56 protein-coding genes and 1 rRNA gene (1 of these 57 running past the window's edge) are annotated in these 57671 nt (G+C 41.1%); 31 read left to right on the top strand and 26 right to left on the bottom strand.

Annotated elements, in window-relative coordinates:
• Window positions 1-4 precede the first annotated feature (4 nt).
• A 5S ribosomal RNA gene (gene rrf, locus U3A58_RS11495) occupies window positions 5-116 on the top strand.
• 798 nt (window positions 117-914) lie between these two features.
• Here rrf and U3A58_RS11500 read toward each other — a convergent pair.
• From U3A58_RS11500 to U3A58_RS11510, 3 genes are all read right to left on the bottom strand, one after another.
• On the bottom strand, window positions 915-1295 hold the full coding sequence (locus U3A58_RS11500; protein ID WP_323823572.1) for an iron chaperone: 381 nt from the start codon (window positions 1293-1295) through the stop codon (window positions 915-917).
• Window positions 1296-1366: 71 nt separating this feature from the next.
• Entirely contained in the window at window positions 1367-2926 is a 1560-nt protein-coding gene (locus tag U3A58_RS11505) for a M81 family metallopeptidase (protein WP_323823573.1), read from the bottom strand.
• A gap of 136 nt (window positions 2927-3062) precedes the next feature.
• On the bottom strand, window positions 3063-4163 hold the full coding sequence (locus U3A58_RS11510) for a VanZ family protein (RefSeq protein WP_323823574.1): 1101 nt from the start codon (window positions 4161-4163) through the stop codon (window positions 3063-3065).
• Window positions 4164-4320: 157 nt separating this feature from the next.
• Here U3A58_RS11510 and U3A58_RS11515 point away from each other — a divergent pair, with 157 nt between their 5' ends.
• Window positions 4321-4659: a nucleotide pyrophosphohydrolase gene (locus U3A58_RS11515; RefSeq protein WP_323823575.1), complete on the top strand. Its 339-nt coding sequence runs from the start codon at window positions 4321-4323 to the stop codon at window positions 4657-4659.
• 8 nt (window positions 4660-4667) lie between these two features.
• On the opposite strand, the gene U3A58_RS11520 is transcribed toward U3A58_RS11515, so the two are convergent.
• The 5 genes from U3A58_RS11520 to U3A58_RS11540 form a co-directional block, all read right to left on the bottom strand.
• The gene (locus tag U3A58_RS11520) at window positions 4668-6146 is read right to left on the bottom strand and encodes a sulfatase (protein WP_323823576.1); all 1479 of its coding nucleotides are present in this window, start codon (window positions 6144-6146) and stop codon (window positions 4668-4670) included.
• 112 nt (window positions 6147-6258) lie between these two features.
• Window positions 6259-7743 (bottom strand): alpha-amylase, encoded by a 1485-nt coding sequence (locus U3A58_RS11525; RefSeq protein WP_323823577.1) that lies wholly within the window; start codon window positions 7741-7743, stop codon window positions 6259-6261.
• A gap of 297 nt (window positions 7744-8040) precedes the next feature.
• Window positions 8041-8754 carry a 2-phosphosulfolactate phosphatase gene (locus U3A58_RS11530; protein WP_323823578.1) on the bottom strand — a complete coding sequence of 238 codons (714 nt, stop codon included), beginning with the start codon at window positions 8752-8754 and terminating at the stop codon, window positions 8041-8043.
• Window positions 8755-8963: 209 nt separating this feature from the next.
• Window positions 8964-10061, bottom strand: a complete 1098-nt coding sequence (gene gcvT, locus U3A58_RS11535; protein ID WP_323823579.1) for a glycine cleavage system aminomethyltransferase GcvT — start codon at window positions 10059-10061, stop codon at window positions 8964-8966.
• Between the two features lie 107 nt (window positions 10062-10168).
• Window positions 10169-10495, bottom strand: coding sequence for a HesB/IscA family protein (locus tag U3A58_RS11540; protein ID WP_323823580.1), 327 nt, complete (start codon window positions 10493-10495; stop codon window positions 10169-10171).
• 92 nt (window positions 10496-10587) lie between these two features.
• Between U3A58_RS11540 and mce the strand changes: the two genes are divergently transcribed.
• Both mce and thiL read left to right on the top strand, forming a co-directional pair.
• A complete protein-coding gene (gene mce, locus U3A58_RS11545; RefSeq protein WP_323823581.1) occupies window positions 10588-10989 on the top strand; it encodes a methylmalonyl-CoA epimerase in 402 nt (133 codons plus the stop codon).
• Between the two features lie 235 nt (window positions 10990-11224).
• Entirely contained in the window at window positions 11225-12253 is a 1029-nt protein-coding gene (gene thiL, locus U3A58_RS11550) for a thiamine-phosphate kinase (protein ID WP_323823582.1), read from the top strand.
• Between the two features lie 109 nt (window positions 12254-12362).
• Here thiL and tsf read toward each other — a convergent pair whose 3' ends face one another.
• From tsf to U3A58_RS11590, 8 genes are all read right to left on the bottom strand, one after another.
• Window positions 12363-13193, bottom strand: coding sequence for a translation elongation factor Ts (gene tsf, locus U3A58_RS11555; RefSeq protein WP_323823583.1), 831 nt, complete (start codon window positions 13191-13193; stop codon window positions 12363-12365).
• A 200-nt stretch (window positions 13194-13393) separates the two neighbouring features.
• On the bottom strand, window positions 13394-14155 hold the full coding sequence (gene rpsB / locus U3A58_RS11560) for a 30S ribosomal protein S2 (protein ID WP_323823584.1): 762 nt from the start codon (window positions 14153-14155) through the stop codon (window positions 13394-13396).
• Window positions 14156-14194: 39 nt separating this feature from the next.
• Window positions 14195-14581, bottom strand: coding sequence for a 30S ribosomal protein S9 (rpsI, locus tag U3A58_RS11565; protein WP_323823585.1), 387 nt, complete (start codon window positions 14579-14581; stop codon window positions 14195-14197).
• Window positions 14582-14590: 9 nt separating this feature from the next.
• On the bottom strand, window positions 14591-15034 hold the full coding sequence (rplM, locus tag U3A58_RS11570) for a 50S ribosomal protein L13 (RefSeq protein ID WP_086542575.1): 444 nt from the start codon (window positions 15032-15034) through the stop codon (window positions 14591-14593).
• Window positions 15035-15215: 181 nt separating this feature from the next.
• The gene (locus U3A58_RS11575; RefSeq protein WP_323823586.1) at window positions 15216-15926 is read right to left on the bottom strand and encodes an RluA family pseudouridine synthase; all 711 of its coding nucleotides are present in this window, start codon (window positions 15924-15926) and stop codon (window positions 15216-15218) included.
• 78 nt (window positions 15927-16004) lie between these two features.
• Entirely contained in the window at window positions 16005-17081 is a 1077-nt protein-coding gene (locus tag U3A58_RS11580; RefSeq protein ID WP_323823587.1) for a sensor histidine kinase, read from the bottom strand.
• The gene (locus tag U3A58_RS11585; RefSeq protein ID WP_323823588.1) at window positions 17082-17774 is read right to left on the bottom strand and encodes a response regulator transcription factor; all 693 of its coding nucleotides are present in this window, start codon (window positions 17772-17774) and stop codon (window positions 17082-17084) included.
• Window positions 17775-17925: 151 nt separating this feature from the next.
• Window positions 17926-18717, bottom strand: coding sequence for a DUF3108 domain-containing protein (locus U3A58_RS11590; RefSeq protein WP_323823589.1), 792 nt, complete (start codon window positions 18715-18717; stop codon window positions 17926-17928).
• Window positions 18718-18897: 180 nt separating this feature from the next.
• Here U3A58_RS11590 and recA point away from each other — a divergent pair, with 180 nt between their 5' ends.
• A complete protein-coding gene (recA, locus tag U3A58_RS11595; protein ID WP_323823590.1) occupies window positions 18898-19929 on the top strand; it encodes a recombinase RecA in 1032 nt (343 codons plus the stop codon).
• 92 nt (window positions 19930-20021) lie between these two features.
• Here recA and U3A58_RS11600 read toward each other — a convergent pair whose 3' ends face one another.
• Complete coding sequence (locus U3A58_RS11600; RefSeq protein ID WP_323823591.1) at window positions 20022-21269, bottom strand: ABC transporter permease; 1248 nt, start codon at window positions 21267-21269, stop codon at window positions 20022-20024.
• A gap of 114 nt (window positions 21270-21383) precedes the next feature.
• On the opposite strand from U3A58_RS11600, the gene queA reads away from it, so the two are divergent.
• The 5 genes from queA (at window position 21384) to U3A58_RS11625 (ending at window position 25982) form a co-directional block, all read left to right on the top strand.
• The gene (gene queA, locus U3A58_RS11605; protein ID WP_323823592.1) at window positions 21384-22433 is read left to right on the top strand and encodes a tRNA preQ1(34) S-adenosylmethionine ribosyltransferase-isomerase QueA; all 1050 of its coding nucleotides are present in this window, start codon (window positions 21384-21386) and stop codon (window positions 22431-22433) included.
• Between the two features lie 102 nt (window positions 22434-22535).
• Window positions 22536-23225 carry a 2-C-methyl-D-erythritol 4-phosphate cytidylyltransferase gene (locus tag U3A58_RS11610; RefSeq protein ID WP_323823593.1) on the top strand — a complete coding sequence of 230 codons (690 nt, stop codon included), beginning with the start codon at window positions 22536-22538 and terminating at the stop codon, window positions 23223-23225.
• Between the two features lie 127 nt (window positions 23226-23352).
• The gene (locus tag U3A58_RS11615) at window positions 23353-24189 is read left to right on the top strand and encodes a LiaF transmembrane domain-containing protein (protein ID WP_323823594.1); all 837 of its coding nucleotides are present in this window, start codon (window positions 23353-23355) and stop codon (window positions 24187-24189) included.
• 30 nt (window positions 24190-24219) lie between these two features.
• Entirely contained in the window at window positions 24220-25260 is a 1041-nt protein-coding gene (locus U3A58_RS11620; RefSeq protein ID WP_323823595.1) for a sensor histidine kinase, read from the top strand.
• A complete protein-coding gene (locus tag U3A58_RS11625) occupies window positions 25257-25982 on the top strand; it encodes a LytR/AlgR family response regulator transcription factor (RefSeq protein ID WP_323823596.1) in 726 nt (241 codons plus the stop codon). The genes U3A58_RS11620 and U3A58_RS11625 overlap by 4 nt, the downstream gene beginning before the upstream one ends.
• Before the next feature lie 255 nt (window positions 25983-26237).
• On the opposite strand, the gene U3A58_RS11630 is transcribed toward U3A58_RS11625, so the two are convergent.
• Window positions 26238-26459, bottom strand: a complete 222-nt coding sequence (locus tag U3A58_RS11630; RefSeq protein ID WP_024284896.1) for a DUF2795 domain-containing protein — start codon at window positions 26457-26459, stop codon at window positions 26238-26240.
• Between the two features lie 78 nt (window positions 26460-26537).
• Entirely contained in the window at window positions 26538-27785 is a 1248-nt protein-coding gene (locus U3A58_RS11635; RefSeq protein WP_323823597.1) for a DUF349 domain-containing protein, read from the bottom strand.
• Window positions 27786-27917: 132 nt separating this feature from the next.
• Between U3A58_RS11635 and ettA the strand changes: the two genes are divergently transcribed.
• Entirely contained in the window at window positions 27918-29597 is a 1680-nt protein-coding gene (gene ettA / locus U3A58_RS11640; RefSeq protein ID WP_323823598.1) for an energy-dependent translational throttle protein EttA, read from the top strand.
• A 253-nt stretch (window positions 29598-29850) separates the two neighbouring features.
• Here ettA and U3A58_RS11645 read toward each other — a convergent pair whose 3' ends face one another.
• Window positions 29851-30075, bottom strand: a complete 225-nt coding sequence (locus U3A58_RS11645; RefSeq protein WP_323823599.1) for a type II toxin-antitoxin system RelE/ParE family toxin — start codon at window positions 30073-30075, stop codon at window positions 29851-29853.
• A complete protein-coding gene (locus tag U3A58_RS11650; RefSeq protein WP_323823600.1) occupies window positions 30063-30245 on the bottom strand; it encodes a hypothetical protein in 183 nt (60 codons plus the stop codon). Before U3A58_RS11650 ends, U3A58_RS11645 begins: the two co-directional genes overlap by 13 nt.
• A 200-nt stretch (window positions 30246-30445) precedes the next feature.
• Between U3A58_RS11650 and U3A58_RS11655 the strand changes: the two genes are divergently transcribed.
• The 3 genes from U3A58_RS11655 (at window position 30446) to U3A58_RS11665 (ending at window position 34284) form a co-directional block, all read left to right on the top strand.
• The gene (locus tag U3A58_RS11655) at window positions 30446-31993 is read left to right on the top strand and encodes a MutS-related protein (RefSeq protein WP_323823601.1); all 1548 of its coding nucleotides are present in this window, start codon (window positions 30446-30448) and stop codon (window positions 31991-31993) included.
• A 478-nt stretch (window positions 31994-32471) separates the two neighbouring features.
• Window positions 32472-33788 (top strand): pyridoxal phosphate-dependent aminotransferase, encoded by a 1317-nt coding sequence (locus tag U3A58_RS11660; RefSeq protein ID WP_323823602.1) that lies wholly within the window; start codon window positions 32472-32474, stop codon window positions 33786-33788.
• A gap of 142 nt (window positions 33789-33930) precedes the next feature.
• Complete coding sequence (locus U3A58_RS11665; protein ID WP_323823603.1) at window positions 33931-34284, top strand: four helix bundle protein; 354 nt, start codon at window positions 33931-33933, stop codon at window positions 34282-34284.
• A gap of 40 nt (window positions 34285-34324) precedes the next feature.
• On the opposite strand, the gene U3A58_RS11670 is transcribed toward U3A58_RS11665, so the two are convergent.
• Window positions 34325-35266: a zinc dependent phospholipase C family protein gene (locus tag U3A58_RS11670; RefSeq protein ID WP_323823604.1), complete on the bottom strand. Its 942-nt coding sequence runs from the start codon at window positions 35264-35266 to the stop codon at window positions 34325-34327.
• 212 nt (window positions 35267-35478) lie between these two features.
• Here U3A58_RS11670 and rpsT point away from each other — a divergent pair, with 212 nt between their 5' ends.
• The 9 genes from rpsT to U3A58_RS11715 all read left to right on the top strand — a co-directional run bounded on the left by rpsT (window position 35479) and on the right by U3A58_RS11715 (window position 43767).
• Window positions 35479-35733 (top strand): 30S ribosomal protein S20, encoded by a 255-nt coding sequence (gene rpsT, locus U3A58_RS11675; protein ID WP_057937416.1) that lies wholly within the window; start codon window positions 35479-35481, stop codon window positions 35731-35733.
• 96 nt (window positions 35734-35829) lie between these two features.
• Window positions 35830-36525: a RadC family protein gene (radC, locus tag U3A58_RS11680; RefSeq protein ID WP_323823605.1), complete on the top strand. Its 696-nt coding sequence runs from the start codon at window positions 35830-35832 to the stop codon at window positions 36523-36525.
• Between the two features lie 95 nt (window positions 36526-36620).
• Window positions 36621-37238 (top strand): DUF1684 domain-containing protein, encoded by a 618-nt coding sequence (locus U3A58_RS11685; RefSeq protein ID WP_323823606.1) that lies wholly within the window; start codon window positions 36621-36623, stop codon window positions 37236-37238.
• Between the two features lie 232 nt (window positions 37239-37470).
• Entirely contained in the window at window positions 37471-39882 is a 2412-nt protein-coding gene (gene pheT / locus U3A58_RS11690) for a phenylalanine--tRNA ligase subunit beta (RefSeq protein ID WP_323823607.1), read from the top strand.
• Window positions 39883-39884: 2 nt separating this feature from the next.
• Window positions 39885-40169: a hypothetical protein gene (locus U3A58_RS11695; RefSeq protein ID WP_323823608.1), complete on the top strand. Its 285-nt coding sequence runs from the start codon at window positions 39885-39887 to the stop codon at window positions 40167-40169.
• A 1-nt stretch (window position 40170) separates the two neighbouring features.
• Window positions 40171-40455 (top strand): cell division protein ZapA, encoded by a 285-nt coding sequence (locus tag U3A58_RS11700; protein ID WP_323823609.1) that lies wholly within the window; start codon window positions 40171-40173, stop codon window positions 40453-40455.
• A 68-nt stretch (window positions 40456-40523) separates the two neighbouring features.
• Complete coding sequence (rny, locus tag U3A58_RS11705) at window positions 40524-42089, top strand: ribonuclease Y (RefSeq protein WP_323823610.1); 1566 nt, start codon at window positions 40524-40526, stop codon at window positions 42087-42089.
• A 63-nt stretch (window positions 42090-42152) separates the two neighbouring features.
• Window positions 42153-42911: a zinc-dependent peptidase gene (locus U3A58_RS11710; protein ID WP_323823611.1), complete on the top strand. Its 759-nt coding sequence runs from the start codon at window positions 42153-42155 to the stop codon at window positions 42909-42911.
• A gap of 160 nt (window positions 42912-43071) precedes the next feature.
• Window positions 43072-43767, top strand: coding sequence for an FISUMP domain-containing protein (locus U3A58_RS11715; protein WP_323823612.1), 696 nt, complete (start codon window positions 43072-43074; stop codon window positions 43765-43767).
• Window positions 43768-43927: 160 nt separating this feature from the next.
• Here U3A58_RS11715 and U3A58_RS11720 read toward each other — a convergent pair whose 3' ends face one another.
• The 4 genes from U3A58_RS11720 to kduI are packed head-to-tail and all read right to left on the bottom strand — an operon-like array spanning window position 43928 to window position 48063.
• Window positions 43928-45331, bottom strand: coding sequence for a tagaturonate reductase (locus U3A58_RS11720; protein ID WP_323823613.1), 1404 nt, complete (start codon window positions 45329-45331; stop codon window positions 43928-43930).
• 21 nt (window positions 45332-45352) lie between these two features.
• Complete coding sequence (locus U3A58_RS11725; protein ID WP_323823709.1) at window positions 45353-46387, bottom strand: LacI family DNA-binding transcriptional regulator; 1035 nt, start codon at window positions 46385-46387, stop codon at window positions 45353-45355.
• Window positions 46388-46435: 48 nt separating this feature from the next.
• On the bottom strand, window positions 46436-47221 hold the full coding sequence (locus tag U3A58_RS11730) for a gluconate 5-dehydrogenase (protein ID WP_323823614.1): 786 nt from the start codon (window positions 47219-47221) through the stop codon (window positions 46436-46438).
• 2 nt (window positions 47222-47223) lie between these two features.
• Window positions 47224-48063 (bottom strand): 5-dehydro-4-deoxy-D-glucuronate isomerase, encoded by an 840-nt coding sequence (gene kduI, locus U3A58_RS11735; RefSeq protein WP_323823615.1) that lies wholly within the window; start codon window positions 48061-48063, stop codon window positions 47224-47226.
• 420 nt (window positions 48064-48483) lie between these two features.
• Here kduI and U3A58_RS11740 point away from each other — a divergent pair, with 420 nt between their 5' ends.
• The 8 genes from U3A58_RS11740 to U3A58_RS11775 form a co-directional block, all read left to right on the top strand.
• Window positions 48484-49629 (top strand): DUF4861 domain-containing protein, encoded by a 1146-nt coding sequence (locus U3A58_RS11740; protein WP_323823616.1) that lies wholly within the window; start codon window positions 48484-48486, stop codon window positions 49627-49629.
• Window positions 49630-49670: 41 nt separating this feature from the next.
• Window positions 49671-50894, top strand: coding sequence for a glycoside hydrolase family 88/105 protein (locus U3A58_RS11745; protein ID WP_323823617.1), 1224 nt, complete (start codon window positions 49671-49673; stop codon window positions 50892-50894).
• On the top strand, window positions 50894-51877 hold the full coding sequence (locus tag U3A58_RS11750; protein WP_323823618.1) for a pectinesterase family protein: 984 nt from the start codon (window positions 50894-50896) through the stop codon (window positions 51875-51877). Before U3A58_RS11745 ends, U3A58_RS11750 begins: the two co-directional genes overlap by 1 nt.
• Before the next feature lie 30 nt (window positions 51878-51907).
• Window positions 51908-53584: a glycoside hydrolase family 28 protein gene (locus tag U3A58_RS11755; RefSeq protein WP_323823619.1), complete on the top strand. Its 1677-nt coding sequence runs from the start codon at window positions 51908-51910 to the stop codon at window positions 53582-53584.
• Between the two features lies 1 nt (window position 53585).
• On the top strand, window positions 53586-54338 hold the full coding sequence (locus U3A58_RS11760; protein ID WP_323823620.1) for a rhamnogalacturonan acetylesterase: 753 nt from the start codon (window positions 53586-53588) through the stop codon (window positions 54336-54338).
• Between the two features lie 69 nt (window positions 54339-54407).
• Complete coding sequence (locus tag U3A58_RS11765) at window positions 54408-55202, top strand: rhamnogalacturonan acetylesterase (protein ID WP_323823621.1); 795 nt, start codon at window positions 54408-54410, stop codon at window positions 55200-55202.
• A gap of 94 nt (window positions 55203-55296) precedes the next feature.
• Window positions 55297-57198: a pectinesterase family protein gene (locus U3A58_RS11770; protein ID WP_323823622.1), complete on the top strand. Its 1902-nt coding sequence runs from the start codon at window positions 55297-55299 to the stop codon at window positions 57196-57198.
• 373 nt (window positions 57199-57571) lie between these two features.
• A protein-coding gene (locus tag U3A58_RS11775; protein WP_323823623.1) for a SusC/RagA family TonB-linked outer membrane protein crosses the window boundary here: on the top strand, window positions 57572-57671 show its 5' portion. It continues 3188 nt past the right edge of the window; only the first 100 of its 3288 coding nucleotides appear in the window; the start codon lies at window positions 57572-57574; its stop codon lies off the right edge, out of view.

The following is a 57671-nucleotide window of genomic DNA, read 5'->3' on the forward strand; positions in this document are numbered from 1 at the left end:
AGATTTAGGCGGCCTAGCGCAGGGGTCCCACCTCTTCCCATCCCGAACAGAGAAGTTAAGCCCTGCAGCGCCGATGGTACTGGGGTTACACCCGGGAGAGTAGGTCGCCGCCTCATTTATTCTAAAGCCCTTTGGTTAATTCCATCGGGCTTTTTTGAGTTCAGCCCCACCCTATCTTGCTTGCCGGAGGCTAGCCCAGGATAGAAAGCGGAGGCCGACTCATCGATTCAATCTTTTTGGTAAATGCCATGAGGGTTTTCGAAATTTGTAGCTATTTGCTACTAGAGGTACCTGAAACAGATTTTTTTGTGATCCAGCTGACAAGTTTATGATCTGTTTATCTCAAGCATAAAAATCGGTCAGTACGCATAGGAAAAGAATCAATGAAGTTTACTTCTCTCATCTGTACTCTTAATACCTTTATTTTTTTTGAATGAACTTGATGAAGCGTTTAACAGCCCTTGGCTTGTTAATTTGGTATATGAGTATCCGCATTAAAGAAAGTATTAGAATTATGTCGGGTTTTAGTTAGAGTCTGCTGAAAAACTTAGCCATCGCAAATTATAAAAACCGGTACCGGCTGTGAGTTCCCATGTAAAAACACGTAAAAGTAGAATAGAGAGTAGAGTTAGGTAGCTGAATCAACACCTATTTGATGGATTTGCTGAAACGAATTCGAAAATGGATATTTTAAGTCCGCGAGAACCATAATCCCGCATTAGTTAGTATGATCACTTTCAAACCGAATAATATGAATTATCAGGAAGCTGCTGACTTGATTAGCAAGGGAGGTTTTAGGATTCCCCAGGTTTGAGAGAGTAAGTTGGATGCGATTCGATTCTGATTTCCACTGATATTTAAAACAGCAAGGAGGGAATACGAAGTTTTCTAGCGGTGACGAAAAAGGAGCTGAGTTAGGTTTTTTGTTTTTTCAGTTTTGCTTTTTCTTCAGCTTCAAGAAATCTAAACTTACTAATTGCTATAATTAAATCAATCGGCAAGGGTTTGTCTAGTGGGAATTGAATGGCACCCTTAGAAGTCACGTATTTGGTAAGTTCTTTTTTGAATTCGCTTACACCGCTATTCGTTGGATAAAAACCAATGTGCTTTTTTGCAGCGGCGAAATAAACCAACACCTCAGTGGTTTTGTAGGCTGGCATATGGTAGCTGATAACTTCTTTGGCTTTTGGTATAGCTTTCAAGATAGTAACCCGCATTTGCTCAAGCTTTTCCTGTACATCAGGTGAGCACCAGCTGAGATATTCTTCTACGGAGGAGGGTTTTGCGTTCATCATTTTCTAAAGTAGTTAGAGGTTAGATTTGAGACTTATATTCTCAGAAAGTTTTAAAAATTACTTTTTTGACTTTAATCGAGCTTATCCGCAGCACGCACCAATTTAGCACTCAAATCCGGGTCTTCCATGTCTTTATCCAACGGGAACATGGGCCGATTGATACGCTTATAACCTAATCTCTCCAGGTTCTGATCTACTCCGCCAGGTGTAAGGGCCATAATCCAATCTGCTCGCATTTCATACAATTCAGGGACTAAATACCCGATTTTCACGACTACTATATCTGCTTTTCTAGGATTCAAACCTAGGTTTGTGAAATCACTTTCATTATGATATGGCTTGCGTTTTTTGGTCACGATCACATGTACAGAACCAACTTTAACCACTGCCTCAATTTCAGCCGCCCCATCACCCTTTTTGATTGCTTCCACAGTTCCTTTGAGCATTACCGGAGGAGCAAATCTATCATCAATTGCTGCTCCTGCTGTACCTTCTACTTTTCCACCTACTCCTGCCGCTATTGCTTTCTCTACTAAATCAGGACCTGGGATAGAAGCATAAATCAACGTCGGGCCATTTTCGGATTTGAACTCAGGTCTCTTCAGGATTTCGGCCAAAGTCCAAGTCACATCTCCAGCACCACCAGCAGTTGGGTTGTCACCCATATCAGAGATCATAAAAGGCTTTTTATCAGAGGCTAGTGCCATCTTCAAGCTTTCTTCCAAAGTAGCTACTGGGGCTACAAATTCAAATTCATTCCGAACATTCCAAAAGCTTTGGGCAAGTTCCTCGGCTGACTCCGTCACAGCTTTTTCATCATCTCCGGTCACCATTACCACCGCATGATTTCTAGGTTCGTCCGCCCATGCATAGCCGATCCAAATTGCTGCGTCGATCACGCCTTCCTTTTTGGTCATGGGATCTACTTTTGCATAGAGACTTTTTCCGGGATCAATTCTGGTACTTGTCTTTTCGCCAGGAAGTAAAATCGGAATGGGAATCCAAGCTTTATATGCAGGCTTTCCTTTGCCACTTTCCAGTCTGTCCAGCATATTTTCCACTGCACGCTGCTTGGATTCTATCGCATCTTCATGTGGGGCCATCCTATAGCAAGTGATCAAATCTGTGTTTTCCGCCAATCTCCAAGAGACATTCCCGTGCAAATCCATGGACGTTGAGATCAACGTCTCCGGCCCAACCACTTCACGGACGCGGATGATAAAATCTCCTTCTGGATCATTCAATCCAACTACACTCATTGCACCGTGAATATCGAAGAAAAGTCCATGGTAAGGCAGATTCTTCTTGAGCATTACCAGAGTTTTTCCAACCAGTTCTTCGTATGCTTCACGAGTCACGATGCCGCCAGGAATGGCATGTCCCCTAAGCGTGGGAAACCATTCGGCTCTAGCTCTATTGGTTGAAGCAGAGTCGAGAAATGGATAATAATTGAAAATGTCTGCACCTTCTCTTGTCCGGAAAGCGGCTACGTCACTGGTTGCAGGGGAAAAAGTACTGGACTCTATAGCTAAGCCTGCAATGGCAATACGAGGAAGCGGTTTTGATTCTTTCTTAGTGGAGCAAGAAATAGTAGTTAATAGGGTAAAAAGAAAGGTGATATAATTTCTCATAGTTTTGTGGTCGATTTTATTTCCGGTGAAAATGACATATATACATTGGCAGGTTTCAATTTAGGGCAGTATAGTAAAACATTCACAAAAATTTCTAAGAATAGTTTGATTATAATGCTAAAATTTTTGAAAAATCTTACTGGTTTACATTCTTCTGATTTGCCAACACCTGCGTAGTATGTGCAAACCTATCCAGCCAACCTCTATGGTCTTTGCGGATAAAAGTGACCATGACAGTTCCAAAAAACCATATGGCCAAGAAAAGTAGATATAGGAATAAGTAGAGTTTGTCGTCAAAGCGAGTATCAATCAAGAACCTAGAAACCTCTCCGACCAAAAAGGGGAGAATCAAAAATATACCATACCGCGCTACCAGATCTTTATAGCCCAGCCTAAGACCGTCTATCCTGATGATCCGAATTCCGAGTAACTTTTTGCCGAAAGTCTGCCCATCGGTGATTTTACTGAAGAAAATAAAATAGAAGAAAATGAGGCCAACTTTCATCAGAGATAGCAGCCAGATATTTTCAGAAAGTCCCTCGATGATGTAGGAGGTAAATAAAATTACAAGTAAGGAATCTACAAAAATCGCTAAAAATCGCTGGGTTAGAGTGACTTCTGAATGATTGAGCAACGGCTTCCTGGATACGTTTGGTAGTACATTTGAATATCGAGCAATCACAAAGCCAATGATGCATCCAAAAGTATTGGTAATCAAATCATCTACTTCAAAATGCCTGTACCTGCATGGGTACAAGCCATATAGTGCTGTCAATTGAGTGATTTCAAAGAATAGTGAAGCTAGGAAGCCTATTAGTACAGCTAAACCTGCATTTTTAAGTTGGAATAAATACCTGAGAAAAAAACCAAGAGGCATAAGCAGCAAAACATTGAATGCCGTCACCATAAACGTGGTGCTTTTCACAATACTAAAAAGCGAGATATTGCCTCGAACTTCCCAGAAAGTATCTCTTACAAATCGGAACGGGAAAAAGCTTGGGTTGACTTTACCTATTCTGAATTCACAAAACCCTTCCGAGATCACTGGGAGAGGGAGTACTGTCAGAAAGAAGGCAGTCATCGCATAGAATCCGAAAATGTATAAAACCAAGCTTCTGTTAAGCTGAACATAGCCGATTCTTCTATATTGGAAATAGACAAAAGGGACTATACTTGCCATCGCAACGAGTGGGAAATAAAAGATTGAAGTTCGAATGGCTTCAAAATAACTGTTCATGCAATTTGTTTTGGCTCCGCTGGTCGCTTTTAAGGCTGCAGCTCCTTAGGTTCTCATTCCAAAAGAAATCCTTTTACAATAACCGATCCTTTTAGTGGTGAATTCATCAAATAATGCAACGTTAGATTGTTAATTTTGACTAAATCAATCCTTACCCATGAAAGACGAGATCACTTTAAAAGAAGCCCAAGAGCAAGTTGATCATTGGATCAAAACAGTTGGCATTCGCTACTTCAATGAATTGACTAATATGACCATTTTGATGGAAGAAGTAGGGGAATTGGCGCGGGTCATGTCCAGAACTTATGGAGAGCAATCTTTCAAAGAATCAGACAAAGGAAAGGATCTTGCGGATGAAATGGCCGATGTGCTGTGGGTTCTTATTTGTCTAGCCAATCAAACGGGCGTGGACCTTACCGAAGCCATGAAAAAGAACTTCGAAAAGAAGAATGTTCGTGACATCGATAGACATAAGAAAAACGAGAAGTTGAAATAGGCAGCTTATTACTTTTTGTCATAAAGCCCAGTATTTCCTTTTTCCAGCAAAGGCATCAATTCATCTACAATTTCGGGATTTTCTTCCGCAATATTCACTGATTCTAGCGGATCAGTCTGATGATCATACAACTCAATAGTCGGCTCAGCTTCTCTAAAATACTTTGTTAATCTATAGCGATCTGTGCGCATAGATATTCCCTTATTATAATAAGAGTAGGCCACGTTCCCCATCTGGGATTTCGTGGATTTTAGCAAATTGGCAAAGCTTTCTCCATCCACTCCAGAATGACTCTCAATTCCTACCAATTCCATAAGTGTAGGATAAATATCCACAGATTCCACAATGGAATTGTCTATTTTACTGACTTTAGATCCTGGGATTTTAAATATTAAGGCGCTGTTTAGTGCATTTTCAAAAAGTGTATGCTTCCCCCAAATCTGCTGTTCACCCAGATGCCAACCATGATCTCCCCAAATGATCACAATGGTGTTTTGATCCAAATCTAGCGCTTTCAGCTCATCTAAGATCAAACCAATCTGCGCATCTGAATAACTAGCGGCAGCATAATACGCATGCTTGATTTTCCTGGCATAAGCTTCAGAAAGTTGCTTGTTCACTCCGGCTTTTTCCTCTCCAAGCGCATATTGGTTGAATTCACCGCTTTCTAAAAGACTAGCGTTAGAAACACGATGAGGTTTTCCGGGGTTTTTGGCCAGAGGAATATCTACTTCATCATATAGATCCCAGTATTTTTTTGGAGAGGTGAAAGGTAAGTGAGGCTTGAATAGCCCGACACCCAGAAAAAATTGCCCTGATTGACCCTTCAGTTTTCGCAGTGTCTTGATTGCCAATTGTGTGGCAAGTCCATCTGGATAGCCCAAATCATCTACCTCACCAGCTTCGTAAGGTTTGACTTGCTTTTTTCTGCTTTGACGATTTTCTCCATCTGCATATCCAAAAAATGCATTCCAGCCAGTGCCCCATTTTCCACTATCGAAAAGCAATTCGTTCCAACTAAAAGGCAATTCTCTTTCCTCAGAAATCTCCTCTTCATAGCCATAAACATAACCGTCAGCGGAATGAGAAATCTTCCCGATTCCTACCGTGTAATAGCCGTTTCTTCTGAGATGATGGATGAATGTTTCTGGTATTTCCGATTCAGGTTTATCAGGGAATTCATCGGCCATGATGTTATTGCCCAATTCTGCTGTTCGACTAGGTCTTTTACCAGTGAGAAAAGCTGCACGGGAAGCCCCGCATGTCGGAACTTGCACAAAGTGATTGGTGAAACTTACTCCTTCGGATGCTAGTTTGTCTAGATTTGGAGTGATGATGGAGCTGTTTTCAAAATGTCCTAATTCAGCTCTTAAATCATCTACAGCAATAAAAAGGATATTAGGTTTATTAGTTTGGGCAATGCTCGGCAAATAGCTTTGGCTTAGAAATACAATGACAATAGCCTTTTTCAAAAGTGTAAAATCCATGTTTAGCTTTATTCAAAAAGTAAGCTAGTAGGTTTGCCTGTAAGATGAAAGCTGAATTGAAAAAGCTGAGAAAATAGAAAAGCGCAGACTTATAGTTCACCAGCACTTTTGATTAATTTTTATTTCCCTCAGTCCACACAGAAACTGATCCAGGAGCACAGTGGAAATCTGCCCAACCTGCTTCATTTACCCGAACCTCATCCTGGATTTTTCCTAATATATCGCGGAAACTTCTTCCAGAATACCTCCTGCCTATTTCCATAGAAATTGTAGCACCATCGGCATTTGAAAGTACAACTGCACAGCCACCGTGTTCATCGTCTCCTTCCCGAGTCCATCCGATAGCATTTGGCCGATCAAAGTAATCCCGCTGTGTACCAAAAGCAAAATCTTTTCTGGCATAAAGCATGGGTTCTAATTCATCCACCCTATCGATAAATATCTCGTAATCCTTGCCGTCTTCTCCTTTGTCCCAATAGCTTGCTCCGAAGAGATCAGGATAGAAAACGCAAGGGTATCCGTCTTGGCGGAGTAAAATCAAAGCATAAGCTAATGGCTTAAACCAAGACTCAACTGGAGCTTCCAGCGCCTGAAGAGGTTGAGTGTCATGATTGGAAACTAAAGTGACCGCTAATTTTGGACTATGGGAAGCAAGTGATTTGGTAAAAACCTCTCTCATGTCAAACTGACTGCCCATTGTAGAGGCCCTATGAAAAGTATCCTGCAAAGCAGAATCGAATAAACTCATCGTGCCATCTGTAGCCTCAATATATTTTGTCAACAACTCTAGATTCCCTGGAGCCCAATATTCTCCAACAGCAAATATGTTTTTGCCTGTTCTCTCTCTGATGAAATAAAGTAGTGCTTTGAAATAGCCAGGCGGTATATGCTTTACTGCATCAAGTCTCACACCGTCATAAAAGGTGAGTTCATGGAGCCAAAGTGCATATTTTAGGATTTCGTCTCTTACGGCAGGATTTCTAAAGTCAATGTCACAGAACATAAGGAAATCATAATTCCCCTTTTCGTCATCGACCATTCTCTCCCAATCGTCCCCATACTCGCTTAGCAGGTTGAATATACCATGCTCCTGATTGCGATGATCATAGTCCACACCAGTGAAGCAATGTCTATCCCAAATAAAATCCGAATAGATGCCATTTCTTCCAGGGAATTTAAATCGAGTATATGCTTCGATTTCAAAAGGTTCAGAAGTGTTTTTCAGACGATTTTCTTCTTTCACCCGCATGGCTTGTACTAGTTCTGATTCATCTCCACCGGCTTTGTGGTTTAGGACAAAATCAACAATAACCTGAACGCCGCGATCATGCAATGCTTGAGTAGCTTCTAGGAATTCATCTTTAGTGCCATATTTGGTCCTTATACTTCCTTTTTGGTCAAATTCCCCCAAGTCGAATAGGTCGTAGGAATCATATCCTACGCTCATGCCTCCAAGTTGTCCTTTGGAAGCTGGAGGAAGCCAAACGCTAGTGATTCCCAAATTTCCCAGATATTCTGCCTTCTCTTTTACTTCTTTCCAAAGCGTATCTTCTGGGGAATACCAATGGAAAAATTGCATCATTGTACCGTTTTTCATGTGTTTATAATTTTCTTTCAAAGGCCATAACCTGTCCCGTGACGAAGGAAACGGGATGGACTCGCATGGCAAGTAATCATTCTTCTGTGTCTCGCTTCCGGCATGCTTGATTTCATAACTGAAAGTTGGGTGGTTTAGTGGTTAAGTTTAACGGTAAACGCCAAATCCATTGGAGGGTTTAACTAATTTATTGTGAGACAATTAGTTGTTGTGAAATCGGCGAAATCAGGGGCAAAAAGCAAAAACCCAATAGTATCTCTATTGGGTTTTTGAAGTGACGTTTTTTTGGTTTGGTTTTTACCAGGTTTCAATCGCTAATAAGGTCTCGTCCTCAACTTTTCCCACTAATGAAAACAGATCCAAAGTCAGGCAAAAGTCAATATCTGAATCGATGTTATGATTTTGAAGTCGTTTGGCGTGTGAAGCTTGGGATAGAAAACCTTTCAAATCATGACCTTCTTTCTCATACAGTGATTTCATGGCTATAGCGCCATCATCCTCCGCCTCATGAGTCGCTTCAAGGGCTTTTACCAATGCTCCGGCATAAAGCGAGTCCTCCAGATTGAATTTCCCTTTCCAGCCCGCACAATGGATCAATACGTCTTTATCGCGAGATTGAATGTAACTGACAGTTGCTTGAAGATTAGGAAAAGCACCCACTAGGATTTCATCAGCCCCAATAGATTTAGAAATTGCCAGTGTGCCATTAGTGGTGGTCATAGCGAGCTTTTGGTTTTGAAAATCACCAGAAAGATAGGCTAGGGGAGAGTTTCCCAGTTGAAACCCATCTGCAGTGATACCATTTCTTTCTCCGGCAATTAAATAACCTGCAGATGCCATGGCTCTGCATTCTTCGAGGTCAGCGCAGGTCTTTATTTCAGAAATCCCATTTGCCAAAGCTGCTACCATAGTGGAGGTGGCGCGAAAAATATCGACCACTACTACCAGTTTGCCTTTCAGCTCATGCAAATGAATTAATTCCGGACTAAAGCAGATTTCTACTTGTTGCATTTGTTTACAATTGTTTTTCAATGGTCATATGGAATCTCGCCTAGGAAATAATCATCCCTCTGTGTATCGTTTTCGATATGCTCGATTTCATGTGATTATAATTGTTTTTTAAAGGTCACATAGCCTGTCCCGTCCGCCGCGGCGGATCGGGAGAATCTCGCATGGTTGATAATCATCCCAGAGTGTGACGTTTGGGGTTATGCTCGATTTCATTTGGCTTTTAATAGTGGGAGTTTTTCCACTTGAGCTTTAAGGTTCTTATTTCTTACTTGGATGAAAATCTCTGTTCCAGCTTTGCTGAACTTAGTTTTCACGTAACCCAGGCCGATCCCTACACTCATACTTGGAGATTGAGTGCCTGAGGTTACTTCTCCGATCACTTCTCCAGCAGCATCCAAGATAGGATAATGACCTCTTGGAATACCTCTTTCCTGCATGACAAACCCAACCAATTTTTTTGAAACCCCAGCTTCTTTTTGAGTCTTCAGTGCTTCGGAATTGGTGAAATCTTTTGTGAATTTGGTGATCCAACCCAGACCAGATTCCAATGGTGAAGTGGTGTCCGTGATGTCATTTCCGTAAAGACAATAACCCATTTCCATTCGGAGGGTGTCTCTTGCTCCTAAACCGATTGGTTTGATGTCAAAGTCTTTTCCAGCTTCGAAAACAGCTTTCCAGACTTTCTCGGCATCTTCATTTTTCACATAGATCTCAAATCCTCCAGAACCAGTATAGCCAGTTCCAGAGATGATCACTTCCTGAACTCCGGCAAATTCTCCTACAGTGAAATGGTAGAATTTTACCTCGGCTAGATTAACTGGAGTCAAAGATTGTACAGCTTCGATAGCTTTTGGGCCCTGGATAGCAAAAAGTGAAATCTCGTCCGAGATATTAGTGAGCTTAGCACCCATGGGATTATGAGTATTTATCCAATTCCAATCCTTATCGATGTTTGAAGCATTCACGACAAGCATGTACTTCTCGTCTTCAAATTTGTAAACGATCAGATCATCGACGATTCCACCAGTTTCATTGGGAAAGCATGAATACTGGGCTTGTCCAGCCACAATTTTGGAAGTATCGTTTGAGGTTACTTTTTGGATCAGGTTTAAAGCTTCTGGTCCTTCCACCATGAATTCACCCATGTGGGAGACATCAAAAACGCCAACGCCATTTCTCACACAAAGGTGCTCTTCATTGTCAGAACTGTATCTCACAGGCATGTTGTAGCCTGCAAAAGGCACCATTTTGGCACCAAGGGCAACGTGCAAGTCATTGAGTTGGATTTTTTTAATATGCTCTTCCATAATCTGGGTTAAATTCCTAGTGGGCAAAGGTAAGGATTGAGGTGAAAAATGTATTAAAAAAGGCAACCTGATGGGGTTGCCTTCTAATGATTAGCATGAATGTCAGTTTATACTGAGAAGCTTTCGCCACAGCCACAGGTTCTACTTGCATTAGGATTTACAAACTGGAAGCCTTTGCCATTCAATCCATCGGTAAATTCCAGCGTAGTTCCTGCTAGGTAAAGTAAGCTTTTTCTATCTACAAGAATTTTCACTCCCTTATCCTCGAATACGTGGTCGGTATCGACCTGAGCACCGTCAAAACCCAAATCATACATCAGACCTGAGCAGCCGCCACCTTTCACCGAAACCCGAATATTTTCATTTTCTGCGCGTCCTTCTTCTCTTTTGAGCTCTAGGATACGCTCTTTGGCTTTGTCAGAAACGATTATCATATCTTTATATTTATTACTTTGTCTTAAGTTGAAGTATTGGGAAAACAGTAAGAATCCCAAAATGATTCACTGCAAATATAGCAAATTTAAACATGAGGAAAATCGAGCATATTGGAATAGCGGTAAAGGATCTTGAGAAGTCTAATTCACTTTTTGCGAAGCTTCTTGGGAAGAAGCACTTTAAAACGGAGGAGGTGGATGGTGAAATGGTGACTACATCTTTTTTCCAGATTGGAGAAACGAAGGTAGAACTGCTCCAGGCAACGGATGAAAATAGTCCAATTGCTAAATACTTGGAAAAAAGATCAGAAGGAGTTCATCATATTGCATTTGATGTAGAGGATATCCTGGCTGAAATAAAAAGGTTAAAAGATGCGGGTTTCGAAATCCTGAATGAAATGCCAAAACTGGGAGCAGACAATAAATTAGTGGTATTTTTGCATCCTAGAAGCACGAATGGGGTATTGATTGAGTTGTGTCAGGAGAGGGATTGACTTCGGTATTCAACATGCATCATTGTCAATTCAAAATTGGAAGATAGGAATTCCTTGTCCTCCGTGGCGGATTAAATAATCACACTGATAATCACACTGATAATTAAGAATTGAATATGGGATCAACTTAACTTTGCCCAATGTGAATCGTACTTCTTAGGGCTGAAATTGCAGGAAGTGCTAAAAATTAAATGAAATTAAACCGTTGCGTTGTTGCGTCGCCGCGAAAAATATTATGTCAGAAAAGAGAACAGAAATAAGCGATTTGGGTGAGTTCGGTTTGATCGATCACCTCAATGAAAAAGTAATTATTAAAAATTCCAGCACTTTGAAGGGTATCGGAGACGATGCTGCGGTGATTGAAGCTGGAGATATGGTCAAGGTCATTACCACGGACCTATTGGTAGAAGGAGTTCATTTTGATTTGTCTTATGCTCCTTTGCCTCACTTGGGTTTCAAGGCTGTGGCCGTGAATGTGTCAGACGTGGCAGCTATGAATGCTGTTCCTAAGCAAATCACAGTTAGTATTGCACTTTCCAATCGGTTTTCTGTAGAAGCAATTGACGCCTTGTACGAAGGCATTCATGCGGCATGTGAGCATTATGGAGTGGATTTGATTGGAGGTGATACTACAGCTTCTAGGAGTGGCTTGGTGATCTCTGTGACTGCCATCGGAGAAGCGAAGTCTGAGCAAATCTCTTATCGATCGGGTGCCAAAGAAAAGGACATTCTGTGCGTGACAGGTGATCTTGGTGGAGCGTTGGTTGGATTGCAGATTTTAGAGCGTGAAAAAGAAGTATTTCTGGCCAATCCCGGTATGGAGCCTGATCTAGGAAAATACACCTTGGTGACTGCTCGTCAATTGAAGCCAGATGCTCGTGTGGATATCATCCATGAACTTCGGGAAATGGAAGTGGTGCCGACAAGTATGATGGATATTTCTGATGGATTGGCTTCTGAGATCTTTCATATCTGCAAAGCTTCGGGAGTAGGAGCTACGATCTATGAAGATAAGTTGCCAATTGATAAGCAGACTTTTGATACTGCTGTGGAGTTGGGTCTTGATCCGATCACCTGTGTGATGAACGGAGGAGAAGATTATGAATTGCTATTCACGATAGATCAGAAAGACTTTGCCAAGCTGGAAAAGCACTCTGATATCCACTTCATCGGACATATTACCAAGTCAGATGAAGGTAAATTTCTAGTGACCAAAAGTGGAACAGCGGTGCAGATTAAGGCGCAAGGCTGGAAGCATTTTTGAAAATTGGGGATTCATCCTGGTTGAGTTTTCAGACTTGGTCCTCAATAACCAAAAAACCTCTTCAAACTTAATTGAAGAGGTTTTTTTATAATTCGGAATTTCATTCGGATTAACCGATAGAAACTCTTTTGAATGCAGAAGCTGTCATTCCTTTGTTTACACCGTCAAGGTATTGAGCTATAGTTTTGTTGTTGTCTTTTACAAAAGACTGGCTCAACAAGGTATTTTCTTTGTAGAACTTGTTCAATTTGCCCAAGGCGATTTTTTCAAGCATTTCTTCAGGTTTGCCTTCAGCTCTTGCTTGCTCTTTTCCTACTTCGATTTCTCTTTCTACTACTGAAGAGTCCACTCCATCTTTATCAAGTGCCACTGGATTCATTGCAGCAATTTGCATGGCTACGTCTTTACCAGCTTCTTCTACGTCAGTTCCGCCCGTGTTAGTCAATCCTACCAATACCCCTAATTTACCATTAGAGTGGATGTAAGAAACTACAGTTTCAGCTTCGATGATTTCGAAATGAGATACTTCGATTTTCTCACCGATTTTGCCAGTCATCTCAACGATTTTTTCAGCAACAGTCAAGCTTTCGAAAGGAAGTGCATAGAGTTCTTCAACGGAAGATGCACCTTTCGCGACTGCAAGATCAAGCAACTCATTAGCAAAGCTAACGAAGCCATCATTTTTAGCTACGAAGTCAGTTTCACAAGTCAAGGTAAGCAGTACACCTTTAGCACCATTTTCAGACACTTTAGTTACAGCTACACCTTCTTTAGTCTCACGATCAGCTCTGGAAGCAGATACTTTTTGACCTTTCTTTCTGAGGATATCAACTGCTTTTTCGAAATCGCCTTCTGATTCTGTCAAAGCTTTTTTGCAATCCATCATACCGGCACCGGTCATTTGTCTCAATTTGTTTACTTCTTGTGCAGTAATTGCCATTGTGTTATCAGTTTAAAATAAAACGGGATAAATTCTTTTGAAGCCTTGCGGATAGCTTCTGGAAGAAAGCCAGTGCCCGAAAGGTTATTATAGGTACTTCTCGGTGGCTGGCACCTCGAAGGGTAGGATAAAACAAAAAAATTGAACATAGGCCGAAACCTGATGTTCAATTTTTAATTTATTTCAAATCAAGGTGTGGATTATTCTTTTGTTTCGGCGTCCACAGCTTTCTTAGCCTCTTCCTCTTCAGAAAGTTTAGCCTCTTCTTTGTCTTTCTTGCGCTCTGAAAGACCTTCCTCGATAGCTGCACCGAACGCTTTAACTAGTAAAGAAACGGACTTGAAAGCATCATCATTAGCTGGGATTGGGAAATCTACCTCGTTCGGGTTAGAGTTCGTATCAACTAATGCGAAAACAGGGATACCAAGCTTTTTCGCCTCAGCAATTGCGATGTGTTCTCTTTTGATGTCCACAATGAAAAGTGCTGCAGGTAGTCTGCTCAAGTCAGCGATACCGCCAAGAACATCTTCCATTTTGTCTTTCTGACGGGAAACCATCAAACGCTCTTTTTTCGCAAGGTTCTTGTAAGCTTCCTCTTTCATCAATTTGTCCAAGCCGGACATTTTCTTCAATGATTTACGGATAGTCGCGAAGTTGGTCATCATACCACCTAACCATCTTTCGGTTACGAAAGGCATGTTAAGTCTTTTCGCTTCAGTAGCTACTAGATCTTTCGCTTGCTTTTTAGTAGCAACGAACATCACTTTTTTGCCTGAACGTACGATTTGCTTGATTGCGTTAGATGCTTCGTCGAGGCATACAAGCGTTTTGTTAAGATCGATAATGTGGATACCATTTCTCTCCATGAAAATGTATGGAGACATTCTTGGATCCCACTTTCTCGTCAAGTGTCCGAAGTGAACACCAGCATCTAGTAAGTCTTTATATTCTAATTTTGCCATTATAAAATGTGTTTTTCTATATAAGGAGGAATCTCCAGATTAACGTTTAGAGAACTGGAATTTTCTTCTTGCTTTTCTACGTCCTGGCTTCTTACGTTCTACCATTCTAGGATCACGAGTCAGGAAGCCTTCTTTTTTTAATGCAGGTCTGTGCTCTGCATCAAATTCGCACAAAGCTCTGGAGATAGCCAAGCGGGCTGCTTCTGCCTGACCTGTAATTCCTCCTCCGTCTACATTGATCTTGATGTCGTAGTTGCCATCCACGCCTACTAAAGCTAATGGCTGCTTCACTACGATCCTGTGGAGCTCAAATGGGAAGTAAACTTCCAAAGATCTGTTGTTTACGGTGATTTCACCTTTTCCTGGAGCCATGTATATTCTGGCTACAGAGGTTTTTCTTCTACCGATTTTGTTGATCATTTCCATAATAGACGATTAAAGAGTGATGGCTTTAGGCTGCTGTGCAGTATGAGGATGTTCAGATCCTTCATACACGTACAGGTTGCCGTATAATTTTCTTCCCAATCTGTTTTTAGGCAACATGCCTCGTACAGCTTTCTCGATCAAGATTGTTGAAGATTTCTCTTTCAATAGTCTTGGCGTAGAAATCCGCTGTCCTCCTGGATAACCCGTGTGTCTCACATAAACTTTGGAGTCCCACTTATCACCAGTTAGTCTGATTTTGTCTGTATTGATTACAATGACGTTGTCACCACAATCAACGTGAGGAGTGAAGCTTGGCTTCGTCTTTCCTCTTAAGATTTTCGCTACCTCACTAGCCAATCTACCTAAAACTGCAGCTTGGGCATCCACTACCACCCATTGCTTTTCTACAGTTGCGGCATTGGCTGATACGGTCTTATAGCTCAAAGTATCCACTGTGTAACTGTTTAATATTTAGCTTGTTAAATTTATTTCACCCTCAAAAAGGGACACAAAGATAGGAGTATTTTGTTTTCGATGCAAAATATTTCCAATACTAAGTCCTAATTTTCACAGTCTTAGCGTTTTACTACCAATCAATCCTGAGTATTTCTTGCTCTTTTTCAGTGGGAATCCCTTAGCTGGTTTTCTCTAATTGATTAACCAAAACCTTGAAATCCTTCGGATAAGGCGCATTCACGAATATTTCCGTGCCGTCCAAACCCTCAAATCCAATCGAATAAGCATGAAGCGAAACCCGCTGCATAATTGGTAATTCTTCTGTCTCTTTTTTTAAATTGAAGCGACGCTTGATAGAAGAAAGGTATAAATGGTTGCCTCCATATAAGGTGTCTCCGCAAATCGGGGACTTGAGGTAAGCCAAATGAACCCGAATCTGATGCAGTCTCCCAGTGATGGGTTTGCATTCGACCAAGGTATGTGCGTAGTAGGTCTTCAACGTATTGAAAATCGTCTTCGCTGGCTTGCCCTCTTTACTTACTTTGGCGATTCCTTTGTTATTGGCTAAAAGGTTTCGGTCCACCAGCTCATCGCTGAATTCCTTGATCCCTTCCACCACTGCATGATAGACTTTGTTTACTTTTCTGCTTTCAAACTGCATGGCCAAATGCCTGTAGGCCGCTGGATTCTTGGCAATCACTAGACATCCTGAAGTTTCCTTATCCAATCGATGACACAGTTGGGAATCGGGGGTGTGTGTCTTGGCTAGGTCTAAGATGTTCTGCGCTTCGTGCCTATCGTCTAAGCTTGATAGGTACGGCGGTTTATTGATTACCAAGTAATCCTCGTTTTCAAACTGAATAAGATTTTCAAAATCTACTTTCTTCATGGATTCTCCTGCCTCTTCAATTGAGGCTGCAAAAGTAGAGAAAAAAGGATGGCTATAAAACTACTGTAGGTTTTATTCTTAGGGAGTTACCACTTTAAGTTTTTCTTCAGGAGTGTCGATTTTCACCAATGGAAGCGAAAAACTAAAAATAGACCCTTTTCCAACAGTAGAGCTTACCGAAATCTTGCTTTTATGTCCTTCAAGAATATGCTTTACAATAGCCAATCCTAAGCCAGTTCCACCTTCTTTTTTATTTCGGCTTTTCTCCACGCGATAGAATCTCTCAAAAATCCGCTTCAAATCTTCTGGTGGGATTCCCTGACCGTCGTCTTTTATATCGACTTGAAGGGTGTTTTTCATCGTCCTCAGTGTGATATTCACCTCGCCACCATTTTGATTGTATTTCATGGCATTGAAAATGAGATTTTGGCATACACGATAGATCTTCTGCCGGTCACCGGAGGTGATATGCTTTTGATGCTGATCAAATTCAAATTCTATGTGCATCTCACGCTTAGAAGCTTTGTGTTCTAGCTCCTCAATGACTTCATCCAAAAGTTCTTTGAGGTCAAATTCAGTGAAATTGAATTTGATCACTCCGCTTTCCATCTGATTGAGCGTCAGGAGATCTTGCACCAATATGTCTAAGGAGTCTAAGCTTTTAGCTGCACGCTTCAAGAAACGCATGCGCACCTGCTTATCGTCGATGGCTCCATCCAAAAGCGTATGGATATATCCTTGTGTAGCGAAAATCGGGGTTTTCAGCTCATGAGAAATATCAGCGATAAATTCCCGGCGGAACACAGCGTTTTTTTGTAGGGTGTCAATTTCTTTTTGGCGGGCTATGGCGTAAGAGTTGATGACTTTATTGATTTTCCGTAGGGGAGAGATGGACCCTTTTCTTCCTTTTTCACCGACTTCAGACAAGTCTTTTCGCTGGATTTTTTCCATTAGGGAATAGATATCTCCGATTTCCTTGAAAATCAGAAATTCTAACATGAATGAGATCAGCAGGTAAGAGGATGAAAAAGAGACGCCCCATGCTACAAAGAGCAAGATGGGATTAGCTCCATCCATCAAAGACAAAAATGCAGCTACCAGAGCCGAAATGGCTAAAGCCAGGATCAAAGAAATTCCTCTGGAAGTGGTAAACATTTATTGCCCTAATTCGAATTTATAGCCTACACCTTTTACAGTAGTGATATAGTCTTCTCCTATTTTTTCTCGCACTTTCCGGATATGGACATCGACGGTTCTTGCCAATACGAATACATCTGCACCCCATATATTTTGGAGCAATTCATCTCTACTGAAAACGATATTAGGGTTTTTGGCTAGGAAATACAAAAGCTCGAATTCTTTCTTGGGCAGAGTGATGGTCTTTCCTGCTTTATCGATGGTATAGCTGCCTCGGTCTATGATAAGATCTCTGATTTTGATCTGAATCTGCTCTTGCTCCTTTTTGGATTCTCGTCTGAACAATGCGGAAATTCTACTCATCAGAGCTCTTGGCTTGATAGGTTTGGTGATGTAATCATCTGCTCCCACATCAAATGCCGCCACTTCAGAATATTCTTCCATGCGTGCTGTAAGGAAAATGATGAACGTGTTCTTGAGTTCGGTGATCTGTCGTATCTGTAGGCAAGTTTCTACCCCATCTTGAATGGGCATCATGATGTCCAGTAGAATCACATCAGGCAAAAATTTCGCGGCGATTTTTACCGCTTTCATTCCATCTTCTGCAGTTGCTACTTCGTAGCCTTCTTTTTGAAGATTGTATTTCAGGATTTCAACAATATCAGGTTCGTCGTCAACTACCAGAACTTTGATTTTTTGCTTATCGCTCATTAGTGATTTCTTAATGTTTGGCTTAAAATTAAGAAATATTTAAGGATTGCAGCCAAACAATAGATTGTCAATGCCTATCCTTCACCATGAAAATGACATGAATATTTGGTAAATACAGGACTATGTTATCCCTGTGTTATGCCATTTTGAATTAATTGTTTTTCAAACCCTTCGCAGAAATAATGTCTAAATTCAGAGAGCCGATAAAGAGGTTGGCTTTGATTTTCACAGGTATTTTGTTCTGATCCTTCGTTACCCACACTTTCACAGGAAACTCCCCTCTGAATAGTTTGTTCTTTGGGAGTTGGGGTGAGAATATATAAGTTTCCTTCTTGCCCAGGCTTGTGTCCAAGGTTTCGGTGCCTTCGTAGATTAACTTTATGTTATATATTTCTTTGTCAAAGAATCCACGGATTAAGATGACATCTCCCATTTTCAAATCCTGTAGATTTTGTGATCTCAAATAATAAAACCCGCTCACTAAGTCCTGCACCTGTCCGGGTAGATTAAAGTCCTTAGTTTCTTTCAGATTTCTGTTCTCTTTGTCAAAAAGCTTCATGGTAGCTTTCTTATTTTGCTGGTCAAAGTGAACAATCTCATGCTTTCTGTATTTTCCTTCTTCAATGTGTCGATAGGATAAGGAAGGTAAAATAGTTTCAACATCTAGATATGTACCCCAGTTGTCATTTACTTTTCCAAATATAGTCGCGGCCCCTTTGGTCTTGCCATACACGTCAATCTTGTAGTGGGGTTTCTCATTCTGATCTTGAGCTCTTTTGGAAATCTGCATTTTTGCATCAGCAAGATTTAGCCACCCATAAGAAACTTCAAATGACAATTCCTCCCCAAAAGTAAAGGAGGGATTGCCTCCTGACCCCTGCGCTGAGAGATCGGATAGGGTGAAGCAAATAAAGAGTGTGAGTAATCCGAGGATTCTTTTCATAAATTATATTGACAATACCTGACGAAAAGAGCAGTATTCTATAGGTATTACGAAAAAACGTGCCGAAAGGCAATTAAAATTACGAATTTAGTGTCCTAAAACAATAGACAAGTCCATCTTGGTAATGGTCTGTTGATTATTTACTTTCACTTAACAATTGATTTTATAAATTCAAAACGCATGAGTAACAACGCCGAAAAACTAAAAGCCTTGCAGCTGACTATAGATAAGTTGGACAAAACTTACGGAAAGGGCACCGTAATGAAGCTTAGTGACAACAAAGTAGTGGATATTCCAGCTATCTCTACAGGCTCATTGGGGTTGGACATCGCTCTAGGTATAGGTGGCATACCGCGTGGTCGAGTCATTGAGATATATGGGCCAGAATCTTCAGGTAAAACCACTTTGACCCTACATTGTATTGCTGAAGCGCAAAAGGCCGGTGGTCTAGCAGCCTTCATTGATGCTGAGCATGCTTTTGATAAGAGCTATGCGGAAAAACTGGGCATTGATACGGAAAACCTACTGATCTCTCAGCCAGATAACGGCGAGCAAGCACTTGAAATCGCAGAGCATTTGATCCGGTCTGGAGCTATTGATATTATTGTGATAGATTCTGTGGCGGCTTTGGTACCCAAAAGCGAACTAGAAGGCGATATGGGAGATAGCAAAATGGGTTTACAGGCTAGACTGATGTCTCAGGCGTTACGTAAGCTGACAGGTGCGATCAACAAGACTGGCTGTTCCTGTATTTTCATTAACCAACTTCGTGAAAAGATCGGAGTTATGTTCGGGAATCCAGAGACGACCACCGGCGGCAATGCGCTTAAATTCTATGCTTCTGTACGATTGGATATCAGGAGAATAGGGCAAATCAAAGAAAGTGCCGATAGTATCCTGGGCAATAGAACCAAGGTGAAAGTAGTAAAAAATAAAGTAGCACCTCCATTTAAAGTGGTAGAATTTGACATCATGTATGGGCAAGGAATCTCCAAAGTAGGGGAAATCATTGACCTAGGAGTGGAATTGGATATTATCAAAAAAGCAGGCTCCTGGTTTTCTTACAATGGGGAGAAACTTGGTCAGGGTCGCGAATCTGTGAAAATTCTTCTTCTTGATAATCCTGAATTGATGGATGAGCTAGAAGTGAAGATCAAGGCAGCATCTGGATTATCGGCAAAGGGTGCAAGTGAAGTAGTAGAGAAAGAATAAGGTATTCCAATTTCAGAATTCCCAGCACCAGCATAAAAATAGGCAGCTCAACACTTGAGCAACCTATTTTTATGCGTGGACCGGACTGGATACTAGGTTGTTCTGATCGCTTCTACTGGATCCATTCGTGCGGCAAGTGTGGCTGGCACGATCCCGGAAACAACACCAATAAGGGTAGAAACACCAAGTCCTAGCATTATATTTTTGAAAGAAAGAATGATCTCCAAGCTACCCAATTGGACAAAAGTCAGGAAATAGACGATAACAATCCCAGTGATCCCACCTATCAAACTCAGACAAACTGATTCGAATAGAAATTGGAAAAGAATGAAGTAATTTTTTGCCCCCAAGGACTTTTGGATACCAATGATATTAGTTCGTTCACGGACGGATACAAACATGATATTAGCAATTCCAAATCCACCTACCAGAATCGAAAAGCCTCCGATTACCCATCCTGCTACGGAGATTACATCGAAAATCGACCCAATGGCATTCTGGATAAACTCCGTTTTGTTCAGCGCAAAGTTGTCCTCATCTCTAGGCCTCAAGCCTCGTTTGGCACGCAGCAAACCTGTCATTTCATTCTCCAGAGCAACTAATCCAATGTCTTCTTCCATTCCTTTGACAGCGATAGTCGGTTCCATACCATTTCTCCCGGTATAGTACATTTTGCCAAAAGCTCCATAGGGAATCAGGCATGCTTCATCCTTAGATGGTGTATCAAATAGTCCTTCGCCTTCTTCTTCAAATACACCGATCACAGTGAAATTCATTCCCTTTATTTTGATTTGCTTCCCGAGGACTTCTTGCTGCGGATAGAGGGTGTTTGCTATTTTTCTTCCAATGATTGCAAAGTTTCTGGAGGCATTGATTTCGGACTGTGAGAAGTATCTTCCTTCTTCTAAGGAGATTTCATAAACATCCTGATAAGAGTAAACAGCTCCTGTGAGGGACATGCCTTGATAGGCATTGCTTCCTGCTTTCACCGTAGTAGTGGAAGAAGCTGAGATAGTGACCGCTTCTGCGGATGTAAGTCTTTGCTGTAGGAATTCATATTCAGCTACATTGCCCGGCGGTCTTTGGAAATACTTCCACCAGGGATATTCTTGCGGGCCATTTGAAAAAGGGAATCTGTCTACACGCATCACATTAGTGCCCAAAAATGAGAAGGAAGACTTTATATTATTCTCTAGAGAATCTACTAGGGTAAATACCGCTATAATAGCGAAAATACCCACCGTAACTCCCAAAAGTGATAATATAGTGCGTGTGAGATTGGTTTTTAATGCTGAAATCGCGAAGCGAAAACTTTCCCATGTGAGTTTGAAAAAGAGCATACCTTAGTAGTTGGTTTAAAACAATTTGTCAAGATAGCTGAATTTGCCTGATTTTGTTAGTATCTTTGCATTTTTTAGAGTTATTCTAAATCACCAAGACATTTAACTTATTCTATGAAATTATCGGATTTCAAATTTGACGTTCCAAAGAAACTAATATCTCTTTATCCTGCAGCAAATCGGGATGAGTCCAGATTGATGGTGCTCCATCGAGATACAGGTAAAATTGAACACAGAGTTTTTAAAGATATTACCGACTACTTCGGTGAGGGTGATGTCTTTGTCACTAATGACACTAAAGTTTTCCCTGCCAGATTATACGGAAACAAAGAAAAAACCGGTGCAGAAATCGAAGTTTTTCTATTGAGAGAATTAAACGCTGAATTGAAACTTTGGGATGTTTTGGTAGATCCAGCCCGAAAAATCAGAGTTGGCAACAAGCTTTATTTCGGAGATTCTGACCTAGTAGCAGAGGTGATAGACAATACTACTTCTAGAGGAAGAACAATCCGTTTCTTATTTGACGGAACCGAGGAAGAATTTCACAAAACTATCGATACACTTGGCGAGACACCCCTTTTGAAAGAATTTATTGAGAGAAAAGTAGAAGCAGAAGATAAAGAAAGATACCAAACTGTATTCGCTAAAAACGTGGGTGCTGTAGCTGCGCCTACTGCCGGCTTACACTTTACGCCACATTTGCTGAAACGACTAGAGCTTCAAGGCGTGGATGTGACTCCTATTACGCTTCACGTTGGCTTGGGTACTTTCCGGCAGGTGGATGTGGAAGATCTGACTAAGCATAAAATGGATTCCGAAAACTATAGCATTCCTGATGGAACTGTTGAGTTGGTGAATAGATCGTTGGATGCTAAAAAGAGAGTGGTAGCTGTGGGTACTACTTCTTTGAAAACAATTGAGTCTTCTGTCACAGCAAATGGTCGATTGAAAGCGAGTAGTGGATGGACTGATAAGTTTATTATTCCACCATACGAATTCAAAATTGCCAACTCTCTTATTACAAATTTCCACTTACCAGAATCCACTTTGCTGATGACAGCATCAGCTTTTGGAGGCTATGATTTGGTCATGAAAGCATACAAAGAAGCTATCAAAGAAAAATATCGATTCTTCTCATACGGAGATGCGATGTTAATTCTTTAACTACTGAAAGCTCCGAAACGGAGCTTTTTTTATGGTCACACAGATATAACTTTGCAGTAATGGCTATGGAGATATGAACCCTTACTTTTGCGAAAAATTAGTATGACAAATAAAGCTGCAATCCTGGTAGCAGGAGGAAGAGGTACAAGAATGGGTGGGCCGATTGCCAAGCAATACTTACCCGTGGCTGGAATACCTGTATTGATGCGTACACTTTCTGTTTTTTATCGGGTAGATCCATCTTGTGATTTGATTTTGGTTTTGCCGGAGAGTGATTTTTTGTATTGGGAAGAATTATGTTCGGAATATAAATTCACCTTGCCTCATCGCCTGATTGCTGGTGGCAATTCCAGATTTCAATCGGTAAGAAATGGGTTGAATGCACTGAATGCTGACACTAAGCTTGTAGCGATTCATGATGGAGTGAGACCATTTGTGGCCGAGACAGTTATTTCAGAAAGCTTTGATGTAGCCGAGCGAAATGGAAGTGCCATAGCCGTGATTGCGCTGAAAGATTCTATTCGTAAGTTGACGGACGATGGAAAATCATTTTATGAGGAGCGACAATATTTTCGATTGGTGCAGACTCCGCAGACATTCCAAGTGGATAAAATCAAGAAGGCTTTCGCAGTGACTGAACTGCAGCAGTTTACCGATGATGCTACGGTCTACGAAAACCAAGGCTGGCAAGTGACTTTGATCTCTGGCAACGGAGAAAATATCAAGATTACCACGCCTGAGGACATGGATTATGCAGCGTATATTGCCACTAAACTAATGCCCGATAGGTAAGATTTCCTAATGAAACTTCACCGACTTTTTAATAGGATTCACCGACTTTTTGGATGGTTTGACCTTTTATTTGTTTCAGAGTGTCAAGCTGCACTGTACTTTCGATCATCAATAAAACAATAAAAAGATGAGACGAAATCGTATCAACAACAATGATGGAGGTGTAATCTTCGGATTCATAATCCTAGCTGTCGGAGTCCTTATTTTACTTAGGAAATTGGATGTTTTTTACCCGGATTGGTTACTCTCATGGCCAATGATATTAATTGCCATCGGTGTGATTACACTGGTCAAGCATGAGTTCAAAAGCTTTTTTGGAGTAATGATGCTAGGTCTCGGGGCATACTTTCTCCTTGAGCGGGAGTTTAATTTTAATTTTGGGTTGCAGCGCTTCATATTTCCGATAGCCTTGATTGCAGTGGGAATCTATCTGATCACCCAGAAACGAAAGGAACAACAGGTACTCAGTGATATTCAGGAAAAAATACGAGCTAAGTCTAATCCATCATCCAGCGCAACTTCTTCCTCTGAAGAATACAGCAAAGAAGGGAAGACAACATTCTCAAGCGAATCTTCGGGTGCTAAATCCTATGCAGGTATGTCAGGAGTTTCTGGAACCAGCTATTCGGATAGTGTTTCCATAGATTCTATTATGAGCGGAATCAATAAGCGTATGCTGACTAAGAATTTCCAAGGAGGAAAACTGACAGCTGCATTTGGTGGTATTGATTTAGACCTTACGCAGTCAGACTTTACTGGTATGGTGACGCTTCAAGTTGATGTGATATTCGGCGCTATCAAATTAGTCGTGCCTCCACATTGGGATGTGCGTGTAGAAGTGACCAATATTGCTGCGGGAGTAGAAGATAAGCGCGTGTATCGTCAGTCTGAAGTAGATCTAGATAAAATATTGGTGATAAGAGGGACAGTCTTCTTCGGAGGTTTGGAAATCAAATCATATTAACGAAATTCCTTTCTTTAAATCTCTAAACTTTTGTTTTCAAGAGCATTTTCAAACCCTTCAAAAAGTAATTGGATCGTCCAAGGAGCCGGAGTAATCTGGTTTCTTAGTACGTTTGGATTGCTCATGTTCTATGGCATTGACCAATCTACGGCCATCGTAGATTCCTTGGTTTTTGCTTTACTTTTTTCTCTGGGAGTAACTATGCTGGACAGGGTTTTTGGCTTTTATATTCCCAAAGGAAGTAACAACTGGTTGCTGCTGGGATTGCCACTCTTGTTTAGTCTCGTTGCAGTTTTAGGTCATCAATTCTTGCTTATGTGGGTGTATTCGGATAAGGAAGTTTATCTGGTCTTTCTCAAATCTCACTTTTACCTTCGTTGGACGATTTTGGGTTTGGCGGAGGTACTGGTGGCTCTAATCGCCATCGTGGTGTCAAAGCTAGAGCAGCAGGGTGAAGCTCAGAAAAGGGAGGCAATGATGAATGAACTTTCCAGAGAGGCAGAGTTGACACAGCTGCGCCAACAGCTTCAGCCTCACTTTTTGTTTAATAGCCTCAATTCGATTAGTGCGCTGACAGTTTCACAGCCTCAGAAAGCAAGGGAGATGGTGCTACAGCTTTCGGATTTTCTTCGTGGAACCATCCGAAAAGATCACCAGCAGTGGGTGGGTCTGGAAGAGGAATTGAGCTACCTGAAGATGTACCTTGATATTGAGCGGGTACGCTTTGGACATAGGTTAGAGGTTGTCTTTGATGTGACCGAGGAGGTAAAGCACATGCGTTTGCCCCAGCTGTTGATTCAGCCTCTCCTCGAAAATGCAATCAAACACGGACTTTATGGTATCACTGAAGATGTAAGGATAACGCTTCATGCTTTCAAAGAACAAAATTACTTGATGTTGCAAATCGATAATCCCTTCGATCCAGAAGTGGTAGCACCAAAAGGAACTGGCTTTGGTCTGAGCTCAGTGGATCGCAGGTTGTTTTTGCTTTTTGGCAGAAAGGACTTGCTGGAGTCTAAATCAACAGACTCACTTTTTACCGTAATTTTAAAAATTCCCCAGCAGAAATGATCAAGACGTTAATCATCGATGACGAGCCTTTGGCTGCGAGTATTGTCCAGGAATTTTTAGCAAAATTCCCTCAATTTGTACTTGTTGCTGTATGCCAGAATGGATTTCAGGGACTCAAAGCCATACAAGAGCATGAACCCGATTTAATATTTCTGGATGTGCAAATGCCTAAAATCACAGGTTTCGAAATGTTGGAATTACTTGATTCACCTCCTGCAGTTATTTTTACTACCGCCTTTGATCAATATGCCTTGAAAGCCTTTGATGCGATGGCCATAGACTATTTACTCAAACCGTTTTCCCAAGATAGATTTTCCCAAGCCATAGACAAGTTTCTTGCTCAGCAAGGACGCGAAGTTGAGTCAACCCAGAAATTGAATGAGATGGCTGAGAAAAGAAATCGTCTGGTGGTACGCGTTAAGAACGAAATAAAAATTATTCCTACCCACGAGGTGAATTTCTTTGAAGCTGAAGATGATTACATCGCCATACATACATCCTCTGGAACCTATCTGAAGAAGATGACTATGAAGTCTCTTGAGGAAGCACTGGATCCCGCCAAGTTTGTTCGCGTGCATAGATCCTTTCTTCTCAACTTGAATCAAATCACCAAAATAGAGCCCTACGAGCGTGATAATTACTTGGTGTTGCTCCGGGGTGGCGAAAAGGTGCCAGTGAGTAAAACAGGCTATTCCAGACTGAGGCAGGTGTTGGGATTATAGCTACCAGTGACATATTGGCGCCAGTCTTCAGACTTGTGCCTCAACTTAATGCAGTCTTCAGACTGCCATGTCAAAAAACTAGTCCATAGAAGTCAGGAGACTTCATTATTATAGGTCCAAGTCTGAAGACTGAACCAGACTTAGTAGCCTAGACCACTTCAAAATTTTAATGAATAAATAGCGTCCTCTGCGAAAATCTTTATGCGCTTTGCGGTCACAAAAAGCAAAAGCCCCGAACACTCAGGGCTTTCAATTTTAATATTCGTCTTCGTTGAAAAAGAAGTCGTCTTTGGTCGGGTAATCAGGCCAAATCTCTTCGATGGTCTCATAAGGTTCTCCATCATCTTCTAATTCTTGTAGATTTTCTACTACTTCCATTGGTGCGCCGGATCGGATGGCATAATCAATTAATTCATCCTTGGTGGCTGGCCAGGGTGCATCCTCTAAATAGGATGCTAATTCGAGTGTCCAGTACATAGTGTTTATTTTAAAGGAGTTCCGGAGTTTAAGGGTTGCAAAATTATTCTTTTTTTGAAATATTCAGCGTTGTATAGATTATTTAAAAGAAAGTTGTTTCAAAATATAATTTTTAACATCAACTTTCCTTTTCACCGCAAATAATTTCTTCTTCATCATAATGTCAAAATCAGCCGACTGAACGCGGAAATTCTCCGTATTGTTTTGTGCCGCTTCCAGCTCAGTTTGATCTCTGTGCAATAAATCTTTTAATAAAGCAGTTTTTATTTGAATTTGCTCTGCTTCTGGTTTTTCATCAAAGTCAGCATACTTTCCATGAACTAGCTTTTCAAGGAAAGCTTTCTCAAATACGATATCTGAGAAGAATTGAAATGATCGGACTATCAAATTTGCTTCTTTAGGCTTTCGCGGTGGTAGTTTCCTCCATTCTTCCTGAATTACTTTGGCTCTTCCTACGAGTTCGTAAGATGTAGGTTTCCCCGCAAGACCTTTGATCTCTTCGGTTAATGTCTCCACCTTCCGCATTAGTTCCCGAGGGTTCATCTGAGGGCCGGTTTGGAGTGTTCTTTTATATCGGGAGAAAATACGATTGTTTAATTTCGAAAACTCGTCCCAGAGCGGCTGTCTCTTTTCCGCTGGTACTTTTCCGGCTTCTTTCCACTGACGTTGGATTTTCTTTGAGATGTCAAAGGCAATTTTGGCATCAGGGAAATCATGTGCTTCTCTTGCCTGAACAACCAATGCTTCGTACACTTTGATGTTTTCCTCTGCCTGTAGCGCAAGCCCTTCGAAGAAATGTCTTCTATTCTCAAAGAAATGCTGCACAATTTCATTGAAAGTGTTCTCCACTTCTTCTTGATTTTCTTTGTCAACAGGGCCAGTTTTGATCCAGCGAAGTTTGAGTTCTTTATAAAACTCAGTGGTTTCCTTCCAGTCAGTATCGTCCTTTCTTTCTTCGGCTTCTAGAATTAAAGCTTTCTTAACCTCAAGGTTTTTGATTCGATTCACCTGTATGATCTCATTCAGGTAATCTTCTTGCTCTCGAAGTTCCTTGATAAGTGGTTCAAAATCCCCAAGTGCATCAGAATGCATAAGAGATTCTCTCAGGTGAATAAGTTTCATCAGGAAGGAACCTTTGTTTTGGTTCTCCTGAATGTCATTTTTCAGTTTGGCGACTTTATCTTTGAGTAGTTCAAATCGACCCTCAAAATACTTTAACGTAGAGGCCTCATCTTCTTTTACTTCACCGATTACCCTATCTTCCTGTCCCAAAAATCCCCTCAAATAAACTTTGTCGTTTTTGATATATCCATAAGGATGCTCCATTGCTTTACAGTAGGTTAGGTGGCGGTTTTCGAATTTCCGCAAATTAATTAATTCAAAAGCACTTATCCTAAAAAAGCGGTTTTTTTGCCATCTTTGATTCTTAAGTGCAATTTCTAAGTAAAAATATAACGCATGAGTTCAGAAAAAATCATCTTTTCTATGGCAGGGGTTTCAAAAATCTATCCGCCACAGAAAAAAGTTCTAAAAGACATCTACCTCTCATTTTTTTATGGAGCCAAAATCGGAGTTCTTGGTCTGAATGGTTCAGGTAAATCCTCCCTATTGAAAATCATCGCCGGAATGGACAAGGAATTCCAGGGTGAAGTGGTTTGGTCTCCAGGCTACACAGTAGGTATGCTGGAGCAGGAGCCAAAACTTGATCCGACCAAAACAGTGAAGGAGGTAGTGGAAGAGGCCGTCCATGAGACGGTGGCTTTGCTGAAGGAATTTGAAGCCATTAACGAGAAATTCATGGATCCGGCTCTGATGGAAGATCCTGATGCCATGGATAAGCTTATCGACAAGCAAGGAGAGGTGCAGGTGAAGCTTGATGCTGCCAATGCATGGGAACTTGATGTCATGTTGGACAAAGCCATGGATGCACTCAGGCTTCCTCCTAGTGATGCTAGCGTCGCGAACCTTTCAGGTGGAGAAAAGAGGAGGGTGGCGCTGTGTCGCTTGCTTTTGCAAGAGCCAGATGTGCTACTACTCGATGAGCCTACCAACCATTTGGATGCGGAATCGGTGCATTGGCTGGAGCAACACTTGAAAAATTATAAAGGAACCGTAATCGCAGTAACCCACGATAGGTATTTCTTGGATAATGTGGCGGGTTGGATTCTTGAGCTTGATCGTGGTGAAGGGATTCCTTGGAAAGGAAATTATTCCTCATGGCTGGATCAGAAGCAAAACCGATTGAAGCAAGAAGAGAAGACGGAATCCAAGCGTCAGAAAACACTTGAACGAGAATTGGAGTGGATTAGAATGACTCCAAAAGCCCGTCAGGCAAAAGGTAAAGCTCGATTGAGTGCCTATGATAGACTAGTGGGAGAGGAGTCTAAAGAAAGAGAAGCGAAACTCGAGCTATTTATCCCTCCAGGGCCGCGTCTCGGGGCGAAAGTGATCGAAGTAAATGGTGTTTCTAAAGCTTTTGGAGACAAGCTTCTTTTTGAAAACCTGACTTTTGCCTTGCCTCAAGGCGGGATTGTAGGTGTGATCGGGCCAAATGGAGCAGGTAAATCCACGCTTTTCAAGCTAATTACTGGGCAAGAAAAACCAGATGCAGGAAATTTCGAAGTCGGAGAAACAGTGCAATTGGCCTATGTGGATCAAGGCCATGATTCCCTAGATCCAAATAAGACAGTTTATCAGACGATTTCCGAAGGAAATGAACTGATGATGCTTGGCAATAAGGAAGTAAATGCAAGGGCTTATGTGAGCAAGTTTAACTTCGGTGGAGGTGATCAGGAGAAGAAGGTCGGTGTGCTTTCCGGTGGAGAGCGCAACAGAGTTCACCTGGCACTGACGCTGAAAGAAGGCGGAAACCTGTTATTGCTCGATGAGCCTACCAATGACTTGGATGTGAACACACTTCGTGCGCTGGAAGAAGCTTTGGAAAACTTCGGTGGCTGCGCAGTGGTGATTTCCCACGACAGATGGTTTTTGGATAGGATTTGCACGCATATTCTGGCGTTTGAAGGCGATTCTCAAGTGGTGTGGTTTGAAGGCAACTTCTCCGATTACGAAGAGAATAAGAAAAAGCGCCTAGGTGATGTGGAGCCGAAGAGGATTCGATATAAGAACCTTAAATAAAGGCTGAAAGCTGAATTCAAAACGCTTAAAATGTAAACCTCCGGAGTTGGAAAGACTTCGGAGGTTTATTTACCGTGAAAATTGAACTAAAAAAGTAGATTTTTTTCGATTTAAATCCCTAGCGGAATGATGAATGGTCAAAATATCTACCTTAGTATCTCCTTTTGTACGGTAGAGGAGGGAGTGTTAGCTAAACTCTGTCCTTCCCTTCGCGAGGGGTACCCCTCGCGAAGGGAAACTAAATTATTAATATTTATTCTACATCCAAACTCAGCCTCCCCTCGACGAGTTGTCGAATATTTAACTCACCAAAAATTTCTAGTTTTTGGCCAGCGAGTGGATATTGTTTCAGAATATGGGTTCTTTGCCTTATTCTTTGGATTTGAATTTTAGCATATCGTTTGGAGTCCTTACTAATGTATTCGGCAATTTCTTTCAGATCGTTTACGGCTTGATCTGTCCAGTTTACTCGAACCATTTGTTAACTTCTTGATCCAGTTCTTCTTCTGAAATCACTTTACCTTCCTCGGAATCTTTGAGCCCACTTTCTAATTTCTGTACTAGAATTAAATGCTCTATCAAGTCGTCTAAAGAAAACTCCTCAGGAAGTTTCTCTAATTGTTTTTTTATCAATGTCTTAGTTAACATACGAATCGAGTTTAATCAAATGTAATGATTTTAGGAGTGGGAAGATTTTTTCTGACCAAATCTAAATGCATGTGTTGTAAGTTTTGTTAAAAAACGTAACGTTTCTTTGAGTATTTTGATCAGGCTTGGACAAGGTTTTTATTTTGTATTGGTTTAGTTTAGCCCTTGAATTTTTAAATAGTTAATCATTTTAGAGGTTTATGAAGAAATCAAACGATTTGGATTTTGAGAGGATCAGCAAGTATTATCAGCAAAATGATAAGACTGGTTTTTTCCAGAATATTTCCTCCAAGCTTTGGAATGACCTAGGCTTGGATGAGGTTTTTTTCAAAATCGATCATACCATTACCAAATACGGGCAGCAATACCTGTATTCTTCGCTTCGATTGGTGAAACAGGGATCTTTAGTAGATAAAAATTTAGAATTAACAATTCAGGCATTTGAGCAAAACCCTAAGTTTGAATCATTTTTGATGAGTAAGCTAGATGGATTGGCCAAGAATGATTCCTATTTTTTGTGTAATGTTTTTCAAAGAGAGACACCTAAAAATCCATGGTTTATTCTTGTGTTTTATTTCCTTTCAGCTCTTTCATTTATTGGAGTAGTAGCTTCTTTTATCACTCAATCGATGATTTTTCCTGCGATCCTGTTGATCACCTCCAATTTTATTATCCACTATTGGAGCAAACTGAATGTGTCTTTGGAATCAGGCACATTTGGGCAGCTGGGAGAAATGTTAGCCACGTCGCAAATCATTCTCAAAGAGTCAAAAAAACAAAAAATCACTTTGACAAAGCAGCCCAAAACCGAAAGCCTGGGCTCTCTAATTTTTAAGGCATCCGTGCTTAAACCAAGAATGAAAGGGTTTGGTGAATTAGCTGAATTGGCGGGATATATTTCAGAATTGATCAAAGCTGCATTCCTGATCGAAACCCTTTTTTATTATTCGCTTCTCAAAGATATAGGAGAGAAGAGAAGTGCAATTGAAAAGAATTTTGAACTCATTGCTTATCTCGATTTTGCGCTATCCGTTCGGGAACTTAAAAATTCAGATCCGTCGATCACTTTGCCTTCAGAGAATGATACGCTGGAAATAAATGGCAAAGGCATGTTTCATCCCTTGCTTTCAGATGCTATCCGAAATTCTATTCAGGTTAATCAAAATGGTGTTTTGATCACAGGCGCAAATATGTCAGGGAAAAGTACCTTTCTAAGGATTATTGGCTTGAATTGCCTATTGGCACAGACTATTAATTCTGTTTTTGCTGCAGAAATGATACTTCCAAAGCTACGTATCTATTCTTCTATCCAGACTTTTGATGAGTTGGAAAGCGACAAAAGTTATTTCTACAGTGAGGCGGAGACGATGAAAGAAATGCTTGCTGTCGATAATGAACAAGGATTTAACTTGCTGTTGATAGATGAGATTTTCAAGGGAACGAACAGCAGGGAGCGGTTGGTGATCTCTTCAGAAGTCCTGCAGACTCTTGCACAGGAGAATTCTATAGTGATCGCCACGACCCATGATTTGGAGCTGGTAGATGGACTACCTGATTTTATGTTTTTCTATTTTACCGGAGAGGATGTGTCTGGCAAATATCAATACGATTTCCGGCTCAGATCAGGCGTTTTGGATAGCACCAATGCTGTTTTTGTGTTGCGGGATATGGGGTATCCAGAAGAAGTTTTGGACAAGATCAGCGGGAGGTTAAATAAATGCGAGAAATTAGAAAAAGATGATAGTTGACCAAATTATTCAGCCCTAGCTATGGTCTGAATAGTCCTTTCTCAGGCTATCCAAATTATAGCTGGATTACATAAAATAAGAAGGATAAGGCCTCATTATGATAAAGTACTTATAAAAAAAATGAAAAAAGCCTATCGAACCCCTCTATGGCTTGCCTTTCATCGTAATAATCTTTCTGACTTTGGTGCAGTATTTTAATCTTTTTCGGGTTCAAAGTGGCTTCTGGTTTTAGCCATTGTAATGGGTACAATAACATTTGTTTGAATGTTTATTTACAAAGAGTTATACATCGATCTTGATCTTTGTCACAAAGTCAGGGCATTTTTCATCAAATATTGCAACAAAGTCAGGGCAAATTATATTTGATTGACTTCTGCAATAGGCAGAAATATTCAGTATTTCGATGCTGGGAGATAGTTTCGTTTCTCTTTTTTGTTTCTTTGCACCTGAAATATTTTGCAGTCAGCCTAACAGACCTATGAGACAGTTACTCCTCAGACCCGGAGCAGAAGAATTATCCTATGAAATTCGTGGAATAGTCAAGAAAGCACGTCAAGTGGAAGCCTTGGGGTATTCCATGACCTGGGAAAATATTGGAGATCCCATTCAGAAGAGCAATCGTGTGCCAGATTGGATGAAGGAGATTATCTCTGACCTGATGAAAGACGACAAAACATATGGTTATGCGGATTCCAAAGGCATGTTGGAGACACGTAATTTTCTTGCTGATCTTAACAATGAAAAAGGTGGTGCCCAGATCACCGCAGAAGATATTTTGTTTTTTAATGGATTGGGTGATGCTATCGCTAAGCTATACCAGTTTTTGATTCCTACAGCTAGGATCATCGGTCCATCCCCAGCATATAGCACACACAGTTCGGCTGAAGCGGCACATGCCAATGCTGCTCCGATTACCTACAAACTTGATCCGGATAATCAATGGCTTCCTGATATGGAGGACTTGTATTTGAAAGTTCGATATAACCCATCCATAGTCGGAATCTTGATTATCAATCCAGATAATCCAACGGGGATGGTGTATCCAAAAGAGGTTTTAGAGGCTTTTGTGAAGATAGCAGAGGAATTCAGTCTCCTTTTGATTACAGATGAGATTTATCAAAATATCACGTATAATGGGATTACAGCAGTTCCATTGGCAGAAGTAATCGGAGATAGGCCGGCGATTTCCTTGAAGGGTATTTCTAAGGAATTCCCTTGGCCGGGCTCACGATGTGGTTGGATGGAATTCTACAATAGGGAATCCTCCAAGGAGTTTTCAAAGCTTTGCCAGACGCTGGAAAATGCCAAAATGATTGAAGTTTGCGCTACTATTTTGCCACAACTCGCGATACCTAAAATCATGAAGCATCCCGCTTACTTCAAGTATAGGGAAGAAGCAAATGCTCAGATCGGAATGCGGAGCGACTGGATGCTGGAGATATTGGGAGATATTCCGGGAATCAAGTTTAATCCCACTCAAGGAGCTTTTTATAATACCATTGTATTTGACGAAGGCGTATTGAAGGAAGATCAGTTGCTGCCTATAGAAGATGAAAAATTGAAAAGCTTGCTGGATTCCTGGCTAGAGGAAAAAGATATGCCTTTGGACAAGCGCTTTGTCTATAATTTATTGGCAGCAGAACAGATTTGTGTGGTACCGATTTCTTCCTTCTGCTCCGACCTTAGGGGGTTTCGAGTGACGCTTTTGGAGGAAAATGAGGAAGTTTTTAAAAGTACGTTTAGAAGGCTAGGGAAAGCGATTTCGGCGTATTTGAAGTCGGAAGTAGAAGTTTGAAATACAAAGTCAGAATTATTAAATCAGAAGTCTGAAACCTCTATACTGGCCGGCATTAGGAGGAAGAAAAAGTCAGTTAGATTTGCGGTAAAGCAGAAAAATTGCAAGTAGAAAGGTATATGGATATAAGTTGTATAATTAAATGGACAGAGATTTAAAGGAACGCACTAAGAAATTTGCTCTTGAAATTATAAAGCTTGTTTCAGAATTCCCCAAAACAACTGTTGGTTTTGAGCTTGGTAAACAATTGGTAAGATCTGGAACTTCAATAGGGGCAAACTATCGATCTTCACAACGTGGACGTTCTCGAGCTGAATTTATTTCCAAATTGTCAGTAGTACATGAAGAAGCTGATGAAACAGTTTTTTGGTTAGAACTCGTGCAGGATTCCCTTCTAGTTTCATTTGAAAGGGTGGATAATATTTTAAAGGAAGCTAATGAACTGACTGCTATTTTCACGACTATGGTTATCAATGCGAAAAAGAAGAATAGTTAGGCTGGGATTTAAGATTTCATACTTAAGCTTTCTGATTTTTTTAATTATCATGTCTTCTCACCTTGATCTTTGCGTCGGGGACAATGATTTCTTCTCCAAGAGCCTCTTTATCAAAAATTGACAAGTCAGGCTGTCCGGCATTTACCCAGGCGGTAAACCAAAAATCAGCAATCATTTTAATGGATTTTTTCATTTGCCGTTCAATTTGATTGTCTAGCGCATGAGCATAGGCTTCGGTAAATTCCCGTGAGTAAACGCGAACGGTTAAGTTGTTTCGCTCTTCATAGCTGTATTTTTGATCAGGAGAGAAGGAGTTTGTCAGCTCTTTTTCTATGGACAATACACTGTCCACTTGCGCATGAGCTTCGGCTACAGCTTCCCAAAGCGCCAGCTGGGGCTTTTCCACATAGTCCGCCTGCCCTACCCACAGGGGGTAGTCTTTTGCTTGAAGCTCAGGAATGCGACTTTCCCAGAAACCATGAATTCCGACTTGATCGGTCAACTGTCCATTATAATTTACCGTGGTGTGAAGCGGCACGTTCAGATCGCCTATGTAATGCCCCAAGTCAGCAGAAAGTCTTAAAATAGCTTCTGAGTTTTTGGTTTCAAAAGCTTTCGTAAGGTTTAAAAACGTGAAATAAGCCGACCAAGGACCAATTCCATTGGCTCTTAAGCTATCTTCAGAGAATTTTTTCACTGCCTCATTCCAGTAAATTGGCAGGATTAGAAGGGCTGAATCTCCATAATAGTCCAGATCGATAAAATGCTTTTCAGCTTCACCTTCTACGGCATATCTTCTACGGTCGGGATTCACTGCGTTCTCAGTAATGTACTGGATCTGAGGTTTGTAAAAACCAATCATTTCCTCAGGAAGAGAAAATACTGCGAGCCTGTTTATCAAAGAATGTGCATAAAACCCCCAGGTGATTGGTGTAGAGGAAATTAAAAAAAGCGAAAATATCCAGACCAGAAAAATTCTCATAGCTAAAAATAATCAAATTTTTTGTCAGGTAAATGCCCGGATAAAAGGTATATTTGCGCCTGTAAGGAGTGTTTATCCAAATTATTAAATTTAGAAAAGACTAGTCATAAGAGGAATGTTTGAAATTCCTTTGGCAGATTTGATAAATTCTAATAACTTTGCACTCCGATTCGGAATAGGGACACGTAAAGAATTTTATTTAATATCAAGATATGGCAAATCACAAATCAGCTCTTAAGAGAATTCGTGCAAACGAAGCTAAGCGTTTGAGAAACAGATATCAGGCTAAAACAACCAGAACTTTCATCAAAAGATTGAAAGCAACTACTGATAAAGTGGAGGCTTCTGAGCTTTACAAGAAAGTATCTTCTATGTTGGACAAGTTGGCTAAGAAGAATGTGATTCACAAGAACAACGCAAGCAACAAAAAATCAAGATTGGCCAAGTTCGTTTCCGCACTAGGTTAATCCTTCAAGATTTTAATTCTCTAAAACCCTGCTAGACAGGGTTTTTTTTGTGCCCTGAAGTAATTAAATTGATAGCTCACTTTTTAATTGATCACTATGGATACCTACTCCTCTATCAAAATTTCCCAGCTCGCAGAAGAAGATCGCCCACGTGAAAAACTTCTCCTCAAAGGTAGATCTGCATTGACCGATGCCGAACTCATTGCTATCTTGATTGGCTCAGGGACGCCCTCAGTTAGTGCAGTTGATCTTTCTAAGCATATTCTCGCAGATGTTAATTACGATTTGCGAGCATTAGCAAAACTCTCAATCCAAGACCTGAAGAAATTCAAAGGGATAGGGGAAGCCAAGGCCATTTCTATCATAGCGGCGATGGAATTGGGGAGAAGAAGGAAGGATTCTGAGCCTGTGACAAAGCCACGGATTACCAGTTCTCAGGATATTTACAACTTAATGAGGCCAGAATTGCTAGATGAGCAGATCGAGTATTTTTACTTGATTTTGCTAAATAGGGGTAATCAGGTTATGAAAAAGCATCTAATTTCGCAAGGTGGCACAGCCGGGACAATTGTTGATATGAAGGTCGTTTTCAAAATTGCTTTAGAGCATCTCGCTCAGTCGATTATACTCGTTCATAACCATCCTAGTGGCAATACAAGTCCATCAGATCAAGACAAGAGACTTACTCAGCGATTGGTCAAAATTGGACGAGAGTTGGATTTGCCAGTGCTTGACCATGTGATTTTTACAGATGTTGGCTACTTTAGCTTCGCCGATGACGGCATACTTTGATTATGAAATCGAGCATGACAAAATAGCGACACACGGAGGGATGGTTATCTACGATGCGAGATTCCATGTGACTAATAAAAATCAATTATGAACACATGAAAAACAATACGATTATACTTCTGATTATCTCCGTGGTGGTTTTTGCTGCGATAGTTTATACGTTGACGGGATCCGAAAGTCCTGAAGATTACATTGAAAGGATTGAAGCTGAGCGTGAAAGGCAATTTAAATTTATCCGCTTTAATTTTGAGTCTCCTTTGACTGATGAACAGAAACAGACATTTACCAAATTGAATTTTTACCCGATAGACCCAGCCTATAAAGTGAAGGCGAGGCTAGTACCAATAGAAGCCAGGAAAGTGAGAGAGGTGCCTCTTACGGATGGGACAAAGGAGAAGTACATTGAGCATTCTTGGGCTGAATTTGAGCTGAACGGAAAGACAGAGAAGCTGTTGCTACTCCAGGCGATGAATGAACCGGATAAGCGAAATTTCTTTTTGGCGTTTGCAGACGAAACCAGTGCTGTCGATACGTACGGTGGTGGCAGATACATCAATGCGCGACAAGATGGAAAAAACAGTATCACTATTGATTTTAACCTAGCTTACAATCCTTATTGCGCATATAATCCGGATTATGGCTGTCCTCTTCCTCCCAAGGAAAACTTACTGGAGATTCCAATTCCAGTTGGGGAGAAAAATTACGCAAAATAGCCTTTCCGCCTAGCTCAAATCTCCTAAATTTGTACGTATTATTGAATAAAATGGGGTTTTCGAACCCCTTTTATTTATCACGCAGATCAATTTTGGTTTGCTTTATTAACAATTACTGATGAAATCGAGTATGACGCAAGTGACACAGAGAGGGATGATTTTCAACTTTGCAAGATTCTCCCGAATCGAGTTTGGGACAGGCGATATGGCCTTTGAAAGAAAATTATAACATATGAAAATCTCAATAAATAGATTAAAAAAATATATACCCCATACCGAATCAGCTGAGGAAATCGAAGCATTGCTGACTCAGTCCGGATTAGAGGTGGAGGGAATTGAAGAGTTTGTTTCTGTAAAAGGTGGACTTGAAGGAATAGTGATTGGTGAGGTGTTGACTTGGGAAAAACACCCGAATGCTGATAAATTGAGCATTACGACTGTAGATATTGGAACTGGGATTTCTCCTATAGTTTGCGGAGCACCAAATGTAGCCAAAGGTCAAAAGGTATTGGTTGCCACAATAGGAGCTACACTTTACCCCTCCGAAGGTGATTCCTTTCAGATTAAAAAAGCTAAGATCAGAGGCGAAGTATCGGAAGGGATGATCTGTGCTGAGGATGAGTTAGGCCTTGGTTCTAGCCATGCAGGGATTATGGTGTTAGATACTGACTTACCAAATGGCACTCCCGCTTCTAAATTCATCGAAGTAAGTCAAGATCAGGTGTTGGAAATAGGGTTAACCCCCAACCGAGCTGATGCAGCTTCACACTTAGGAGTTGCCCGAGATTTGAAAGCACTTTTGGGTAGAGATTTAGTGATGGATATAGCGCCTGATTTGGAGGTGGGAGCTTCTGGCCCTACTATTCAGGTCGAGGTAGAAAATACTGCCGATTGTCCACGGTATGCAGGTGTGGTAGTTACCGATTTGAAAGTTGGACCTTCTCCTGTTTGGCTTCAGAATTTCTTGAAAGCACTGGACTTGGAGCCGATCAATAATGTGGTGGACATTACCAATTTTATTTTGCATGATCTTGGGCAGCCACTTCATGCTTTTGATGCAGCGAAAATTCCCGAAAGGAAAATTATCATCGGCAAACTTCCAAAGGATACAAAGTTTATCACTTTGGACGAGAAAGAACGCAAGCTTTCGGGTGAAGAGCTTATGATCAAAGACGCAAAAGGAGGGCTGTGTATTGCCGGAGTTTTTGGTGGAGTGGACTCAGGAGTTTCTGATGGCACTACAACAATTTTTCTGGAATCAGCTTATTTTTCTCCAGATATAATTAGAAAAGGAAGTCAATTTCATGGGTTAAAGACAGATGCTTCATTCCGATTTGAAAGAGGAACTGATCCGAATATGCCTGTTTACGCGCTAAAAATGGCGGTGAAGCTTTTGCAGGAAATCGCTGGTGGAAAAGTATGTTCTGAACTGGTTGATATTTACCCTGACCCGATTAATGATTTTGTGATCGAGGTGAATTATGGTCACATCAATCGGTTGATAGGAAAGAAAATTGAGCCTTCTCAGGTAAAATCCATTTTGGAAAGCTTGGAGATCAAAGTGGAAAATGAAACTGCAGAAGGCTTTACAGCCGTTGTGAAACCCTATAGAGTAGATGTGACACGTGAAGCGGATATCATCGAGGAGATTTTGAGGATTTATGGTTTTCACAATGTGGCCCTTTCCGAGAATCTCCGAACAGATTACCTCGCTGAGCATCCTGTAAAAGACCTGAATAAGCTGCAGTATCGTTTGACAGAGATTTTGACAGGTCAAGGCTACTATGAGATGATCACAAATAGTTTGACGAAGTCCAACTATGCTGAGAAATCAGGTTTCCTGGATGCAAAAGATAGCGTCGTCATTTATAATAAGCTTAGTGAGGATCTTGACGTGATGCGTCAGAGTTTGCTTTACTCCGGCTTGGAAGTACTAGCTAGGAATATCAATAGGCGTCAGACTGATTTGAAATACTTCGAGTTTGGCACCGTTTATCATAAGTCAGAGGATGGTTATGCGGAGAGCAGAAGACTTTCACTTTATCTTACGGGTAAGAAAACAGCTGAAAGCTGGCTGGAACCGACAAAAGGGTTTGCGTTTGCAGATTTGTACTCAACGGTGGAGGGAATCCTAGAAAAGCTTAATGTGCAACAAGGTGATCTTTCGATGGTAGAGACTGCTCCTTTTGCCTATGGCTTGAAGATCATGCTCGGTCAAAAGGAATTGGCGACAATCGGTGTGCTTGATGATAAGATTTTGAAGCAGGCGGAGGTGAGACAAGAAGTGTGGTATGCAGACTTGAACTGGGACTTGCTTTGCAAAAAGGCTTCAGGGTTAAAGAAGTTTGAGGAGATTTCCAAATTCCCTGAAGTGCGTAGAGACCTTTCTTTGGTGATAGATAAAAATGTGAGCTATGATCAAGTAAAAGCTGTTGCTACGAAGTTTGGAGGAAAATTCTTAAAAAGAATAGGGGTCTTTGATGTGTATCAGGGTGACAAAATTAATGCAGGTAAAAAGGCCTATGCATTAAGTTTTCATCTGCAAGATCAGGAAAATACATTGACTGATAAGGTAATTGACAAAACTATGAGTAAATTGATTCAAGCCTTTGAGAAAGAGGTAGGTGCTTTGATAAGAACATAGAAATGATTCAGGAGGAACTGCAAAAATTAGAGAAACTAGCACTAAAGGCTAGTGGTAAATTGCTTGAGATAAGCGAGGAAAATCAGCAATTGAAACAAAAATTATCAGAAGTAAGTATTGCTTTGGATAAAAAAGAGCAGGAAATCGAACATTTTAAAAATAAAATTAAAATTAGTAACATTGTAGACAACCAACCGGTGAATCCGGAACAGTCAACTGAAATGAGTGACCTAATCAATAATTATATACAAGAAATCGATCACTTAATCACCTACTTATCTGAGTGATATGGAGACACTTGCCATCAGATTAAAAATTGGGGATAGAGAATATCCTATGCGCGTGAAGATCGAAGACGAGTCCAAGATCCGTCATGCTGGCAAGCTGATTAATGAAAAATTAAAAAAGTATAAAGAGGAGTACGGACTGGATGACAACCAGGATTTGCTGGCGATGGTAGCCTTTGATTGCATGGTGGAATCATTAGAAACCAACCAAGTAAATACGGAAGATTCCGAGCATATCAAATCCAGTATTTCTCATATCAATACCTTGCTAGCCAAGGTATTGTAATTATTTATAACGCAAAGTTCGGTAGATTTTTCAGATTCCCCCAGGTTTAATTTATATCCAAAATACCTATGGGAGACATACTATATATTGTCCTCGCAGCCCTAATTGGGACTGGTGCAGGAGCCGCTATTGCTGGCGCATTAATCAAAAATAAAAATTCTAAGCTTGAGGAAGAAACTCGTGACCGAGTGAAATCCATGCTTCGCGAAGCGGAGATCAATGCAGAAGCCATTAAGAAAGACAGGATTTTAGAGGCGAAAGAAAAGTACCTCAAGCTGAAGTCTGATTTTGATGAGGAGATGAATAATAAGAAGAATATTATCATCACCAATGAGAATAAAGTAAAGCAAAGAGAGCAGCAAGTGTCCAAGGAATTGGAGCAAGTGAAGAGAAAAGAAGCAGAATTAGATAGTAAGTCAGAGAATCTTAATGCGCAATTGCATTCAGTCAAAGTCAAGAAAGATGAGCTGGACCGCGTTACTAATCAGCGTATTGCTGACCTAGAAAAAGTCGCTAACCTTACGCGTGAAGAAGCACGTGATCAATTGGTAACCATGCTTACTGAAGAAGCCAATTCCAGAGCATCATCTCAAATCAAAGATATTCTCGACGAAGCTAAACTTACTGCTACCAAGCAGGCGAAAAAGATCGTCTTGGATACTATACAGCGTACAGCCACTGAGCATGCAGTAGAAAACTGCGTGTCTGTATTCAGCATCGAAAGTGATGACATAAAAGGCAAAATCATCGGTAGAGAAGGCAGAAATATCCGTGCGCTGGAAGCAGCAACTGGTGTGGAAATCGTAGTTGATGATACGCCTGAAGCAATCATTATTTCTGGTTTTGACCCAGTGAGAAGAGAAGTGGCAAGACTATCCCTTCATAGGTTAGTACAAGATGGACGAATCCACCCTGCTAGAATTGAAGAAGTAGTAGCAAAAACAGAAAAAAACATAGAAGAAGAAATTGTCGAAATAGGCGAAAGGACTTGTATAGATCTTGGTATTCATGGCCTTCATCCTGAGTTAATCAGAATGGTGGGTCGGATGAGATATAGATCTTCCTATGGCCAAAACCTACTACAGCATTCTAGAGAAGTAGCTAAGCTTTGTGCTACCATGGCTGCTGAGATGGGGCTTAATGCCAAGATGGCTAAGCGTGCAGGTTTACTTCATGATATCGGAAAGGTATGGCATGAGGAGCAGGAATTGCCGCACGCCGTATTGGGTATGGAGCTCGCAAAGCGATTCAAGGAGCATCCAGAGATTTGCAACGCGATAGGAGCTCACCACGATGAGATCGAGATGACATCCATGATCTCTCCTATTGTACAGGCTTCAGATGCGATATCAGGAGCAAGACCGGGCGCAAGACGTGAAGTGATGGACAGTTACATCAAGCGCCTGAAAGACCTTGAGGAGCTTGCTTTGAGCTTTGATGGAGTTAATAAATGCTTTGCGATGCAGGCGGGTCGCGAGCTTCGTGTTTTGGTGGATGCGGATAATGTAGATGACATTACAGCAGGCAAGCTTTCGTTTGATATTTCCCAAAAAATCGAAAAGGAAATGCAATACCCCGGACAGATCAAAATCACGGTAATTCGTGAAATGCGATCTGTAAATTACGCTAGATAACTTAGCTATTAATTCTTATTTTGAGGGCAGTTACTAATTTGGTAGCTGCCCTTTTTTATACCTATGTTATTTCTTTATTCGCTTTTAGGTGAGATTTTCGAATGGCTTTATGATGGATTTACCTACTGGAATAGGCGTAAAATCACGAGTTCGGAAAGATTAATTTTGGAAAATGCTTTTCCATATTTTCAGAGACTAAATCACAATCATCAAGATGAGTTTGTGGAAAAATTGGAGATGGTATTAACTAGAAAATCGTTTATAGGCAGGTCTGAAATAAGAGTTGTGACCCCTGAGATGAAAATACTTATTGGGGCAACTATCGTAATGGTGACTTTTGGCTGGAATGATCTGCGTTTGCCTCATTTCAGTAAGATAGTAGTCTATCCGGATACTTATTACAGTACTATTTCTAAGCAATATCATCGTGGAGAAGTAAATCCACGGCATGGTATTATTGCTCTATCTTGGAACTGCTTTTTGAATGGAATGGCCGATCAAAAGGATGGTGTAAATCTCGGTATCCATGAAGTAGCTCATGCGCTGAAGCTGGAAAATCAGATTTATTACAATGATGAAAGTGAGTTTTTCAACCCTGAAGTTTATCGTTCATTCCAGTTATTAGCGAATGAGGAAATTCAAAAAATTAAAGCTGGCAGCCCAACCGTGTTTAGGTCAAGTGCCGGCTTAAATGAGGATGAGTTCTTTGCGGTAGCATTAGAGACCTTCTTCGAAAAAACACACGAGTTTTTTGGGTATAATCCTGAGCTTTATGGGATTCTTGTACGGTTGATGCGTCAGGATCCGAGGGTTTGGGTTTGAGGTCTTAGGTTTCATTCAAATATTAGAAACTTAATTAAAATTATGCTTATTTTAATTAAGTTTTAGAATAGTTATAAAATCCCCAAATTCTTAATTATGCCTATCGAAATCTATTATTATTTAGAATTGTGATATATTTAATTGGGTCAATAAAGCATATATGAAAAAATATACTCTGTTTTTTATCATTCCATTTTTAGGATTATTAGGATGTCCAATGGAAGAAGAAGATTCTCAACCCATTCAAGAACCTCCTTTACCTGAGTATAGTTTTATTGTTGATGAAAGAGATGGTAATCAATATAAAATTGTGACTATCGCTGATCAGACTTGGTTTGCTGAGAATCTTCGGTATAACAAGGAATTAACCATAGGGGTGGAGGCAACTGCTTGGGAACAAATCTGGTATGCAAATAAACCAGCATACAGTCCTCTTAATTTGCAAAAGGATTCCGTCTCCAAATATGGATATTTATATAATTGGTTTGCAATCACAAAAACTGAAAATTTATGTCCTGAAGGTTGGAGGATACCTTCAAACTCGGATTGGGATAAACTCATCAATGCTCTTGGAGGATCAAAAGTAGCTGGGGGAAAAATGAAAGCTAAAACTATGTGGGATTCGCCAAATAAAGGAGCCACTAATTCAAGTGGGTTTTCTGCATATCCTGTTGAATGGAGAGGTGCCACTGGTGATTTCCAACAATCGATTGGAGCGTATACATATTATTGGAGTAGTTCTGAAATTAATTTCAATAGTGCATGGCTATACATACTTTCTTCTTCAGGAGAAGGTTTTGGAGCGGTAGATAATGCAAAAAATACAGGTGTTTCATGTAGGTGTCTGAAAAACTAAGGATGTTTCAATTTAAAAGATAATATCACCCCTACTCTAAGAGTGTAATTTTCAGTTAAATTGAAAGTCTAAAATATAGACTAGAATTATATGATTAGCGGAACAAGAAATTATCCTTTTCCTTCCTAAAGTATAAGGGAAATTACCACAGAGGCACGTGTTATTCAGTAACTAAGTGGTCCACCGCTTCGCTAACAGCTTCTACCAATCCTGAATAGCTCCTTAAGTCCTCTCCCCAATAAGTCCTTTCGCTCAATAGTTTCTCTACAGTCTCATGCGTAGAGTCAAGAGCCCATGCTGCATTGAATTCAGACATTAGCGCAGGATTGTCATTGACAGGCGTTTCTACGCCATTAAAATTTCCTTTGTAGAAAACCAAAAGTGCTGCAAATGAAAGGATTAATTTTTCAGGCCATTCTTTTTTCAATTCTTGATAGGCAAGGAGAGATGGGAGTACTCGAACTTTGAATTTGGAGATGCTATTTAAGGCTATGGATTTGAGTTCGTGTACGATGAAAGGATTAGCAAATCGCTCCATAACATCATTGGCAAACTGCTCCAATTCTTCCAGTGGCATATTCAGCGTAGGGATAATTTCCCCATAAATCGCATCTTTAAGAAAAGCCCCAACTTCAGGGTTTTCCACAGCTTCTCTTACCGTTCTCAAGCCTTTGAGATAGGCGTAAGGCACCATCGAGGTATGACCACCATTGAGGATTCTTACTTTTTGCGTGCGAAAAGGGGAAAGGTTATCCACAAATTTCACATTGAGATTAGCAGTATCTAATGGGAATTCCTGCTTAACTGTATCTATACCTTCAATTGCCCAAAAGTGGTAAGGCTCGACCATTACCGCCATATTGTCCTTGTATCCAATTTTCTCTTGAATCTCCTCAATAGATCCTTTTGGGAATCCAGGGACAATTCTGTCCACTAACGTATTGCAGAATATATTTTGCCAATCAATCCACTCTGAAAACTCTGTAGGCAACTTCCAAAAAGAAATGTATTTCTGTATGCATTCTTTTAAAGCTTCACCATTCGCTTCTATCAACTCGCATGGTAGAAAAATCAGTCCTTTTGAAGTATCTCCTTGGAAGGTTTTGAAGCGATGATAAAGTAAGGCGGTAAGTTTGCCTGGGAATGTCTTGGAAATGCTATCTGAGGAATAGTCTGTTTGATCAAATACAATTCCAGCTTCTGTAGTATTGGAAACCACAAATCGTAAATCCGGATTCTCACCCAGTTTTAGATATTCTTCATACTCCTCAAATACATTGGTAATACCTGCTATACATGTGATAAGTGTAGATTCCTGCACCAATTCTCCCTTTTTCAAACCTTGCTCGATCACGTGAAAAAGACAGTCCTGATCTTTCATGGGATTGTTACCCGACTTGCTGTGTACTTGTACGATGTGAATGTCTCCGTCAAATACGTTGGCCTTGTTTGACTTTTCAATCATCCAATCGGTAAATCCTCGCAGGAAATTTCCATTTCCAAATTGAAGGATTTTTACTGGACGTTTCGAGGGGGCTAGGGAAGATCTGGAAAGTAGTTGCATTTGGCAAAGGATTAAAAGGTGTTAGTTATTCTGTTGGTTGATCGACGAGTTACGTATGATCAGCTCTGGTTTAAGGATGGTTTTTTTAGGGATGTTTTTTGTTTGGTCTTTTTGTCCTAGGATTTCAAAAAAGGTTTCCGCAGTGATATTGCCCATCGGAATACTTTTTTGATTCACTGTGGTGAGGGTAGGGTCTGTGAAGGAAGTAAATGGTTCATCTCCAAACCCTACCAATTTTACATCCTGGGGAAGTTTGTAGCCATTTTCCTTCAGCACTTGCATGGCCCCCATGATGGAATAGTCAGAGGAGGAAAATACTGCATCGAAAGCAATTTTGCTGTCAATAATTTCTTGCATGCATCTTCGTCCATCGTCAAGTTGCAACTTACTAAAAATGATTAACTGTGGATCCACGGGAATCCCGTGCTTCACTAGTGCATCCTCGTAGCCTCTTTTTCGCTCCTTGTAAATATTGATGTTTTGGGAGTTGGAGAAATGCACGATCCGGCTACAGCCTTCATTGATCAGATGCTCAGTCGCCTGAAATGCCCCATAATAATCGTCAATTACGACCTGACTAACATCCAGCTCATTGGTAACTCGATCAAAAAGCACCAAAGGAATTCCTTTTTTAAGGATTTTCTTAAAATGATCTACGTTTTCCGTGGTCTTACCTATAGATGCTATCACCCCGTCAACTTGAGCATTGAGTAATGCTTCTACCGTCTGCATCTCCTTTTCATAGTCATCGTAAGATTGGGTAATGACTACTTTGTAATTTAAGGTATTGGCTATTTCTTCAATGCCCCGGATTACTGAAGAGAAGAAGTTTCTATTGGCAGTGGGTACCACCACTCCGATCAGCCTGCTTTTCCCACTTCTCAATGCAGATGCGATATTGTTCGGTTGATAATTTAATTCCTTGGCGACTTTTAATACTTTTTTCTTAGTGGCATCTGAGATCCTAGGATTATTGTTTAATGCCCTAGAGACTGTAGAAGCAGTTACTTGCAGCTTTTCAGCGATGTCATGAATGGTGGCTTTCCCGTTTCTCATTGCCATGTTTAGTGTTAAAGAAAAATGATTTTGGAAGGTTTAAGGTACTTATTCACCGGCTGGTTTGCCTATAGTAGCCAGGATTCCCCCATCTACATAGATGATCTGTCCATTAATGAAATCGCTAGCTTGGCTGGACAAAAAGACAACCGTTCCACCCAAGTCATCTGGGTCTCCCCATCGACCAGCAGGAGTACGGCTGATGATAAAGTCATTGAAAGGATGCCCATCTACGCGTATAGGGGCAGTTTGCTCTGTAGCAAAATATCCCGGACCGATTCCATTTACCTGAATATTATATTTAGCCCATTCTGTAGCTAAATTTCGTGTCAGCATTTTCAATCCCCCTTTGGCAGCGGCATAGGCACTTACTGTATTTCTGCCAAGTTCACTCATCATGGAGCAGATGTTTATAATCTTCCCGCTTCCTTTTTTCACCATTGTTTTGGCTACCCGTTGGGATACGATGAAAGGGGAGACCAAGTCCAGATCTACAACTTCACGAAATTCCTCAGGATCCATTTCCAATGCAGGTATGCGTTTGATCATTCCTGCATTATTGACTAGAATGTCGATGCTGCCTATTTCTTCCTCGATTTTGCTGATTGCCTTATGGACTTCTTTCGCATTGCTCACATCAAATAAATAAGGATAAGCAACTATGCCATCTGCGGAATAGGATGCTATGGCGAGGTCCATTTTCTTTGGCGTATGACCGTTTACTACCAGTGTTGCTCCTTGGTGAGCAAGTGCTTTTGCCATGGCCATGCCTAGTCCATGCGTGGCACCAGTGACCAGTGCCACTTTTCCTGTTAGTTCAAAATTTGGCTTCATAGTTATTTTAATTCGGAAGGTTTGACTGTATCCATATCTCCGTAATCCATGTTTTCACCAGCCATTCCCCAGATGAATGTATAATTCGATGTGCCTGCACCACTATGGATCGACCAGGCAGGGGAAATCACCGCCTGATGGTTTTTTACCCAAATGTGTCGGGTCTCCTGTGGAGTTCCCATAAAGTGTGATACTACGTTGCCTTCGCTCAGGTCAAAGTAGAGGTAGGCTTCCATTCTACGGTCGTGTGTATGTGCCGGCATGGTATTCCACACTGAGCCTGGCTTCAACTCAGTCATCCCCATTTGGAGCTGACAGGTCTTTACTACAGAATTGACCAAAAGTTTATATATCGTCCTGTGATTTGAATTTTCAATCGAACCCAGTGTCACTACTTCAGCGTCTGTCTGCATGATTTTTCGCATAGGGTAGGCTGCGTGGGCAGGTGCCGAGTTGAAATACAGGTAGGTGTCACCCCCTTGTGCTGGTTGAAAGATTACCTCTTTTACTCCTTTGCCAATATACAGCGCTTCTTTGTGGTCTAATGTGAGGGATTCACCATCTACCTCTACTGTGGTAATTGCGCCTACATTGATGATTCCGATTTCTCGGCGATCCAGGAAGTTTTCAGCCTTCAGTTGATCTATAGTTTCCAGCCTTACAGGTTTATCCACCGGATGGATACCGCCTATGATCAATCGGTCTTCCATGGTATAAGTGCCTGTGATCTGATTTGGTACAAAGATTTCCTCCAGTAAGAATTTTTCCCGGATTTCAGTCGTTGAGTAATTTTTGAAGTCTTCAGGGTGGGATGAATACCGCGTTTTTATTTTAATACTCATAAGGGTCTATGTAATCGTTTGCGCAATATAGTATTTTAATCTAATTATTCAGATTTCAGATTTGATCAGTTTTTTCAATAAACCAAATTATTATTTGTCCACTCACTCCTTTTACATTTAATTGTGCTTCCTTTATAAGGAATAACTTGCTAATATTTTTTTTTCAAATTATTATTTTTAATATGCAATCGATTGCTCAAATCTTTGGTCATTTTAATAAATGATGTATTTGTCACAAGATGCGATTTTGTAAGTAATTAGTTGTAAATAAGTTGATTAATGATCCGAAACCCAATAAAATCTTTACCTTTTAGTAAACCTAATTTGCCTTGTTGCGCATTGGTTTTGTTTTCCTTTGCATTACCTGCTTGCACTAGTGAGGACATATCAAAGGAGGACGAGTCAGTTATTACCATTGGTATGACAGTGGGAAACCCACTCGATTTTTCTCGTAAGAACTCCTTAGTTCATATAGACAAAGAAATCTTGAAACCAGATGCAGCTTCGGATCATGGTTCATGGAAAGTACTTATAAATGAGACTGAAATTCCTTCACAATGGAATGCCAAGGGGCCTGAGATGGGGTTGGTTTTTGTTTTGCCGGAGATCCAAGCCCATCAGAAACTGGATATTGAAATCCGAAATGTACCCGATTCATCAGCTTCTACTTATCCAAAACTAACGCAGGCAGAACTTTCTCATAAGTTCGGAGGGGAATTTAAAGACAGGGAATATTTAGGCGGACATTTTGAGAATGTGGATTCACTCCATGTTCCGGCTGAGCATACAGATCACTCCTGGTTTATCCGTTATGAAGGGCCAGGATGGGAATCAGACCTCGTAGGCTACCGTTTTTATCTGGACTGGAGAAATGGTATCGATGTCTTCGGGAAAAAAGTACACACTCCAGTTTTGCAGGATGTAGGTCAGGATGATTTTGATTCTTATCATGAGTCAGCTGACTGGGGAATGGATGTGCTGAAAGTAGGCAAAACGCTTGGTTTAGGTAGTATAGCCACCCTGGAGAACGAAAAAGCCAGGCGAGTGGATGTGACCGACAGTTTGTATGCAGAAATCATTAGTAATGGCCCAGTTTATTCGGCTGTCTTTACCGAATATTCCGGATGGGATTTGCCTGGTGGTAAAACTGATATTCTTGCTACTATTTCCATCCACTCAGGCACTAGGCTATCTCGAATGGATCTAGAATCAACCCATGCGATAGCCAATTTTGCAACCGGTCTTATTAAAGACAATAAAGCAGCGGTGTTGAAAAGTGAAGGGAATCTTGCCTATAGTTACCTGGCTACGTATGGGTCACAGAGTCTGGCAGATGATAAGCTGGGAATAGGGGTAATTTACCCTACGAATCAATTGACACAGTTGACTGAGGATGAATTGTCGCATATATTGGTATTTGATGGCAGTTCCAAGGCACTGAGCTATTATTTTTTGGCCGCTTGGGAGCAAGAGCCTGAAGGAATTACTTCTCGGGAAGAGTTTAAAAAGTACTTGGATCAAGAAATCTTAAAACTTTCTAATCCTTTGAAAATAGCTGTGAAGTAATTTTCGCTTCAGTATAGTAAACAGTAAACCCACAATAAGCGATGCTTAAACTAATCAAATACACTTCTTTAGCTCTTGTCTCAGGAGCCATTTTAGTCGCATGTTCAGCAGGAAAATCAGAGGTGAATGAAAGTACAGACCTAGATACTGCTCCGGATAAACTTTATTCAATCTGGATGGCCGACTCTGAAATTACCCGTAATCCAGAGGGCTGGACAATTGACTTCAACGAAAAGCCCAAATGGGAATATACGCATGGTCTGATCATGTCCTCCATGCAGGCAGTATGGAAGCAGACTGGAGAAAGGAGATTTTACAACTACACCAAGAAATTCGCGGATTTTATGGTGGACAGCGCAGGAACTATCCGGACTTACAAGAAGTCAGATTTCAACATTGACCGGGTCAACGGAGGTAAGTTCCTGATCAATCTTTACGAGGAATCAGGCGAAGAGAAATTCAAACTTGCGGTAGAAGAACTACGGGATCAGATGCGCAATCATCCCAGAAACAAAGAAGGAGGTTTTTGGCATAAAAAAGTCTATCCGCATCAAATGTGGCTTGATGGCATCTATATGGGTTCTCCCTTCTTGGCAAAGTATGCAGCCACTTTTGATGAGCCAGCCCTTTTTGATGATGTAGTCAACCAGATTTTGGTGATGGATAAATATGGCTACAGCGAAAAGACGGGCCTATATCATCATGCGTGGGACGAGAGCAAGCAACAGAAATGGGCAGACCCTGAAACGGGGCTATCTACCAATTATTGGGGAAGAAGTATAGGCTGGTTTGCAATGGCTATAGTAGATGTATTGGATTATTTGCCGGAGGATCATCCCCAAAGAAATGATATTACAGCCATAGCAAAAAAGCTTGCCAAAGGAATCCAACGCTACCAAACCCAAGAAGGTGTATGGTATCAGGTGGTGGATCAAGGCAGCCGGGAGGGAAATTACCTAGAATCCTCCGCTTCGGCCATGTTTACTTACTTCCTGCTGAAAGGAGCTGAAAAAGGATACCTGGATCAGCAAGATCTCGCTGCAGGCAAAAAAGCATACGAGGGAATGCTTACCGAATTTGTCAGAGAAGATGCGGATGGAGGAATCAGATTGACTAATGTTTGTGGAGTAGCTGGACTTGGGGGTAATCCATATCGTGATGGCTCTTTTGAATATTATGTAGGAGAAGAAATACGGGTGAATGACCCGAAAGGTGTTGGGCCATTTATTTTGGCTTCGCTGGAGTACGAAAAACAGGCGAAATAATGATAAAAAAACCTATACTCTATTTATTGATGTTTTTCCAGAGCCTGAGCGGATTTGTATCTGCCCAGGATTTTGATTTTATCGTAGCCAAAGATGGCTCAGGGGATTTTCTCACGGTGCAGGAAGCCTTTGATGCAGTGCCTGATTTTAGAAAAAATGAAACTAGAATTGGGTTGAAGCCTGGTGTTTACAAAGAGAAATTGGTACTATCTGCCTCTAAAACTAATGTATCTTTGATCGGTGAAAATGCTGAAAACACAGTGGTGACTCACGACGATTTTGCGCAGAAGAAAAATAAGTTTGGCGAAGAAATGGGCACCACAGGATCTACCAGTTTTTTTGTCTTTGGCGATGGTTTTTATGCAAAGAATATCACGTTTGAGAATTCAGCCGGGCCAGTGGGGCAAGCTGTAGCTGTGCGCGTAGATGGAGATAAGGTGATTTTTGAAAAATGCAGATTTCTTGGATTTCAGGATACACTCTATCCCCACGGAGCGACTAGCCGTCAGTATTACAAGGATTGCTACATCGAAGGGACGGTGGACTTTATCTTCGGATGGTCCACGGCGGTTTTCGAAAACTGTGAGATTTTCTCCAAAAAAGGCGGCGGCTATGTGACCGCTGCATCGACGGAAGAAGGGACAAAATACGGTTTTGTCTTTATTGATTGTAAACTTACAAGTGATGGAGAAATGGCATCAGTTTATCTGGGAAGACCCTGGAGAGACTTTGCGCAGACAGTCTTTATCAATACAGAAATGGGTGCTCACATCAAACCCGAAGGCTGGCATAATTGGAATAAGCCCAACGCCGAAGAGACTTCATTCTATGCGGAATATGGCTCCGTAGGCCCAGGAGCACATTCCTCCCGGCGTGTTGGCTGGTCACATCAGCTGAGCAAAGAAGAAGCTGCTAACTTTATCGCAAAGGCTGTTCTGGCCGGAGATGATGGATGGGATACAGCGGAGAAAATTAAGAAATGAACCTAATTGAAATAATTAACTACCCACTATATGAACCTACTGAAAGCGACATTTTCGCTTGTACTGATGGCGTTAGCGATGCCGTCATTTGCGCAGCAAACCCTCGAAAGCATGTACGAAGGAATAGAATTCGACATGCCAAAGGTGAAAGAAACTGACTTCCCTGATTTTGAGAAGAGTATCACCGAATTTGGTGCTGTGGGAAATGGGATAATCAAGAATTCTGAAGCTTTCAAAGCTACGATTGAGGAAGTTTCCAGCCAAGGAGGAGGCAAAGTACTCGTGCCGAGAGGGGTTTGGCTCACAGGGCCGATCACCCTTTTGAGTAATGTGAATCTACATTTGGAAGATGGTGCCTTGATCTTATTTAGTGCTGATTTTGATGATTACCCGTTGATCGAAACTAGTTTCGAAGGCCTGAATACCGTTAGATGTATTTCGCCCATCAATGCTTATCAAGTAGAGAATATTGCAATCACAGGGAATGGAACCATAGATGGAAATGGCGATGCCTGGAGGTTTGTAAAGAAAGGCAAGATGACCGAAGGACAATGGAAAGCGCTAGTGAATTCTGGAGGCGTCTTGGATGCAAAAGGGCAACTATGGTTTCCAACTCAGGCTTCTTTGGATGGCTATAATGCCAGCTCTAGCTTCAATGTCCCTGATACGAAGGATCGTGCAGAATTGGAGAAAATGAAGGACTTTTTACGCCCAGTAATGGTAAGTATTCGCAAAAGTAAGCGGGTGCTTCTGGATGGGCCCACCTTCCAGAATTCACCTGCTTGGAATATTCATCCACTGATGAGCGAGGATGTCATCATCCGAAATCTAACTGTGCGTAATCCATGGTATTCGCAGAATGGTGACGGGCTGGATCTGGAGTCTTGCAAAAATGTCCTCATCTACAACAATACCTTTGATGTAGGAGATGATGCGATGTGCTTCAAGTCTGGAAAAGATAAGGATGGTCGTGACCGCGGAATGCCAACTGAAAATGTCATTGTGAAAAACAACATAGTTTATCATGCTCACGGAGGATTTGTAGTGGGAAGCGAGATGTCTGGAGGCGTGAGAAATGTGCATGTGTCCAAATGCACATTTATAGGAACTGATGTAGGACTGCGATTCAAAAGCACGCGTGGGCGAGGAGGAATGGTGGAAAATATCTGGATTTCGGACATTGATATGATCAATATTCCTGCTGAAGCGATTCGTTTCAATATGTTTTATAGTGGCAATTCGCCTATTTTGGAAGATGATCAGAGTGCCGAGGATGAAGCAATAGACGAAGCTTTGGTGCCAGTAAATGAAGAAACGCCCTCATTCCAAAATATCAGTATGAAGAATATCCATGTTTCGGGTTCGAAGATCGCTGGATTCTTTATGGGGCTACCTGAGATGAAGCTGAAAAATGTGAGCTTGGAAAATTCTGTATTGGAAGCAGAGAAGGGGATCACGGTAATAGACGCTTCAGGCTTGATACTTCGCAATGTAAAAGTGATCGCGACTAAAGATACTCCGCTGACAATTTATAATAGTCAGGGAGTGACGGTGAGTGACTTTTCTTACGTCGAAAATGGAAAGTCTCCGGTGCGAGTGTTGGGAAGCATGTCCTCCAACATCACTTTTGATATGAAAGACTTTAAATCTGCTTCTGAGATTTCAATTGGAAATGGAGCTTCGGAATCAGCTGTAAAACTAAAATAAGATGAGAAAATCAACTTTGCTGTTACTCTCTTTACTGCTCATTGGATTGGTATCTTTTCAACAGGTAAAGGATGAAATCACCATTTTTCTTGTCGGTGATTCTACAATGGCGGACAAGCCATACTCGGGAAGCAATCCTGAAAAAGGCTGGGGACAGGTTTTTCCCTTATATTTCAAAGAAGGCATCCGCTTCGAAAATCATGCAAAGAACGGAAGAAGCACGAAGAGTTTCCGTGCTGAAGGTCGTTGGAAGTCAGTGATGAAGCGTCTCAAGCCGGGAGATTATGTGATAATTGAGTTTGGTCACAATGATCAAAAGGTCAATCCTGAAGATCCCATTGCCTATGCGAATTCCGATTACCGGGATAATCTGATCCGCTTTGTGACGGAAGTTAGGGAGAAGGAAGGCAAGCCGGTTTTGGCCACACCTATTTCCAGAAGGAGTTTTGATGAAAATGGCGTACTGAAGGACACACATGGAAGATATTCTGAGGTGGTGCGGCAGGTAGCTGCTGAGCTGGATGTACCGCTTCTTGACTTGCATAAGAAGACGATCGAGGTATTGGGACAATTTGGAGTTGAGAAATCCAAAGAGCTTTTCCTACACTATCGCCCTGGAGACTATTCCCAATTTCCAGAAGGCAGAGAAGACAACACGCATTTATCGCCCACGGGAGCATTCAAAGTGAGTGATTTGGCAGTTGAGGAATTACGAAAAGAGCTGCCTGAATTAGTTAAGTATCTAAAAAAATAGGAAAAGTGAATTGACTCTTGTCCATGGCCTAGTGGTTTATGTAATGGCTTACTATTTAAGAACTATCCTATGAAAAAATTATTTCAAATTAGTATAACGCTGATAGCTCTTTCAACACTTCTTTCATTTGTAAAGAAAGAAAAAGTGTCAAAAATTTACCTCATCGGTGATTCTACCATGGCGGATTATTCTGACTATGAAGGTGAGGATTACATGAAAGATCGCTATCCACTGACGGGATGGGGTCAGGTGTTCCAGCCTTTTATGAATAAAGAAAATCTAAAGTCAATAAAGGGTTTGGTAGATGCTGATTCTGTGATTGTAGATGACAGAGCACGTGGAGGAAGAAGTACACGGACTTTTTTCGAAGAAGGCCGTTGGTCTGCCGTCTATCGGGAGTTGAAAGCCGGTGATTTGGTGATTATGCAGTTTGGGCATAATGATGCTGCCAAGGCAAAAACCGAGCGATACGTGACAGTGGCTGGCTACAAGGAGTATATTCGGCTGTTTGTCAACCAATCACGCGAGAAAGGAGCAACTCCAATTGTGCTAACTCCAGTGGCAAGAAATTACCCTTGGAAGGATGGACATCTTCTGAATGTACATGGTGACTATCATACGGCTGCCATAGAGGTGGCAGAGGAGCTTGGCGCTTTAATGATTGATTTGAATCAGCTCTCGATGGATTTTTTCTCCGAAAAGGGTCAGGAATACGTAACTGAAACTTACTTTATGAACTTTAAGCCAGGATTGTATGAAGCCTATCCTGAAGGGCAAAAAGACAATACACATTTCCAGCCAGCGGGTGCAAAAGCAGTGGCTGAATTGGTGCTGGAAGGGATGAGGGATTTGGCGGAGAAATGAATGGGCAGGAACGGTCGGAGGGAATTTAAGAGAGAAGAGATAGGAGAGAAGAGACATTGGGGAAAAAACCATTTATTTCAACACGAATAAAACCATGAAGTACTTTTTGAAATCAGTGTGCTTTTACTTTCTTTTCGGGATTTTCATGTCCTATTCTTCATTTTCCCAAGGCCCTACTCTCGACTTAAGGCCTCTGGATTCGGAGGTGTTGAAAGGTAAAATCGAGCATGACATTGTTGTAGCACAAGATGGTTCTGGGCATTTCAAAACCATAGGGGAAGCGCTTGATGCGATTCGGGTTTACCTTCCCAAGCCGCTCACGGTTTATATCAAACCTGGGATTTATAAGGAGAAGCTGACGATTCACGGGCCTGTGACCCATGTGACTTTTGAAGGAGAAAGCCCTGAGAATACCATTATCACTTTCGATGATTACGCTTCGAAGGATAACATGGGGACTTTCGAAACTTATACCTTGAAAGTGCTCGGCAATTCATTGATATTTAAAAATCTAACCATCCAAAATACTGCGGGGTCTGTAGGACAAGCTGTGGCACTTCATGCTGAAGGAGATCGTTTGGTATTTGAAAATTGCCGTTTTCTTGGTGATCAGGATACCATGTTTGCCTCTGGCGAAAACTCACGTCAGCTCTATAAGAATTGTTACATCGAAGGCACGACCGATTTTATCTTTGGATCGGCTACGGCACTTTTTGAGGATTGTGAAATCCACTCCAAAGCAGATTCATACATCACTGCAGCCTCTACCCCCGAGTGGGTGGAATATGGGTATGTGTTCAAAGATTGCAAACTTACGGCAGCTGAAGGTGTGACGAAAGTTTACTTAGGAAGACCTTGGAGAGACTTTGCGAAAACGGTTTTTATTGAGACTGAAATGGGAGCTCATATTGTGCCTGAAGGCTGGCATAATTGGGGTCGGGAAAACGCAGTGCAAACTGTCTTCTATGCAGAGTACGGTAGCTTTGGCTCGGGAGCAAATCCGGGTTCACGGATTGATTGGTCATATCAATTGAGTGAAGAAGAGCTCAAAAATTATGGTAAGGATCTGATTTTTTCAGGTAGAGCTAAGGATGCAGATTATTTTGGAAATCGCTGGTTTGGCTATGAAAAAGACAGCTCATTCAATCTGGAAGATGCCTGGAAAAAGGATGTGAAGAATTTTCCTCAGATAAAGCCGGTCTATGTAGTTCCTAATGATGAGGTATCGGAATTCAGAGGTAATATATACAAGGAACTAGGAAGGCGAAAGCTGAAAGTGGACGTGTTTTCGCCAAAACGAACAGAATCGCTGCGTCCAGCAATTGTGATGATCCATGGAGGAGGTTGGAAGTCCGGCGACAAGGAACTTCAGATTCCCATGGCAATAGCTTTGGCAGAAAAGGGATTTGTCACAGCTGTGGTCGAGTATAGACTTTCTCCGGAGGCGCAGTATCCTGCTGCGATTCATGATGTGAAAGAAGCGATCCGCTGGCTGAAAATCCATGCCAAGGAAATTGGGATAGATACCGCGCGAATTGCTATATCCGGTAGTTCCGCAGGTGGACAAATAGCTGCTTTGGTAGGATTGACATCTACTCATGAATATGAGGGTGAGACAGAATTGAAAACATCTTCCAAAGTACAAGCCATCATCGACATGGATGGAATAGTGGCATTTCATCATCCAGAATCTGCCGAGGGGCAGGTTGCTTCAGAATGGTTAGGTGGTACCAATGAACAAAAACCTAAGGTATGGGATGCTGCATCCCCGTTGTATTTGACTACTCCAAATCTGAAACCCATACTTTTTATCAATTCCCAATATCCAAGGTTTCATGCAGGGAGAGATGAATTGATTGTTAAATTGAATGAAAAAGGAGTCTATTCAGAAATGCATACTTTTCCAGACACGCCGCATCCTTTTTGGCTTTATGATCCTTGGTTTGAACCCACGGTAAATACCATTGCTAAATTTTTAGGTAAAGTCTTTTTATAACAAGTGGATTTTGATGCTTTCCTCTATAAAGCTTCGTGTAAACGATTGCGCAAATCAAGTTTAATGATTTATATTATGGGTACACCTTAAGATTTTTTCGAAGGAATATTCTGTCATAATGTGTAAAAAAGTTGGATTATTCTGATTGTGATAAAATTTAATCCAATCTCTTGCCTGATTAAATATTAATCCGTAAAATGCAATCGATTGCGCAGAGGTAATCATTTGATGTACATTATAGAAAATTAATTTTATGAGTTTTTACCTACTTAAATCTTATTGCCAAATGGAAAAATTGCTGGTCAGTTGCTAGTCTGACATGGATACTCTTTATCCTTTTAAAGAGAAATGTAAAACCCAAAATGCCAATTAAATGAAACAAACTCTACACCTATCGGAAAAGTCCCGATATCTTTTTCTCTTATTATGCATGCTGTGCAGTCTGAGTTTTCAGGCTTCTGCACAAATCAGCC

The sequence above is a fragment of the Algoriphagus persicinus genome (assembly GCF_035156415.1).
In the GTDB taxonomy this organism is placed as follows: domain Bacteria; phylum Bacteroidota; class Bacteroidia; order Cytophagales; family Cyclobacteriaceae; genus Algoriphagus; species Algoriphagus persicinus.

What these genes read in the sequence shown, in the direction of transcription:
- U3A58_RS11725 (WP_323823709.1), bottom strand. Translation starts at nt 46,387, where the DNA reads ATGAGAAACGGGAAAGCCACCATTCATGACATCGCTGAAAAGCTGCAA.
- U3A58_RS11685 (WP_323823606.1), top strand. Translation starts at nt 36,621, where the DNA reads ATGAAAAACAATACGATTATACTTCTGATTATCTCCGTGGTGGTTTTT.
- queA (WP_323823592.1), top strand. Translation starts at nt 21,384, where the DNA reads ATGAAATTATCGGATTTCAAATTTGACGTTCCAAAGAAACTAATATCT.
- U3A58_RS11645 (WP_323823599.1), bottom strand. Translation starts at nt 30,075, where the DNA reads ATGGTTCGAGTAAACTGGACAGATCAAGCCGTAAACGATCTGAAAGAA.
- thiL (WP_323823582.1), top strand. Translation starts at nt 11,225, where the DNA reads ATGTCAGAAAAGAGAACAGAAATAAGCGATTTGGGTGAGTTCGGTTTG.
- U3A58_RS11635 (WP_323823597.1), bottom strand. Translation starts at nt 27,785, where the DNA reads ATGGAGCATCCTTATGGATATATCAAAAACGACAAAGTTTATTTGAGG.
- U3A58_RS11710 (WP_323823611.1), top strand. Translation starts at nt 42,153, where the DNA reads ATGTTATTTCTTTATTCGCTTTTAGGTGAGATTTTCGAATGGCTTTAT.
- U3A58_RS11590 (WP_323823589.1), bottom strand. Translation starts at nt 18,717, where the DNA reads ATGAAAAGAATCCTCGGATTACTCACACTCTTTATTTGCTTCACCCTA.
- U3A58_RS11755 (WP_323823619.1), top strand. Translation starts at nt 51,908, where the DNA reads ATGAACCTACTGAAAGCGACATTTTCGCTTGTACTGATGGCGTTAGCG.
- rpsB (WP_323823584.1), bottom strand. Translation starts at nt 14,155, where the DNA reads ATGGCAAAATTAGAATATAAAGACTTACTAGATGCTGGTGTTCACTTC.
- U3A58_RS11720 (WP_323823613.1), bottom strand. Translation starts at nt 45,331, where the DNA reads ATGCAACTACTTTCCAGATCTTCCCTAGCCCCCTCGAAACGTCCAGTA.
- U3A58_RS11510 (WP_323823574.1), bottom strand. Translation starts at nt 4,163, where the DNA reads ATGAACAGTTATTTTGAAGCCATTCGAACTTCAATCTTTTATTTCCCA.
- U3A58_RS11520 (WP_323823576.1), bottom strand. Translation starts at nt 6,146, where the DNA reads ATGGATTTTACACTTTTGAAAAAGGCTATTGTCATTGTATTTCTAAGC.
- U3A58_RS11700 (WP_323823609.1), top strand. Translation starts at nt 40,171, where the DNA reads ATGGAGACACTTGCCATCAGATTAAAAATTGGGGATAGAGAATATCCT.
- U3A58_RS11575 (WP_323823586.1), bottom strand. Translation starts at nt 15,926, where the DNA reads ATGAAGAAAGTAGATTTTGAAAATCTTATTCAGTTTGAAAACGAGGAT.
- tsf (WP_323823583.1), bottom strand. Translation starts at nt 13,193, where the DNA reads ATGGCAATTACTGCACAAGAAGTAAACAAATTGAGACAAATGACCGGT.
- U3A58_RS11615 (WP_323823594.1), top strand. Translation starts at nt 23,353, where the DNA reads ATGAGACGAAATCGTATCAACAACAATGATGGAGGTGTAATCTTCGGA.
- rny (WP_323823610.1), top strand. Translation starts at nt 40,524, where the DNA reads ATGGGAGACATACTATATATTGTCCTCGCAGCCCTAATTGGGACTGGT.
- U3A58_RS11580 (WP_323823587.1), bottom strand. Translation starts at nt 17,081, where the DNA reads ATGTTTACCACTTCCAGAGGAATTTCTTTGATCCTGGCTTTAGCCATT.
- U3A58_RS11505 (WP_323823573.1), bottom strand. Translation starts at nt 2,926, where the DNA reads ATGAGAAATTATATCACCTTTCTTTTTACCCTATTAACTACTATTTCT.
- U3A58_RS11665 (WP_323823603.1), top strand. Translation starts at nt 33,931, where the DNA reads ATGGACAGAGATTTAAAGGAACGCACTAAGAAATTTGCTCTTGAAATT.
- U3A58_RS11525 (WP_323823577.1), bottom strand. Translation starts at nt 7,743, where the DNA reads ATGAAAAACGGTACAATGATGCAATTTTTCCATTGGTATTCCCCAGAA.
- rpsI (WP_323823585.1), bottom strand. Translation starts at nt 14,581, where the DNA reads ATGGAAATGATCAACAAAATCGGTAGAAGAAAAACCTCTGTAGCCAGA.
- radC (WP_323823605.1), top strand. Translation starts at nt 35,830, where the DNA reads ATGGATACCTACTCCTCTATCAAAATTTCCCAGCTCGCAGAAGAAGAT.
- U3A58_RS11625 (WP_323823596.1), top strand. Translation starts at nt 25,257, where the DNA reads ATGATCAAGACGTTAATCATCGATGACGAGCCTTTGGCTGCGAGTATT.
- mce (WP_323823581.1), top strand. Translation starts at nt 10,588, where the DNA reads ATGAGGAAAATCGAGCATATTGGAATAGCGGTAAAGGATCTTGAGAAG.
- U3A58_RS11500 (WP_323823572.1), bottom strand. Translation starts at nt 1,295, where the DNA reads ATGATGAACGCAAAACCCTCCTCCGTAGAAGAATATCTCAGCTGGTGC.
- gcvT (WP_323823579.1), bottom strand. Translation starts at nt 10,061, where the DNA reads ATGGAAGAGCATATTAAAAAAATCCAACTCAATGACTTGCACGTTGCC.
- U3A58_RS11650 (WP_323823600.1), bottom strand. Translation starts at nt 30,245, where the DNA reads ATGTTAACTAAGACATTGATAAAAAAACAATTAGAGAAACTTCCTGAG.
- U3A58_RS11600 (WP_323823591.1), bottom strand. Translation starts at nt 21,269, where the DNA reads ATGCTCTTTTTCAAACTCACATGGGAAAGTTTTCGCTTCGCGATTTCA.
- U3A58_RS11540 (WP_323823580.1), bottom strand. Translation starts at nt 10,495, where the DNA reads ATGATAATCGTTTCTGACAAAGCCAAAGAGCGTATCCTAGAGCTCAAA.
- U3A58_RS11630 (WP_024284896.1), bottom strand. Translation starts at nt 26,459, where the DNA reads ATGTACTGGACACTCGAATTAGCATCCTATTTAGAGGATGCACCCTGG.
- U3A58_RS11530 (WP_323823578.1), bottom strand. Translation starts at nt 8,754, where the DNA reads ATGCAACAAGTAGAAATCTGCTTTAGTCCGGAATTAATTCATTTGCAT.
- pheT (WP_323823607.1), top strand. Translation starts at nt 37,471, where the DNA reads ATGAAAATCTCAATAAATAGATTAAAAAAATATATACCCCATACCGAA.
- recA (WP_323823590.1), top strand. Translation starts at nt 18,898, where the DNA reads ATGAGTAACAACGCCGAAAAACTAAAAGCCTTGCAGCTGACTATAGAT.
- rpsT (WP_057937416.1), top strand. Translation starts at nt 35,479, where the DNA reads ATGGCAAATCACAAATCAGCTCTTAAGAGAATTCGTGCAAACGAAGCT.
- U3A58_RS11770 (WP_323823622.1), top strand. Translation starts at nt 55,297, where the DNA reads ATGAAGTACTTTTTGAAATCAGTGTGCTTTTACTTTCTTTTCGGGATT.
- U3A58_RS11585 (WP_323823588.1), bottom strand. Translation starts at nt 17,774, where the DNA reads ATGAGCGATAAGCAAAAAATCAAAGTTCTGGTAGTTGACGACGAACCT.
- ettA (WP_323823598.1), top strand. Translation starts at nt 27,918, where the DNA reads ATGAGTTCAGAAAAAATCATCTTTTCTATGGCAGGGGTTTCAAAAATC.
- U3A58_RS11670 (WP_323823604.1), bottom strand. Translation starts at nt 35,266, where the DNA reads ATGAGAATTTTTCTGGTCTGGATATTTTCGCTTTTTTTAATTTCCTCT.
- U3A58_RS11745 (WP_323823617.1), top strand. Translation starts at nt 49,671, where the DNA reads ATGCTTAAACTAATCAAATACACTTCTTTAGCTCTTGTCTCAGGAGCC.
- U3A58_RS11740 (WP_323823616.1), top strand. Translation starts at nt 48,484, where the DNA reads ATGACAGTGGGAAACCCACTCGATTTTTCTCGTAAGAACTCCTTAGTT.
- U3A58_RS11730 (WP_323823614.1), bottom strand. Translation starts at nt 47,221, where the DNA reads ATGAAGCCAAATTTTGAACTAACAGGAAAAGTGGCACTGGTCACTGGT.
- U3A58_RS11760 (WP_323823620.1), top strand. Translation starts at nt 53,586, where the DNA reads ATGAGAAAATCAACTTTGCTGTTACTCTCTTTACTGCTCATTGGATTG.
- kduI (WP_323823615.1), bottom strand. Translation starts at nt 48,063, where the DNA reads ATGAGTATTAAAATAAAAACGCGGTATTCATCCCACCCTGAAGACTTC.
- U3A58_RS11610 (WP_323823593.1), top strand. Translation starts at nt 22,536, where the DNA reads ATGACAAATAAAGCTGCAATCCTGGTAGCAGGAGGAAGAGGTACAAGA.
- U3A58_RS11765 (WP_323823621.1), top strand. Translation starts at nt 54,408, where the DNA reads ATGAAAAAATTATTTCAAATTAGTATAACGCTGATAGCTCTTTCAACA.
- U3A58_RS11750 (WP_323823618.1), top strand. Translation starts at nt 50,894, where the DNA reads ATGATAAAAAAACCTATACTCTATTTATTGATGTTTTTCCAGAGCCTG.
- U3A58_RS11515 (WP_323823575.1), top strand. Translation starts at nt 4,321, where the DNA reads ATGAAAGACGAGATCACTTTAAAAGAAGCCCAAGAGCAAGTTGATCAT.
- U3A58_RS11715 (WP_323823612.1), top strand. Translation starts at nt 43,072, where the DNA reads ATGAAAAAATATACTCTGTTTTTTATCATTCCATTTTTAGGATTATTA.
- U3A58_RS11660 (WP_323823602.1), top strand. Translation starts at nt 32,472, where the DNA reads ATGAGACAGTTACTCCTCAGACCCGGAGCAGAAGAATTATCCTATGAA.
- U3A58_RS11655 (WP_323823601.1), top strand. Translation starts at nt 30,446, where the DNA reads ATGAAGAAATCAAACGATTTGGATTTTGAGAGGATCAGCAAGTATTAT.
- U3A58_RS11695 (WP_323823608.1), top strand. Translation starts at nt 39,885, where the DNA reads ATGATTCAGGAGGAACTGCAAAAATTAGAGAAACTAGCACTAAAGGCT.